Raw genomic sequence first — 57,671 nt, 5'->3', positions numbered from 1 at the left:
ACATTAATCGGCTCGACAGTGCCCGTAGTAGTATAAACTTTGTTGCCAGACGAATCGAGAGTATATGCCTCCCAACCGCAAACGTCATAACCATTTACATTCAAATTTCCATCATCATCAATACTTAAACTGCCGTTTCTAGTGAACTCATAGTCACCTTTCGTGCCAGTCTGTACAATTAAGTAACCTGCACCAGTAAGAGCTACATCGGTAGAATTACTGGTTGTTGAAGGTGTACCTACCGTCATATCAGTTTCAGTGCTACTAATTTGAGTACCATGTCCAATCTGCTGAGCATTAACACCGCCAGTAGTTGAAGTAGCACCGGAAGCTGCACTAATCGTTTGGCTCAACAAATCACTGAAAGTGACCGTCTGTGATTTATAACCTGTCGTATTCACGTTGGCGATATTATTCGCAATTACATCAAGAGCACTTTGTTCGGTTTTAAGCCCTGTTACTGCGGAAGATAACGCATTCATCATAGCCATATAAAAAAACCTCCTAAATTACTATTTCATCGCTCATTCAGAAATAGAAAATAACCTCCCGTATAGGGTCCGGCTATAAGTAATTATTTTCGATTATGTTCATGTTATGTTGAAGACGTATCACTTGAAGCGCTTGCCACCTTTGTAATAGAAGAAAGATCGACTGTTGTGCCACCAACATTGACATAGGTGTTACTACCGGAAATTGTGACTGACTGCACCGTACCTGTGCCCGTAACTGTAGCACCGGATGTATCGGTAGTTGAATATGTTGCCGTTTTTCCAATGATGTCATAGGCTTCAGAATTATTTAGCGAAGTGTTAATGGTAGACAATGCTGACAAGGAGCTAATTTGAGCCATCTGCGATACATATTCAGTCCCGCTAACAGGATCGTCAGGATCCTGATATTTCAATTCTGTAGCTAATAGTTGAATAAATTCGTCAAAATCCAAACTGCTGGTACTTGTCGTACTCGACGTGCTAGAAGTAGATGATGCCGACGCAGAATTAACGGCTGATGTCGTACTCATTTGTTTTCCTCCCTTTTCTTTCAAATAATTCATTTAATCAAACAAAGTATCGCAAACATATATTTAGTTTTAATTAAGAAAACCAATAAAACAAAAAAAATTCCAAAGTACAGACTTAAGTCACAAATTAACATTTGACTCTGTATATACCTTGGAATTTCTTCTTATTCTATTACGATTCACCGTTCAAAAAGCTAATCAGTTCACTGTTTAAAAAACGATGGTTTTTGCCAAATCATCATACGCCAGCATAAATTGCTGTTCTGAAATTGTTTTATTTATCATATAATCGCTAAAATACTTCCATGAATCTTCTTCATTTAAAACACCGTCTTTTGTCTGAATATGCGAAAAGTTACCTGTTTTGATATGCCTTGATCCGAAGGCACGTAATGATAAAACGTTCACAAATTTCGGGTTGGGGCTCATATTAATTTTTATGGTATGGTAATCATGATTACTATAATGTAATGAAGCTAATGTCTTGGCCGCAATTCTTATCATAAAGTTCAATAGCAGCCGATTGGCAATCGGCCGCTCAAAATGACACCACTGGTGATAGCCACGTCCACTCTTAATACAAACCGTCTCTATACCATATTTTCCAAGATGCTGTTGTAAATAGTCTACGGCAAGCTTCATTTCCGATATTAACTGGGTATTATTCGTTTTAAAGTTATTGTCTAAATTAAAGCAAAGCGTGTTATTTGCCGTTTCATCAAAATAAAGACAGACATTATACTCTTGGTTTACATGTCCTTGCAACAACCTTTCTCGGAGCTGCTCTGAAACATTTAACAACCTGTATTTATGGATAAAATTGTTTTCCATCTGCCCATAATCCAACATCGCATCATTTGCTGTCAATTGATTGATAAAATCAAAACCGTAATTTTTATTTTCTATTTTTATTTTATCCTTACGCATTGTTTGATAAAATGCTTCCAGCAGCTCTACTCTTGTATCCATTGTTTAATCTCCTCAAATCTGGTAAACCCTTTTGCTGTATGGGAAAAAGCCGAATCATGCTTATCCATAATAGGATAATATACCTTAATACCATATCGTTCGCCATGTGTAATATTTAAAATATCATCATCAATTAAATACGGTACATTCCATAATTTGCAAAACACAATTTTATTTAAGGCCATAAATAAATAATCATAAGGAATGTGATTGTCCTGCAGCCACTTTTTAGTACTTTCCCCTGTCAAACGCAAGTTTCGCTTGGTACAAATAACGACCTCCCAGCCATTATCTTTTAACCAATGCATAAACTGTACTCCATCCGATTTAGCTTGTGCCAAACGATAACACTGCTCATGTATACGATAACGAAAATCAGAAAACTTAGTCGTCAAAAAATTACTTTCATCAAAAGCATTGCGTTTTACCATATCAAGATAATGATCAAATTCTTCACGAGACAAACCATATAAATCATTATATTTAAACGTAGAACTCGCTAAGGTATCTGAAAAATTATTTAGCACATTGTCAATGTCAACAGCTATTACTTTCATATGGCGCACCTCATTTTATATTACCTGTCATTAGTTTGTTGCAGCATTTATATTTAGCATTAATTAATCTTCTCCAATAATAATAGCTAATAAAAATTAAGTTATGATTAAATAATCAATCAAACGGCATGCTGTGCTACAGACGGTAACTAAAAAAAAAAACACCTTACGCAAAGCGCAAGGTGTCTTTTGATAAAATTACATCGTTTCTTCGATACTTTTGTTAGATTTCATCAGCTTAGACCATACCTTTGCAGCATCAATGATGATAAAGGTAATGAGAATCATCATAACTGCGCTGGCACCAGCCAATAACAGCTGACCTTTTGGTAAGTAGAATTCAAAGATATTGTAGAAACCAGCAGTCAACGCCGTTACAATCATAAAACAGAGTGGAATAAGTGTAACCCACAAATATCTTGCTTTACCCATACGAATCAATACGGTAGTACCAATGGCTAACGTCAGGCTGGCAAGTAGTTGGTTAGAAAGACCGAATAATGGCCAAATGGAAGCAATAGAACCTCCAAACACTAAGTAACCCCATAAGCAGGAGATTAAAGCGCTGGTGAAGATAATACCAGGAGTCCAATGTGGGTCGCTAAGTGGTTTGTATATCATACCGCCAACTTCTTGTAACAAGTACCGACCAACACGAGTACCCGCATCAATAATCGTTAAGATGAACAAGGCTTCAAACATGATAGCGAAATGGTACAGGAAAGACATAAAACTATCCAGTCCAGGGATTTGGGCAAAAATATGCGCCATACCTACAGCGAGTGATACGGCACCGCCTGGTCGACCAGCGACGTCTTCACCAACCATTTGTGATAAAACCGGAAGTTCATCTATATGCATCCCGAGTTTTGCAAATACTGCCGGAGCACTGTTAATGGCAAAGTAATCAGCAGGAATCAAGCTAGTAGCTGCAATTAGAGCCATAATACCAACAAATGATTCAGCAAGCATTGCCCCAAAACCAATTGGCAAAATTTCACGTTCGTTAGTAAGCATCTTTGGTGTCGTACCTGTGGCAATGATGGAATGGAATCCTGAAATTGCACCGCAGGCAATCGTGATGCAAACGAAAGGCCAAACAGGACCAGGCACAACCGGACCGCCACCACTGACAAACTGAGTGATTGCCGGCATATGGATTTGAGGTTGAACAATGACAATTCCTAATGCCAAAGCACCGATAGTACCAATTTTCATGTACGTGCTCAAATAATCACGTGGCGCTAACAGCAACCATACAGGAAGTGCTGCAGCGATAAAACCATATAAAGGAAGAATAATATCTAATTGTGTACGACTGAGGGTAAAAAATGGTGCCCAAGAAGAACCCTGAACCCAAGCTCCGCCAAATACAGCAGCGATAATCAGAACAACACCTACGAAAGATGCTTCACCAATATGACCAGGACGTAAATAGCGCATGTAGACGCCAATAAAGAGTGCAATTGGAATGGTTGCACCCACAGTGAATGCACCCCAAGGACTGTTAAACAATGCATTTGCCACGGCAATTGCCATCCCGGCCATAGTAATAACCAAAATGAAAATAACAGCAATAGCAGCAGCTAGACCGGCAGATTTGCCGATTTCATCTTTCGCAATTTCTGCGATGGATAAACCATCATGTCGAATCGAGGCAAAAAGGATAACCATATCGTGGACTGCCCCGCCGATACAGGCACCGACAAGCAACCAGATCGTTCCAGGCAAATAACCAAACTGTGCTGCAAGTACCGGACCAACAAGTGGACCTGCTCCAGCAATGGCGGCAAAATGATGTCCGAAAGTTACCCATTTATTCGTGGGTACATAATCATGGCCGTCTTCATGTACAACGGCTGGAGTCGGACGATTGGGATCAAGAGCTAAAACTTTTGCTGCCATAAAGGCGCCATAATAACGATAACAAATCGTTAGCACCAAAGCCGCAATAATCACAAGATAAAGACCATTCATAAAGCTTCCCTCCATATTTACTGAATTTTATTAATTAAGTATATTTTAACTATAAAACAAAAAATTCAATTAATAAATACAATCTATATGAATGGTCTAAAATGAGGTTTGAACAGAAATTATCCGGAATGAATAGAAATGAGTTTACTTTAATCCTAAAATGAGTTTAATATCTTTGATTTGACTTTTGCTAACGGGTATTTCTACATCTGAACATTGTTCCATTTTTAGCCAATAGGTTCCCTTGAACCACGGCACCACTTCTTGTACTTTGTCCATATTAGCAATATAACTTTTGTGAACGCGCAACATATTCGTACTGCTAACACGCTCCTCCAGCTCGCACAGAGTTCCACTATAGTTTAGTTCTTCCTCAGCAGTCACAATAATGACATTACCGGCATTCGCATAAGCATAAATAATATCACTATAATTTAGCAAAATAATTTTACCGCCCTTTTCTACAGGCAATTTTTGAACTTTAATTTTTGTAACATCAAGAACCGTGTCGATACGCCCCGCAGCAACCCGCCATTCTTCGGCTTGATAATTTTCCAGACGCATGACAGTTTGGGTAATACGCTCTTGGTCAAATGGCTTTAAGATATAATCAACTGCACCAATTTCAAAAGCCTTTATCGCATATTCATCATAGGCAGTGGCAAAGACAATCATAAAATGGGGTTCAATTTTTCTTAAAATTGCTGCAGCTTCCAATCCATCAATATCCCGCATGTTAATATCTAAAAAAATAACATCCGGTTTTAATTTAGTTGCCAGTTTAATGGCCTCAGCGGCATTATCTGCCTCACCGACAATTTTGATTTCCGATCTAAAAGACAATAGATAGCGCAATTCATCCCGAGACGGTACTTCATCATCAACAATCAAGCTTCTGAGCATAAACATCACCTTCATTTGCAGTTATTTTAGGCAAGGTAATGGTAATCGCAGTACCATGGCCAACCGTACTATCAATGGTCAGCCCATAGGAACCGCCATATTGACCATGCAATCGTTCATGAACATTCATAAGTCCGATATGTTCTGTAGAAAGAGCATGGTGAAGAGGATTAAGCTTCCGCAGATCCATTCCTACGCCATCATCAGTAATGGTGATGATAATATCATTTATTTTATTTTGAATAGCAATAGTAATGGTTCCGCCGTCTACCTTCGGTTTAAGTCCATGTGTAATCGCATTTTCAATAATTGGCTGTATCGTCAGTGACGGCACTAAATAAACCTCAGTTACAGGATCAATTTTTTCTTCAATGTGTAACTTGTTCCCGTAACGAGCTGCTGCAATAGATAAATAGGCACGAACCTGCGTTAGTTCCTCGGCAATAGTAATATTACGACCCGCTTTTTGTAAGGTAAAACGAAAAATCGCACTGAGTTTCAACAATAAATTACGTGCCAAATCCGGTTTAGTTCGCACTAAAGATGTAATCGTATTTAACGTATTGAACAAAAAGTGTGGATTGATCTGGGCCTGCAAAGCCTTTAACTCAGCATGCGCTGCTAATTTTGCCTGGTAGTCGATTTGTGCTAACTCTAGTTGAATAGAAAATAATTGCGCAAGCCCGTTGGCAAATACCACATCAGATTGATTCAGCAAATTTTTATTTGTATAATAGAGTTTAAAAGTTCCAATAACCTGCTCACCACATTTAAGTGGCACAACAATAGCACTTGTCAGCCGACAATGTGGAAAAGGGCAGCCAATTTCGGCTTGACTTTTGGCAATATAAATATCACCGCTTTGCAAAGCATGGTTTGTAGCAAGGGTAAGTCCGTGGCGATACGATAAATGATGCTCCGCTTCGGCACCGATAAATGCCAAAACCTGTTCCGTATCTGTGACAGCTATAGCATGATAGCTCCCATTGGCATAGATAATTTCTGCCGCAGCCTTCGCGGAAGCCTTATCGAGACCCTTCCTAAAATACGGCAGAGTTTGAGCCGCAACAGCCAAGGCTTTCTGCGATTGCGCGGCACCCGCTTGCTGTTGTACATCCATGGTCATTTTGATAATGAGCATAAAAATCGTAAGCCCAATTGAATTAGCCACGATCATCGGCAAAGCAATATGCTGAACTAATGTGAATGCCATATCGAAAGGGCGGGCTGTAAGTAAGATAATTGCCATCTGCATCATCTCACCCACAACACCACTAATCAAGGCAATCCACCAGGGCATCGGATTATGCGGACAACGCTGCTTTACCCAGCCCGCAAATAGCCCTTCAACAACATTCGACAAAGCACAAGAGAACGCCGAAAATCCGCCAAATAACAGATAACGATGCCCCCCCGCAATCAAACCAGCCGCTGTACCCATGACTGGACCGCCAAGCAGTCCGGCCGCCATCACCCCCACGACACGAGAATTGGCAAGCGCATCATCCACAGGAATACCAGCATAGGTACCGACGATACCAATACAACCAAAAATGATAGAAAGCTTTACTTTATCAAGCAATGTTATATAACGATAATTAATACGGCGAAAGATAGTTGTCTGCGATAAAATAAAAGCTAACGTTGCCGCAATACTCATGCGTTCAACCATTTCAAGCAACAAAGTTTCTCCCATAACTACACCTCTAATACCAAACTGATTAAACAGTTGGCCGCCACGTTTCCATTTCAACAGGAGGATATTTTGCTATCCATTGCATAAATTACTCCTTGTCACGCACTCCGCCACTAAGAACAGCCTTATAGACATCTATCCTCCTGTCCTGATACCATTCGCTAAATCATGACTTTCCTTCTTCAACTCTAACTTTTTTTACCTGTCATAATGAACAAAGAATAGTCTACATTTACTTCTTCAATCATTTTTTTGTCATAATAAAAAGTTTGTGACGCTATTGCCTCAAATCCAATCTTTTCAAGAAGTACTTGTAGTTTTATTTGATCAAATCCATTATATCCATTAAAATCTTCCTCTGCCTTATGGAAACTCCCATCATCCTCATTTAGCTCAACAATACACAAAGACCCCTCTTGTTTTAATAACCGATATAAGCTTGTCAAAGTTATTCCAATATCTACAATATGATGCAATGCCATAGATGTATAAATCAAGTCATATCGAGGTATAATCCGATTCTCATTAATATTGTGTTGATAAGCTACCATATTATTTACTTTATTCTGCTGAATTTTTGAATTTAATGTGTCAATCATGCCTTGCGATGTATCCATACAGGTTATAGCCTTGAGCTTGTCATAAAGATTAAAACTAACCAGGCCCGTCCCACAGCCAAACTCTAAAGCATTATCATACTTTTTAAGATTAACAGTATGTGCTATCTGCTCTGCAATGACTTTGGCCCTTTTTGTTCTTCTTTCATCATCCCAGCTTATGGACTGAATATCAAAATCCATTATTCCACCTCCTCTTTAATCATTTCCCATAGAAATACAAAGCTCCTGCCAAATAATAAAATTGGCAGAAATTTCTTTATCTTAGACATTAACAGTGATATTGAATCTTCCCGCTTGCCAATTACCCACTAATTAACACAAAAGTTTTGTTCTTCCATAAAATCGATTAATTCTTTATTAAACTTTTCACGTTCATCATAAAACAATCCATGCCCACTGTATCTAAACGGGATAAGTTTAGAACTTTTTATCCCTTGGTTTTGAATTTCACCTAACTGGAAATGAACAACCTGATCGTGAATTCCGTGAAGTATTAGGGTAGGAACGTGTATTTCTGCCAAATCATCAAATAAGCGTGTTTCATCTAGCCACTGTTTGGCGATTGCCGCTGTTGACCAACCTGCTGCTTCCAATCCTAGTTGGAAAAACCAATCGGAGAATGGTTGAGATACATGTTGAAAGAAAAACATATTGCCAAATCCCTGTAACATGCTAGGACGATCTTGGTATGTTTCCTTAACAATCTTAAGCACAGCTTCTCTCTGTAAACCATAAGGAAAATTAGGACGTTGGATAAGACTCGGCGCTGCTGCAGCAAAAAGAGCGAGTTTGGCTACACCATATTCATGATGGCGAGCCATATATCGAATGGCAATTGCTCCACCCGTCGAGTGCCCCGCAAGTGTTATATCCTGCAATTTAAGTGCCTCAATAATACAACGAATGTCATCTGCTAGTCTGTCATAGGAATAACCTTTTACAGGTTTATCCGACTTACCAAACCCCCTAGTATCGACTCCTATACAGCGATAGCCGTTATAAGACAGCTCAGAAAATTGATATTCAAACATTTTATGGTTTGCAGGCCAACCATGAATAAAAAAAATAGTCTCGCGCCCCTCCGGATTAAGGTCTTCAACATATATTTTTACATCTTTCTCCACTCTAATATAATAGCCCACGCACTGATCCCTCCACTTATGAGATGCTCTTATTAGTATTTTATTCATTTTGACATAGGAGTGTACATAAAATATAACTGACTTCGGCTTAACTATTAATCGCCACAAGAAAAGGTCCACAAGAAATTCTCGTTTGAATTTCTTGTGGACCTTTTTTACGTTTCCCGTTTTAGCAATTGCCGCTATAAGTGGCTTTGGCTTTTAAGCATCACTTACTATCTCCTATTTCTAGATGCAATTTGTTGTATAACAGCCGATATCGTTTTGCCGACTGCTGCCAACTATAATCCGACTTCATAGCATTTTTCATTATCTTTGTCCAAACCACCCTATTTTCACGATATATAGCCAACGCCATCCTAAGCGTATACATCATGTCATGGGCATTATAGTTAGTAAAACTAAAGCCATTACCTTCACCAGTATACTGATTATAAGGTTGAACAGTATCCTTTAACCCTCCGGTTTCTCGTACAAGAGGAATTGTTCCATAACGCATGGCAATCAGTTGACCAATCCCACATGGCTCATACAGCGATGGCATTAAAAACAAATCAGCGCCAGCATAAATCCAGTGAGCCAACTTTTCATCAAAAAAAATATTAACCGATATTTTATCAGAATGCAGCCACGCCGCAAGTTGAAACCAATGCTGATATCGTTCTTCACCTGTTCCCAATATCACAATCTGCACATCGTCCATAGACAAAAGCTCGCCCAAAACACTTCCAACCAAATCCATCCCTTTCGCGTCTACCAGACGAGATACGATGGCTACCAGCGGCACATCTTTAACAGGAAAGCCCAGCCGTTTTTGCAATTCAGTCTTATTTTTCGGCTTGTTCTCAAGCGTTTTTACATTATAAGTCATAATAATATTCTTGTCTTCTTCAGGATTATAAACATCATAATCAATCCCATTCATAATCCCCTCCAAATCAGCCTGACGTTTACGCAGCAAACCATCCAGCTTCTCTCCAAAGAATGGCTGCTGAATTTCCCTGGCATAAGTTTCACTAACAGTAGAAATAATATTGGAAAACGCCAATCCCCCTTTCATAAAATTCACATTATCATAAAATTCGACGCCATCCATAGTGAAATAACGCCAATCAAGAGCAAGCAAATCAGATAGTATTTCTTTGGGAAATACCCCCTGATAACACAAATTATGAATAGTAAAGATGGTGCGCAGTTTCTGATATTCCGGTATATGACTGTAATGTGCATTTAAAAGAACACTAACCATGCCGGTATGCCAGTCATGACAGTGAAGGATATCCGGAAAAAAGTTAAGCTTCGGCAAAACTTCTAGTATGGCCCGACAAAAAAAAGCAAACCGCTCACCGTCATCATCATAGCCATAAAGACCGGGTCTTTCAAAATACTGTTTATTGTCAATAAAGTAAAAGGGCAACCCTTGATAATCGAGATAGTTGACACCGCAGTACTGTTGTCGCCAACCTACAGGTACTATTAATTCAGCCTGTACAATCATTTTCTCGGTAAATCGCACAGGAATATCCTGATATTTAGGCAACATTACCCGGGCATCTACTCTCTGCTTTCTTAATTCTTTAGGGAGTGTTCCCACTACCTCACCTAAACCTCCGGATTTGATAAAAGGCGCTGCCTCTGAGGCGACAAATAGCACTTTTAACATAATTTCTAAATCACCCTTCCCTTTCTGATTACCAGCGGATAATTACATTCGCCTTTGCTATTCCCCACCCGGCAGGCGGAAAAGTCGGATTTACTGAATAGATTCTCCATTGGGGACCATAAATATCCACTCCTTAAGCTCCGAATGCCAAAACGGCTATTTGTCATTACTAGACAAATAGCCGTTTCCTATAATGTTCATTTCTGGACATATTCCTAACTCCTATTATCTTTGCAAAATATCCAATACTTCCGCATCTGTTGTTTGAGAAAATTCCTCATAATACATGCCTACCGCCACAAATTTCACGGGTTGCAACAGACAGACGACCGCATCTACCTGTGCTATCAGCCATTCAATCACATCAGGTGACGCTACCGGCACAGCAATAATAATTTTTTCCGGCTCTAAGGTCTTCAGCCATTGTACCGCTGCACGAATAGTATAACCGGTAGCAATGCCGTCGTCGACAATAACCACTGTTTGACCCGTTACTGGCGGTGGCCGATCATTTCCAGTGTATACCCGCAGCCGCCGTTTGATTTCAGTATACTCTGCCAAAACTAGTTCATTCAGCCTGGCTTGGTCTATGGAAAATTTGGTCGCGACAGCTTGATCCCAGACTGCACTCCCGTCCGGCATAACAGCGCCGAAAGCCACTTCCGGATTCAGTGGATGACCAATCTTCCGAGTAATCAGCACCCCTATACTACATTGTAATTTCAAGGCTATAGGCGCGGCAACTACCACACCGCCGCGTGGCACTGCTAGTAAACGTAAATTATCGACTTTAACAGCAGCCAACTTTTCTGCCAGCATCTGACCGGCATGAATACGATTTTTAAACATAGCCTCATTCCCTATAATTATATTATCATCGTTCTAAAACACTATAATTAGCTTTTCACAAAAAGCCTAAGTTTATGACCCGAAAAAGAATACAGCCAAAAATCGCCTTGCAAATTCTAAAAGGTTGGTGTATCATTTCAACAAAAAAACATCAAGATAACGATGAAAGGAGTGTTGCTCATGAATCATATACTTTGTGCGGCGCTAATGCCACACCCACCAATTATTATTCCTGAAGTGGGACAATCCGAAACAGACAAGGTCCATGCTACAGCTCTTGCTCTTGATGCCGTATCACAGGCATTTAAGGAATATTCTCTTCAGACAGTCATTATTATTTCGCCGCATGGTTTGGGCTTTGATGATGCAATTACCATGAGCGTACATCCGAGGCTAAGGGGAACTATGGCTGCTTTCGGCGTACCTGATCTGTCATTAGGATTTGAAACAGATGGATTACTGCTACGAACAATTCAAAAAAAGGCAAAATCCTTGGATATTAATCTTGTAGAAATGACGGATGACAAAGCTAAAAGTCTTCGATCGCAACTAGAATTAGATCATGGTGCTTTTATACCCCTATACTACCTGCATAAAGCAGGATTTCGCGGTCAGATTATTCATTTGTCCTGTGGGCTAGTGTCTTATGAAGAAATGTATACCTTTGGCAAGGCTGTTCAAAGTGCCACAGCCATAGTCAACAAGAAAATCGGTATTATTGCTTCTGGTGATTTATCACATCGTGTGACAAAAGATGCTCCTAATGGATTTCATCCCCGAGGAGCGGAGTTTGACCAGTATGTTGTTGATATTTTGCAGCGGGGCAATTTGAAAGAACTGATGAATATGGACCGCCAGTTAGCTCGTGAAATCGGTGAGTGCGGTCTGCGGCCCATTTTCTTCTTAATGGGGATCTTGGGGGGACTCCAGGTAAAAAGCCAAGTACTCTCATATGAAGCACCTTTCGGTGTCGGTTATGCCGTAGCAAAGTTTGACATTATACAGTGAGGTGAGTGAGAATAATGCGTGAATCAATTACTCCTACCAATTTAGCCCGAGCCAGTTTAGCACACTTTTTAGAAACAGGAAAGCACTTGCCTGTACCAGAGCATCTTCCACCAGAACTCACCGGTCAAGCAGGATCTTTTGTTTCTTTAAAAAAAGATAAAGAATTAAGGGGCTGCATTGGTACGATTTTTCCAACTGAAGAAAGTACCGCCAAAGAAATTATCGAAAATGCAGTTAGAGCAGGAACCGAAGATCCCCGGTTTATGCCTGTTGACTTAAGTGAAATGGACGAACTGACCCTAACTGTCGATATCTTGGGGGAACCAGAGTCCGTAACTAGCGAAACTGAACTGGACCCCGCACTGTATGGTGTTATTGTGAAAAAAGGTGCTCGAACAGGATTGTTGCTACCCCGGTTGGAGGGAATTAATAGTGTCCGTGAACAGATTACTATTGCCAGACAAAAAGCGGGCATTCCAAATTCAGAGGACATCGAACTGTACCGTTTCACAGTGACTCGTTATGAGTAATGTAAGGAAGCAGGCCAAATTCTATCAACCCACAGCCAGTGGCGTAATTGAGTGTCTCCTATGTCCTAAACACTGTCATATCGCTGAAGATAAGACCGGGGCCTGCCTCGTCAGGAAAAATATCGAGGGAGTACTTGTTAGTTTAAATTATGGCGTCTGTAGCTGCGGAGCTCTTGATCCGATTGAAAAAAAGCCTTTACTTCATTTCATGCCAGGAAGTCACATACTTTCAGTGGGCAGTATGGGCTGTAATTTCTCCTGCTCGTTTTGCCAAAACCATGATTTTGTTCATGGTAGGCAGGAACTCGAAATAATTACGCCTGCTGATGTAGTGGCTCAGGCGCTGAAGTTGAAACCTGATAATATTGGAATTGCTTATACTTACTCTGAACCGACAGTGTGGTATGAATTTATTTATGATACGGCAGTTTTGGCCAGAAAGGCCGGACTGAAAAATGTGCTTGTAACAAATGGTTATATCGAACGGACCCCACTCGAAAAATTACTTCCTTATATTGATGCTATGAATATCGACATCAAAGCTTTTCGTGAAACCTTCTACACGGAGGTCTGTCGCGGCGAATTAGAGCAGGTGAAACAGACGGTGATCATAGCAGCGAATCAGACGCATGTAGAAATAACCACCTTGGTGATACCAGGATTAAATGATTCTGTTGATGAAATCAGGGAGCTTGCTGAGTGGTTAAGCAAGATTTCTCCACAGATCCCACTTCATCTAACCCGCTATTTTCCTTGCCATGAGATGACAATTCCCGCGACACCCATACTGACATTAGAACGGCTTCAAAAAACTGCGAGTCACTATTTACAGCATGTTTATTTGGGAAATGTGTAATGGGCATTATGATCCTCGCATAAGCATAAAAATGACACTAACCATCCTCTGTAGGTTAGTGTCATTTTTATGTAACCTATGGCATATCCAAACTAGATGTTGAACGGGACGATGGACCTGTCCCGTATCCCGCCCATATCTTGCATGCTTTTAGATAAAAATTTGCTTTAGAGCATGGCATTCTAAGGCTGTAATGTAGTATACTAGGCATAGATTTAACGACAATTTCATGTATACTGTTAATTTTTAAAGAATGATGAGGGATAAAAATGAGTATTAAATCACTTACACCGCTTGAAGGGCGGTATGGAGCAATTACCCAGCCTTTAGGCGACTATTTTTCGGAATGGGCTTTAATAAAATACCGTATTCATGTAGAAGTGGAGTGGCTTATTGCCATGGCAGGCAATCCTGCTTTTGCTGAAATCCGCCAATTTGCTCCAGAAGAAACTGCATTTTTGCGCAACATTGTCAAAAATTTTGATGAAACGGCCGCTTTACGGATTAAAGAAATTGAGCGCACTACCAATCATGATGTAAAGGCTATCGAATATTTTCTCCGTGAGACCTTAGGCACCATGTCACTGGCTGATGTATTGGAATTTATCCATTTTTCCTGTACTTCAGAAGATATTAACAATCTTTCTTATGCGCTGATGCTTAAGCACGGCATCGAAAATGTCTGGCTGCCAGCAGCGGAAAATCTGGTGCAGACCGTTACGGCTATGGCGAAAGAAGAAAAAGCTATACCCATGCTGGCCCATACCCACGGACAAGCAGCATCGCCTACAACGGTAGGCAAGGAACTGGCCGTGTTTGTCTACCGCTGGAACCGTCAGTTAAAACAAATTCGTCTCCAGGAATATCTGGGAAAATTCAACGGCGCTGTCGGCAACTTCAATGCGCACAGCATTGCCTATCCAGAAGTAGACTGGGAAGCTATTTCACGTTCTTTTGTCGAAGGCCTGGGATTAACCTACAACCCGCTGACAACCCAGATTGAATCCCATGACTATGTGGCCGAAACATTCCATACTCTTACGCGGTTTAACAATATTCTTCTGGATTTTGACCGCGATATTTGGCTTTATATTTCGCTTGGCTACTTCAAGCAAAAAGCGATTGCTGGTGAAGTGGGCTCTTCTACCATGCCGCATAAAGTAAATCCCATTGACTTTGAAAACTCTGAGGCAAACCTGGGTCTAAGCAATGCAATGCTTGACCATCTGGCCAACAAGCTGCCAATCTCCCGTCTACAACGTGACCTCAGCGACTCCTCGGCGCAGCGCAATATTGGTACAGGCATCGCCCATTCCCAGATTGCGATTACTTACACCTTAAAAGGTCTTAGAAAAACAGTAGTTAATAAAGAAGCCCTTGCTGCTGATCTGAACCATGCTTGGGAAGTTCTGTCCGAAGCAGTGCAAACAGTGATGCGCAAACACGGTCATGCCAATTCCTATGATAAACTGAAAGCCATTACTCGTGGCAAGGGCATCAGCGAAGAAGACATCAAAGCCTTTATCGAAAGTGTAGAATTACCGGAAACAGACAAAAAACGCCTGCTGGCCTTGACACCGTCACAATATGTCGGTGTGGCCGCTTCCTTGGTAAAACATATAAAGTAAAAAGAAAAATCGACCTCGCTTGGTCGATTTTCTTTTTACTTAGGACAGATGCATGCATGGTTCTCTTGTATCACTACAATTTCGAGGTCCTCCTTTTCCATTCTGTCCATATGGTGGTTTTACCCGTGAACGTCCTTTTTTTCCCCTCGATGGAAGATAGCAGCGCCGTTTCTTCCCCACACAAATAGCTTCCTGCTCCGCAAAAAATTTCTAGTTGAAAAGAAAAATCGCTGCCGAGAATATTGTTACCTAACAAGCTGGCTTCCTGTGCAGCAATTATGCTGGCTCTCATCGTTTGCTGAGCTTCTGGATATTCATGGCGAATATAGATATAACCCTTTGATGCACCAGCAAAATAGGCTGCAATTGTTAGTCCTTCTAACAGTTGAAAAGGAATATTCTTAATTATGCTTTAACCCCCGTCTTATATTTGTGACCGATCGCCAAATCACTCGCAGCGTTCTTCTTGATTTTAATTAAGCAACTAAAATATGTCAACAAAGTTATTTTTTAACTAAAATTAGTGAAATTTGCAACTATAAATATCTTTACGGAGAATATTTGTATCTTGGATACAGATATTCAGATACTGACATAGTATTTATTTAAGATTACAATATGTATATAATGGCAAGGGAAGCGCCTCAAAACTGATATTTTGAGGCACTTCTTAAAAACACTCCATTCTTATGGTTGACCATCAGAATGGAGCGTTTTTCTTATCTGCAGAAAAAAAACCGCGAAATTCGCGGAATCCTTTCATTTGCCTGAACCCTCTATCTATGTACAAGGTTTGAGGCCATTTTTCGCCGTTAGAGGTGATAGGGTTCTCCCCGATTAATTTTATATGCCCGGTAGAGCTGTTCTACTAGCAGCAAGCGAATCATTTGATGAGTAAAGGTCATTTTAGAAAAGCTAATACGTTCATCCGCTGCCTGCCTAACGGCATCAGAGAGACCGAAGGCACCGCCGATAATAAAGGTGACTTCGCTTTTACCAACAAGAGCTAAATCACTTAGTTTTTCCGCCAAGTTTTCGCTGGAAATGGCTTTCCCGACAACATCAAGAAGGATGACATAAGAAGTAGGGCGAAGCGCCTTAATAATGCGCTCGCCCTCTTTTTCAATGACTTTGATCTTTTCAGCCTGAGATGGATGTTCAGGCATCTTTTCTTCGCCAAGCTCAGTAATGATGAGCCGACAATACGGTGTTAATCTTTTAGTAAATTCAGCAATGCCTTGACTCAGATACTTCTCTTTAATTTTTCCTATTCCAATAATTTGAATATGCATGTTACTGAGCTTGAGTCGGCATTTCTTCCAGCAATACGCTGACTGTACTTGTCTGATCATCACGAGTAATTTCTACATCAACCTTTGATCCAACGCTTTGACCGTCAAGAATCGACCGTAAATCAGGTACGGAATTAATTTCATTGCCTGCAACTTTCGTAATAATATCGCCGGGTTTAATTCCGGCCTTGGCTGCCGGACCGCCGATGGTTACATTGACAACATAAATCCCCTTATCAACATTCAAGGTATAGCCATACTTCGGTGCCGAATTCTTATCAAGCACACCAACACCTAAATAAGCCCGTACAACATGACCTTTCTCAATAATGGATTGTAAAATTGGCCGTGCCGCATTAATAGGAATGGAAAACCCGATACCTTCTACACCTGTATCAGAGATTTTAGCACTATTAATACCAATCACAACACCATCCGCATTGACAAGAGCCCCCCCGGAATTGCCCGGATTAATGGCGGCATCGGTTTGAATCAGTTTGAACTTCCGTTCACCAATTTCAATGGAACGATTGAGGGCACTAATGACACCCACTGTTACACTGCCTTGAAATTCCAATCCCAGTGGATTACCAATCGCAATCGCTGGTTCACCCACTAATAATCCGTCCGAATCGCCTAGCGATGCAACAGGTAATCCCGTTGCATCAATTTTTACAACAGCTAAATCTGTCGCAGGGTCAGCACCAAGTACCTTCCCCGTAAAAGTCCGCCCATCAGGCAAAGAAACAACTAACTCCTGGGCACCATCGACGACATGATTATTTGTCGCAATATAGCCATTGGAATCAATGATGACGCCAGAACCCTCCCCTTGTTCGACAAGGACCTTACGATTAAAGTAGTCACGTGCATAGGCTTTATTCGTAATACCTACAACAGCAGGAGCCACGGCTTGCGCAGCACGAACAATCGGCGTATTACGGGCATCTGATACACCCGCCATATTGACGGGCTGATTTAAATTAGCAATTTGCGAGGTTCCTTGTGGATTGGGCTTGGCAAAAAAACGCCCGCTGCAGCCTACCATAACACTCGCTCCAAGCATAATACCAACAAGGGCAACAACGACATACGATATAACACGTTTTTTCATCATAAGAAACCTCCTCATTTCATCTGACCCTAGCCAGCGCTTAAACTGGATATGCAATCAGGATAAGTTAAATGTATACTAAATTCGTCGGTCAATTTTTGGCTTTGAAGGACCTCACACACGGTGCTCTTTGCCACTTCCGGCGTATTATTTTCCTTACTCATATGGGCTAAGAAAACATGAGTGTGATTTTTTCTTTCCAAACGCGTTAATAACCACCCTGCATCAAGATTCGATAAATGACCGCGATTACTTAAAATCCGTTTTTTCAAATACCACGGATAAGAACCATTTTCAAGCATTTTTACATCATGATTTGATTCCAACACAAGCACATCAGACAATGCTAATGCCTGCTTGACTCCCTCCGTCACAAAACCTAAGTCTGTTGCCATAGAGCATTTCATATTCTCACCATAGATCGAATAACCCACCGGATCTGCCGCATCATGGGAAATGCGAAAAGGTTCAATACACACGTCTTGCACCGTGAAACTAGGCTTTAACTCAACACAATAGTTGTCAGGCAAACGAGCTTTTAAGTACATGGCATCCCACGTCTTGGCAGTGGCATAAACAGGAACGTGAAATTTTTTCATCAGTGTTTCTAACCCATAAATATGATCGCGATGTTCATGAGTAATTAAAATACCATCAAGTTCAGCAATAGATGTCCCAAGCTTGATTAAAGATTGCTGAATTCGTCGGGTACTGATACCCGCATCAACTAAAATACGAGCCTGACCGAGTTGCAAATAAGTGGCGTTGCCTGAACTACCACTAGCTAGTACATGAACTTCCATGAAAGGCTCCTTTACTCTACATATTGTTTTATATATAATGAATAATTATTTCGATTCCGCTTGCAAAAATCCTTCGCAAGATAAAATTTTCCGCCGAACATCTTGTTGCAAAGAAATTGGCATAGCCGCCAAAAGGAGCTGTTCAATTTCCCGTAGCCGCTGCTTGCTCTTCGCTTCAAATCGCAGCGTAAACATGGGTTCTGTCACAGATGATCGCATCATGCCCCAGCCATCAGTAAATTCGATGCGTATACCATCAATGCGATTAGTCGAATAGGCGGCTAGTTTTTCAGCCATAACAGCTAAAATTTCTTCTTTATCACTGCCATAATAAGGCACACGAATATCCGGTGTCAACAGATAATTTGGAATCGTCGCGACCTGTGCAGATAACGAACCAAACCTGGCAATAAGCTCACAAACCTTAATTCCAGCAAACAAACCATCATCATAACCGAGTTCCTTGAAGAAAAAGTGTCCGCTAATTTCCCCGGCAAATAACGCCTTTTCCCGTAAAAAAGCCATTTTACTAAAGGTATGACCAGCACGAGCCATAACAGGCCTGCCGCCAGCTTTCACAATTTCCTCTGGTACCACCATGGAACATTTGGCATCATAAATAATCGGCCCAGCTTGCTTATCTAGATAATAACGTGCAAGTAATACCATAATCTGATCATTGGGAACAATGTTACCCTGTTCATCAACAATGCCAACTCTGTCACCATCACCATCAAAGGCAATGCCTGCGCCAGATCCGCTTTCCTTGACTTTGGCTGATAAGGCCGCGAGATTTTCACTTAAGGCCGGATTGGGCGGACGATTAGGAAAAGACCCATCAGGCTCACAAAAAAGTTCAATGACATCATAACCGATTTTCTTTAAAACAGCCGCGGCTGTCAGAGCTGTTGCACCATTCCCCGCATCAATAACGACCCTAAAGAGCTTTTGGGGCGCCTTGGCCTTAGCTGCTGTTTTTTCTATGTAATCACCAAGAATGGAATGGTCAGTCTGACTTCCCTTGCTGAATAAAAATGCTTTTTTATCGACAAGAGCCTCAATTTCTGCAAGTGCTTCTTCCGTAATAGGCTGCGGTCCAAGAACCAACTTAAAACCATTATAAGGGGCAGGATTATGAGAAGCCGTAACCATAACACCACCTTCTGCTTTAAGCTGCTGCAAAGCAAAATAAAAAGCTGGCGTTGAAACGGTGCCAATATTGAATACTTCACAACCTGCTTCAGCTAAAGCTGAAACCATGACAGGTTGGAATTCAGGCGTTGACAAACGCACATCACCACCAACGACTACTCGTTTTCCTGTCAATTTCGTACCAACAGCCCAGCCGATTTCGCGGGTGTTTTCTGCCGTAAGATCTTTTCCTGCAACTCCTCGTATATCACAGGCATGAAAGATATTTGCCATAATAAAGTCTCCTTTTCAGGCCGTTTCTGTCGTTATTGTAGCACGGAAAAGTGGCAAAGGCAAAAGAAAAACAGGCTCTGCAACGATGATTTTCGTCCAAGCCTGCTCTCCCCTATTAACGATCTTCCATGTGATCTATGCCCCATTTTTTAAAGTCATGCTCATACTGCTCATAATTTAATCCCAAAACAACTGAAATAGCTGTTTCAAGCTTGTTCCCCTTGGCAAGGGAACTATCAATTTGGCGCAACTTATCAACGCCGAAATTTTCGGCAATAAACCGAACAGCTGCCAGCGATTCCCGATAAGCCAAAGCCTGATTCGGCAATTCGTCAAAATGCTCATCTAATTCGGCTAACGTATACAGAGGACCTGTTAAATGATTCGTCGGGGTAATCCATTCATAGCCATTGATGTTATACTCAGCATACTGGGCAACGCCTTCCGTAAACCAACGCGAATAGTTGCCGTTTGTTTGATAATCTAAGACAAGGTGAGTAAATTCATGCGCTACAGGACCATTATGAATAAAGGTCTCAGCCGTATCCTGTTTTTGCAGCCAAACTTTGGGTGACAGAATCTGAATGACACCGTTATAATAAACGCCCATAGCGCTTTCGTCACCAGACCAGCCAATAGCTTTGCGCATTTCCACGCGATCGGGATAAATATAAAGAACCGCTTTCTTAGCCGGCACATAACCTAATAAGCTTGTTACAGGCTGATAAGCCTGTTCAGCCGCTTCAGCAACAAGTGCTACCTGATCGGCATCATCTGCCGTGTATTTAATCAAAAAATGTTCTGTTTCAACTTCTTGCATATTACGTGTTTCATAATCTAGCTTTGCCATAACAGCCTGCCGAGCGAGCGGGTATAGCCATAGACGTGGCTTCATTGAAAACTGCGCAAAAAATAACACAGCAAGCATGATGGCTAAAAGGCCCATCACAATGGGTGTATCTGATCCCGTTATTTGACGCATCATACCCCTCTCCTCTCTGTGATCTGTCAGAACATTAGTATAACACACCCCTTTTATCGTGCCTACAGGTATATTTATGTAAACAGACGAAATGTTCCTTCTGTCATTTTACTTTCGTGATGCCAATGAGCATTCCCTCGTTCATTTTCCACTCAATTGAAAAATTTTCAACACTTTTTATTAGACACGCATGAAACAAAAAAAGCTACGCTTCTTTGATTTTATGAATCAAAGAAACGTAGCTATGCTATGAAATAATCTTTAATTAGCTTTTGAATCACGACAGGACGGGCAAATTCCATAAAAATAAAATTGCTGACCTGTAATTTCATAGGAAGTATGGTCACTTACATTCCGAATAAAAGCACTGGCATCGATATTTTCCAGGTCATCAACACGTCCGCATTTCATACAACGAACATGACTGTGAGGCTCAACATTTGCATCATAACGGAAGCTGTCTTCTCCGGCATTTAGCACCTGAACAAGACCAATTTCTTTTAAAATTTCAATGGTCTTATAGACAGTCGCCAAACTCATTGTCGGATAAACTGGCTGAAGTTCATTAAAAATCGTTTCCGCACTTGGATGAGCTGTAGTATGAGATAACACACCATAAATAGCCAAGCGCTGAGGCGTAACTTTAAATCCTTTATCTCTAAGCATGGAAGTAACACTTGATTCCAAAAGAAGCACCTACTTTACACTAAATTACTTTTGCGGATAATGTTTATTATATAATCTTTTTTATGATAATGCAACAGTCATTTTTACTCTTTAATAAAAATTTTAACCATCTCTCGATACCTTTGGCCCCTCAAGTAAGCAAAATATTATTTTCAGCATCAATGTGCTATAATAATTTTGTTATAATAATATAGGAGGTGCCTGGTTTTGGATCATGTTCGCGTAAGATTTGCCCCGAGTCCAACGGGCTATTTACATATTGGTGGAGCAAGAACAGCTTTATTCAACTGGTTTTTTGCCCGCCAGCATCATGGAAAATTTATTTTACGGATTGAAGATACAGATACTAAACGACTTAAAGAAGATTCTGTATCGCAAATTTTGGCTAGCATGAAATGGTTGGGCATAGATTGGGATGAAGGTCCGGAAATTGGCGGTTCCTGTGGACCCTATTATCAATCAGAACGGCTTGATTTATATAAAAAAGAAGCCCAGCGACTTGTAAAGGAAGGCAAAGCTTATTACTGCTTTTGTACACCTGAAGACCTGGCAAAAAACCGCGAGATTCAGAGAGAACAAGGCCAATCGTTCCGCTATAATGGCAAATGCCGGGATATTCCCCCGGAAGTTGCCAAAGACCGTATTGCAGCAGGCGAAAAAGCTGTCATTCGTCTACGTATTCCGGACAGCGGGCAAATGAAAGTAACAGACTGCATCCATGGTGAAGTAACTTTTGCCTTAGACCAATTAGATGACCTGATTATTATGAAATCTAATGCTATGCCAGCCTATAATTTTGCTTGTGTCGTTGATGACCATCACATGGCCATTAGCCATATTATCCGAGCTGAAGAACATCTGTCAAACACACCCAAGCAAGTGTTGTTATATGAGGCCTTGGGCTACGAAGTGGTGCAATTCGCTCACTTGCCTATGATCCTTGCTCCTGATCGCAGCAAACTGAGTAAACGTCATGGTGCCACATCTGTCGAAGAGTTCCGTGAACAAGGTTTTCTGGCACCTGCTATCGTAAACTATCTAACTTTCTTAGGCTGGTCGCCAGGTGATGACCAAGAAATCATTACACCCACTGAAACGATCAAAAAATTTATGCTCAATAAAGTATCAAAAACGGCTGCCATTTATGATACGAAAAAACTGACTTGGATCAATAGTCACTATCTCACTAACATGGATCTTGATGACCTGACGCGTGAAGCCATTCCCTTCTTGATCAGCCAAAAGGTAATTACAAAAGACCAAGCTCATGAACAGGCTAAAACCATTCAAAAAGTGATTACCGTTGTCCGTGATCGCGTCAAGACACTTGCCGAGCTGCCTGCTGCCATGGATTATTACTTTAAAGAAGTAACAACATATGACGAAAAAGGCGTGAAAAAGCATTTTTCCAAACCAGGATCAGCCGACTTGTTGCGCCAAGGGCGAGAGCAACTGGCACAGCTTGAGACATTTGATGTAGAACATACAGAAGAAACTTATCGGAATCTCACTGCCAACTTGGGCATTAAAGTAGGCGAACTGATTCATCCAACGCGTCTGGCCTTGACAGGACGCCTCGTAAGTCCGGGTTTGTTTGATGTCATGGCACTATTAGGTAAAGAACTCTGTCTAAAAAGAATGGACGAGGCCATAAATTATATCTCTACGCTAGAAATAGCCAATAAATAAAATAATTTTTGTTTAGCTCTTGCAATTTGTACGTAAAAGAGGTAAGATGAATAATTGTTAGGGCTTTTATAAATCAAATAACTTATTGCTAGCTCACTGAAGTTCCTATCAAAGTATGGCCCTATGGTCAAGAGGTTAAGACGCTGCCCTCTCAAGGCGGAGACAGGGGTTCAAGTCCCCTTAGGGCTACCATTTACAACTCCAAAATAATACTATTTAAAGATGCTTTTTATCTCGCCAAAAAACCCCTTATCCCAGCATTAGTTAGGATAGGGGTTTTTTTCGCGAATCTTATTTTCAAATTTATCTGCTAATTGCTGATTTTACTGAATGATCTTTTTTGCATCTATTTTTCTATCTCTGGCACATTTTCTTTTTCCAGATCACGAATGATATTTTGTAATTCCGTCCATATTTTTTCCAATTCTTCCTCACTTAATGTGTCACTATCGAATATACAATCCATGCCTACTACCTCCTAACCAAATTTTACTCATATTATCAATAGCAATTATAGCAATTTAACATTAGAAATTTATTAAATAAAAAAAGCTTCAGTCTAAGCTATTGGAAATTGGGAACCTCATGTAAACAATACCATGGAAATATGACAAAATTATGACTGTGTAGTAATTCATACCAATCCTCCGCAACAAATAATAAGGCCGTCCTGGATTCAGGACAGCCTTATTATTTGTTTTTCTTTCGCGAATAAATTCATTAAGTCATTAAACAATTCTTCGGATATAAAATGATATTCGTTTGGATACCACGTAATCGTTTTCTCTTGAATGCCTTGTACCAATTCGGCTGTAGATTGTTCTTTGAGCATCTTAATCACTCCCTTCACAGTAGTATTGTATTCAAGGTAGTATAGTTTATACCAGCCGCGATAATAACTACACTGAAAATCTTCTTTCTGGCACCTTATTTTGAGTATAAAAAAGAGCCTTACGGCTCAGATATAATTTGCGGCATATTTTACATGAACTTTGACAGGAATGATAAAAGCGCCCCACAGGACGCTAAGTTTAAAACATCAGATCTACCCAAGCGCAAAACGAACTTCTGCCTCTGCAACTATTTTATCGTCCACAAAAGCCTGTGCCCATATTTTCCCCATATTTCTTCGCATACGAATTACTTCAGCGACCATTCGTAGTTGATCTCCAGGCACTACATCTTTTATAAATTTCCCCTTTTCAATTCCTACAGTATATGCCAAAGCACCTCGATATTCGTCAGGGTAAAGTATTGCAATTCCTCCAACTTGAGACATAGCTTCTATAATAAGTACTTGAGGCATTGCCGGTCGTCCTGGAAAATGGCCCGAAAAAAACGATTCATTAATAGTAACATTTTTTATACCTACTGCACGCTTCATGGGTTCAATTTCAATAATACGATCAACCAATAAAAAGGGATATCTATGAATAATTATATTTTGTATTTCAGTAATTGATAGCAAAAAAAACAACTCCTATTAATAATCTTAAAACACACTATCCATTATATATTATTCGATAAAAAGGAGCTATTTCCTGTAATATAGCTATGAAAAAAAGAGTCTTACGGCTCGATTACCTGATTTTTATTGATTTTCTCTTTCTCTTATTCTCTCACTAATTTGCTTTACAATACTTTTTGCTTCCAATAACCCTTTATTAGTAATTTTTGCTTTGGTAACAATTTCGCGTTTTTCGTCTGGGATTTTTACTATATCGACTTCTACCAATCCTTCATTTTGAAGTTCTAAAAGTGATTCTCGAAATTCATTATAACCTTCAATCAATTGACTTGTCATATCCCTTTCGGACTCTTGATAGTTATAAACCATTGCAATAACTGTCAATAAAATTTGGCTCTTATAACTCACAAAAACATCTTCCTTCATCTTTTTTACATTATTCGACAAAATAAAACAATTCCCTGCAAAACAGCCCCACAAAAGTCGGTGCCTTACAGTCACTGACTGACTAACTATTATTTTAAAATATCTTTTTTTACCTAATACTATTTTACCACAGTTAAATGCAAAAAAGTGTACATAACTTTGGTTTTCCATGCACAAAATTTTTAGTCAACGAATATCATGTAAAAGCTGGACATTTAATTTTCCTCCTTCACCCAAAAATGCTCTTGGATAAACACGCCTATACTTCCATGAATAGAACCTATGTTTTAAGAACATCCTATGAATGAATGTATTGTCCTATATAGCGAAAGTCAGAGTTCAAAATCTACTGGTACTGGACTCTGGCTTTTCTATATATAAAAACCGATTACCGCCTATGGTCCTGGCTGTAGTTTATGCTACCATAGGCACAGCTACGCCCATTATATGAACCTGGCCAAATGAAGGTGCTGTTTGAGGAGCTGAAGTTTCAACCTGTGTTGCTGGCACAATCGGCGCAGGAGGTATAGGTGTTATAGGTGTTGTTGGCACTATTGGCGTTAATGGTGTTATGGGTGTTATAGGCGTAAGGGGCGTTATAGGTGTTATTGCTGGTATGGGAGTTATTGCAACAGGTTCAAAGGAACTCTTTACGCCCGTTGCATTGATTTCATAATCGACACCGCGACGCTTTACTACATCTTCCATTTATTTACTCTGCCTTCTACATAAATTTTTGTTTACCTAGCATATGCAGATGCAATCAATGATGTAAATACTAAAATAAATCGATTTGACAGTATCTCAGGACAAAACTCGCTTAATAATTTTCTTATCACAGATGAGTTTTCTTAGCCTTTGCCCAACGATTAGAGTCACTATGTCAAAGATACAAGATATACACCCAAGGATTCGACTATTTTCTATAGCAAAAAAACTCCGTGGATAATTCCACGGAGTTTTTTTGCTGGTAAGCCTATTAATTTGACTGACTAAATTTAGACTGAGCCTGCGAAATATCCTGTTGATCAGCATTTTGCACCTTGTAATAGCCCTTTTGCTGCATCATGTCAAAAAGTTGTTTTTGTTCACTGTACACATCACCGAGAACCGTCATATAGTCCTGCCGAAGCTGATTGCTATTGGCTTCAGTAATATAAATGTTCAAGGCATGAGCTGTGTTTTTTGTCTCATTGAGAGCTAAGTTCATTAAATCTGAATCACTGAACTGCATGCCCTGTCCATTATACCCCTGCTGCTGGCTTTGCTGACCTTGTTGATTTTGTTGTTGTGCCAAATTTTCCACCTCCTTTATTGTAATGTTTGAGCGCCTGTTAAATGTTTACTAATGCTTTGAACATGTTGCTGCTGTTTCTGAGAAATCTGCTGAAACAGTTGTTTGGCTTGTTGATCCTGAACTTCACTTGACAAATGCTGAAACGTTTTAACATTCAGTTGGCCCATATTTAAAAAGTCTTCCAAATGCATCAATTCTTTGCTTGTAATCATCGTTTTCCCCCCTTTCTTGTCATACAGACATAGCTTGTGCAAATTAAAAAAGAACTATTCCCTAAAATTACAAACAAAAAAAACGCATCACAAGAGGATGCGTTTTTTTGCCGTCCAAACTAACTAATTTGCGCCTAATTTTCCTGGAAACTTTCTGTAAGTTCCCCTGTCTCCTGCCTATTATGCTGCGAACAAATTTTAAACCACACACGAACGGCATCAGCAACAACAAACACAACAAGCGCAATCATAACAGCACTGGCCGCTGCAAGTAAATAATTGTTGTGAGGTAAATAATTCGTTGTAATGCTCATCCAACCAGCAGCAACCGTCGTAATACCGAGAAAAGCCATGGGAATAATCGTTGTCCAGACATATTTTTCTCTGCCCAACCGAAAGAGAACGGTTGTACCAATAGCAAGAGCCATTGTGCCGAGTAGTTGATTTGCCACGCCGAAAAGCGGCCAAATCGTAGAAATACTCCCGCCATAGACAAGATAACCCCAAGCGAAACTCATCATAGAACTTGCAATAATAATGCCAGGAAACCAGTTGACATTGCCAAAGGGCTTGTAGACTTTGCCGCCAATATCCTGAATAAGATACCGACCAGCCCGTGTCCCAGCATCAATTGTTGTTAAAATAAAGAGAGCTTCAAACATAATAGCAAAATGATACCAAAAAGACATGAGTCCTGAAAGTCCTGGAATGTTAGAGAAAATATGGGCCATTCCGACGGCCAAAGAAACAGCGCCACCCGGGCGTCCCGCTACTTCTTCACCAACCATGTCGCCAAGTTTGGTAAGTTCTACAGGCGTCATGCCAAGTTGAGCAAAAACATCGACAGGAACATTGATGGCAAAATAATCAGCAGGAATAAGACTTGTTGCAGCAATCAAAGCCATCAGCGCGACAAAAGACTCTGTCAACATCGCACCAAAACCAATGGCTTTCATATCCATTTCATTTTGCAGCATTTTGGGCGTTGTACCTGCACTAACCATGGCATGAAAACCCGAAACAGCACCACAAGCAATGGTAATAAACATAAAGGGCCAGACTGGTCCCGGTATAATCGGACCACCGCCTGCGGCAAACTGACTAATCGCCGGCATATGCAAAACAGGTTGAACCACAATAATACCGATAGCAAGGGCTAAAATCGTACCCACTTTCATATAAGTCACAAGATAGTCACGCGGTGCCAACAAAAGCCAGACTGGGATGGTACATGCAATAGCCCCGTACACAGCTAAAATAATACTCAGCTCACCGCGGTCAAAACTAAAATAAGGGGCAAGCCAGGATTCCTGTACAAGAGACCCGGAAAACACAGCAAATAACATAAGTGCTACGCCGATAACAGTGGCTTCTTGAATTTTGCCTGGACGCAAATAGCGAAGATACAAGCCAATAAACAAGGCAATGGGGAGTGTCAAAAACACTGTAAAAGTTCCCCACGGACTGTGATAAAGAGCATTGACTACGGCAATAGCCAACCCCGCCATAGTAATAATCAAGATAAAGAGTACGGCAATAGTTGTAGCAATGCCAGAAGCCCGACTAATTTCGAGCTTAGCAATCTCAGCAATCGATTTGCCATCATGACGAATAGAACAGAATAATACTACAATATCATGGACAGAACCTGCCACAACAGCACCAATGAGCAACCAGAGCGTCCCTGGTAAATAACCAAATTGGGCTGCGAGAACAGGACCGACAAGAGGCCCCGCCCCTGCAATTGCTGCAAAGTGATGACCAAATAAAACATATTTATTTGTCGGAACATAATCACGGCCATCATTAAATTTCATCGCCGGAGTTATGCGTTTGGCATCGAGCATTAAAACTTTTGTAGCCATAAAAGCGCCATAATAGCGATAAGCTAATGTTAGGATAAGAGCCGCAGCTACTACTAAATAAAGACCATTCATAACCATTTCTTTTTTCTCCTCTTCTGTTGTAAAATTTTCTGTTTTGTAAAATTGCCTCTAATTAAAATAATCACAATTGCGCAGGCTTTATCATAAAGGATTTTAACCGAAGAACCCACAATAATCGGCTAAACGGAATAAAATAGCGGGCGAATAGAAATGGAATCTGTATAAAAAAATGCTAGAACCTTATTTCAGTCCTAGCAAACTTTTAATTTCTTTGATTTGATTTTTACTTACAGGAATTTCTGTGTGCAAAGGGTGATCCACCTTCAACCAATAGGTTCCTTTAAACCATGGAATCACTTCACTTACTTTATCCAAATTTACAAGATAGCTTTTATGAACCCGTGTAAGCGAGGTCTGACGCGTTCGTTCTTCAAGTTCAGCCAGAGTACCATGATATTGATATTCGTCTTGATGAGTAATGACAAGTACAGTTCCCCGTTTGATTGTGACATAGACAATATCGTCATAACTCACAAGAACAATCTTACCGTTTTTATCTACAGGCAATTTCGTTACAACTGTTTTGGTTTGACGAAAAACCTCATCCATCCGTTGAGCTGCGGCCTGCCAATGGACAGCTGGATAATTTTTCAACCGTTCAACAGCTGTATGAACACGCTGGCCCTCAAAAGGTTTAAGAATATAATCGACGGCACCAATCTCAAAGGCCTTAATCGCATAATGATCATAGGCTGTAGAGAAAATGATAATCACATCAGGCAAGAGAGAACGAAGGACTGAAGCTGCCTCAAGTCCCGTTACCCCTCGCATCTCAATGTCCATAAAAATAACATTCGGTTTCAATTTAGCCGCTAACGTAATGGCGGCTGCACCACTATCTGCCTGCCCCACAACTTCCAATGCTGATTCCAGCGATAAGAGATAACTAAGCTCGTCTCTAGCTGGTTTTTCATCATCCACGACAAGAGCCTTAAGCACCCTCTTCCCCTCCTTTATTCATGCACTGAGGAAATCGCATGGTCACAACTGTGCCCACTGCTAATTCACTTTGAATGGTCAGCCCATAGTCCTTGCCATACAACCCCCGGAGTCGCTCATGAACATTCAAAAGTCCAATACAATTCCGCCCTGCACCTTGCAGGGGATTAAAATGAATGACATCCATGCCCACACCATCATCTCGAATCTCTATCTCAATATCTTTATTCACAGCCTGCACTTTAATCCTAACCTCTCCACCTGTTTCTTTCGGCTGAAGACCATGTTTAATCGCATTTTCGACAAGCGGTTGAATCGTAAGAGACGGGATAAAAAATCGCTCAAGATCCTGATCAACAGCCATACTCACAGCCAATTTATCACCATGCCGAGCTTGTTCAATCGCTAAATAGGCGGCAACTTGCGCCAATTCCTCAGCAATCGGAATAGTCTGGCCTGTTTTATGCAGCGTAAACCGAAACATGCTAGCGAGTTTATTAAGCAATTCCCTCGCTTGATCAGGCTGAGTACGCACAAGGGATGTAATGGTATTTAAAGTATTAAACAAAAAGTGGGGATTAATCTGAGCATAAAGCGCCTTCAGCTCCGAATGCGAAGCAAGCTTAGCCTGCCGATCAATTTCTGTTAGTTCAAGCTGCGTGGAAAATAACTGAGCAATTCCCTTGGCAAACACCATATCCGCCTGACCAATGGCTTCAACCGTCGTATAATAAAGTTTTAGCGTACCGATAACTTCGTTTACTTGGACTAAAGGAACGACAACGGCACTTGCTAGTTTACACTGGGGATGGGAACAGCCAATCTGTTCTTTTTCTTGGGCAATAACCATATGACCCTCTGTCAGCACATTACGCGTAATATGCGTAAGCTCTGACAAATGCGGAGCATGATGACCTGCCTCTGCCCCAACATAAGCAAGCACTTCCTGACTATTCGTCACAGCTACGGCCTCATAATCGGTTGTGTCATAAATAATCTGCGCTGTTGCCTGCGCAGATTCAGCGTTTAACCCACGACGTAAATAGGGCAACGTCTTGGCGGCAATATTCAAAGCCTTTTGTGATTGCTCAGCACCGATTTTATCTTGAGCGTCCATGGCAGTTTTAATAATAAGCATAAAAATAGCCACACCGAAAGCATTAACAACCGTCATGGGAATAGCAATCTGATTCACGAGGGATCTTGCCACATCATAAGGTTTGGCAACAACTAAAATAATTCCCATCTGAATCACTTCACCCATAAATCCGCTCAGAAAAGCAATCCACCAAGGAACAGGCTTCCGTGGCAAAAAATGATGGACAAGTCCGGCTAACAGGCCCTCACAAACACTTGAAATGGCACAAGACAAAGCTGTAAATCCACCCAAAAGATAGCGATGGCCCCCCGCAATAAGTCCTGTAGCCATACCAACAACAGGCCCACCAATAAAACCAGCTGCCATAACACCTATCACACGAATATTGGCTAAAGCATCATAAATGGGAATTCCGGCATACGTACCAAAGATACCTATGGCACCAAATACAACGATAATAAAAATTCTATCCCGCCAGATTAATTGCCTGTAGACAATACGTCTAAAGATGGTTGTCTGCGACAGAACGAACGCCATAACAGCGGCCAGGCTCATGCGCTCCATTAATTCAAACAGCAAGGAAATATCCACATGTTTCACCTCTTCAATAGAAATAAGAGTATCACGAAATAGTCCTTGTCGCAATGTGCGGCGACCATGAAAAAATGCAGGAAAGAGGATATTTTCAATCATATAGGGAAAAAAGAAAAAGAACATATCTTAAAAAGTTGGTGAATAGTTTGGATACAGCTTCGCTATCAAAATTGATTGCTACTGAATTAAAGCTTAAAGTGGGCCAAGTCAGTGCCACAATCTCCTTATTAGACGATGGAAATACCGTCCCCTTTATCTCGCGCTACCGTAAAGAAGCCACAGGGGAACTTGATGAAGAGCAAATCAGAGTGATTGAAGAACGCATGGCTTATCTGCGCAACCTGTCTAAACGGCGGGAAGACATTTTAGCCAATATTGAAGAACAGGGCAAACTAACGGAGGATTTAGCTGCCGCCATTCGATCTTGCACGAAGTTACAAGACTTGGAAGATTTATATCTTCCTTATAAAATAAAAAAACGCACGCGCGCCCAAATTGCCCGCGAACGCGGCTTGGACCCGCTGGCTGCACTCATTTTAGCACAAGAACAAGTAACAGGCACATTGCTTGACACAGCACAAGCTTTTGTAAGCGAGGAAAAAGATGTAGCTACGGCTCAAGACGCCTTGGCAGGAGCACAAGATATTATTGCCGAGACGGTAAGTGAACGCGCCGATTTTCGCGCCAAACTCAGGGCTCGTTTATGGAATCATGCCCAAATTGTATCGAAGCTTGCCGCCAGTGAAACGGAAGATAAAGAATTTGTCATGTACCATGACTATCAGGAACCTGTGAACCGCATTGTTTCGCATCGTATCCTGGCCATGAACCGCGGCGAGACCAAGTCTATCCTCAAGGTCCATATTGATGCGCCTCATGACCAATACATTCAGTTTCTCACAGATCAATTAGTAACACAGCCTTCTATTTTTACAGAAGTCCTGACAGACGCCATTGCCGATGGCTACAAACGGCTGTTATTTCCGGCACTTGAACGCGAACTACGGACACAACTAACAGAGACGGCTGAAAAACAGGCTATTAAAATCTTCGGACTGAACTTGCGTCAATTGTTGCTTCAACAACCCTTGGCAGGCTATACCGTCATGGGTCTTGACCCCGGCTATCGTACAGGCTGCAAACTCGCTGTTGTCGGACCGACTGGCCAGGTTCTGGAAACATCAACCATTTATATTACGCACAGCGAAAAACAAAAGCAACAAGCTTTAGACACGGTCCTTGCTACTATTAAACGAAATGGTGTGAATCTCATTTCCATTGGCAATGGAACAGCTTCTTACGAAACAGAAGAATTTGTCGCCCAATTGATTGCTGAGCATGAACTAACGGATGTAAGTTATTTAATTACAAATGAAGCAGGCGCTTCTGTCTACTCAGCTTCCAAACTAGCTCGTGAAGAAATGCCTGACCTTGACGTTACCTTACGAGGCGCCGTATCCATTGCCCGTCGTATCCAGGACCCCTTGGCTGAACTGGTAAAAATCGATCCCAAATCCATTGGCGTTGGCCAATATCAGCATGATGTCAACCAAAAAGAGCTCAATCAAACCCTTGGCACAGTCGTCGAATCCAGTGTGAATCACGTAGGTGTTGAGCTCAATACAGCCTCACCGGAATTACTCAAATATGTGGCAGGAATCAGCAGTGTTGTCGCTAAAAACATTGTCGCCTTTCGCGATGAACAAGGTGCTTTCCATCATCGTAAGGAACTGCTCAAAGTCGCCCGCCTCGGCCCTGCTGCCTTTACTCAATGTGCTGGTTTTCTTCGGATTCAGCAAAGTGAAAATCCCCTAGACAACACACCCGTCCACCCTGAGTCCTATCCTTTGGCTGAAGCCATTTTACATGAATTAGACTTATCACCAGTTGAGCTGACAAAGCGCGAATTACTACCTCTTGTGCAGCATCGCTGCCAAACAGCTGATGCCACCGTTATTGCTACGAAACTCAATGCAGGCGAACCGACTGTGCGTGACATCTTGTCGGCCCTTGCCAAGCCTGGTCGCGATCCCCGTGAGGATCTGCCAAAACCGCTAACAAGAAAAAATCTCGTGAAGCTATCTGATATTCTGCCTGGCTCCCTTGTAACCGGTGTTGTTCATAATGTCACCGACTTTGGTGCCTTTGTTGACATTGGTATCAAAATCAAGGGACTTGTTCACCGCTCAGAATTAAGTCATAAACGCTTTCACCATCCCATTGACGTCGTTTCTGTCGGCGATATTGTCAAATGCCTGGTACTCAGCGTGGATGAAAACCGTAATCGCATTGCCTTAAGCATGAAGCAAGTAAAAGAATAACTTCGTGTCAGCCTCATAAAAAAAGTAAGTGGCACAGCTTGTACACAAGCTGTGCCACTTACTTTTTTACTCGTGACCCTTCCGCTGTTGCTGAACAATACTCTGGTCTATATGCTTCAGTAATTTTTTTCCTTGCTCACGATACTGCGCAATCAATTGTTCATAGTGTTCTATTGCTACAGAGTCTTGTAAAAAAACAAGATTAACACGCATATTCATGGCAGAGCTCGCCACTCCAGCCTGTAATGCCTCAGCAGCCACAAGTAATTCGCTCAGCATTTCACTAGGAACTTTACAAATCGCTTGTTCTACCATGTTGAGTCCCGTCACACAAGCCTTGCTGACGGAATGAGGAACTTCAATGGCATGAAGAACAGCCTGCTCAAGTTCTATATTGGGCAATTTATCTTCTTTGCCATGCGAAAGCAAATGAGCCATCGCAGCATAGGCTCGCTGATCTTCATCAATAAGCTGCATAAGCTCCTTGATAAAAGCAGCTAACTTTTGCTGACAAACAGAATCCTCTAATCGGCCTAAAGCCATCTGAAGCAAAGCCATGCCTGATAGTCCCAGCAAAGCAGCTGCACTGCCGCCGCCGGGTCCACCATTGGGATTGGCTAATTGAGTCACAAACTCCTGCACAGATAAATCAACTAATTTCATCATCGTCACCGCTATTCCACACTAACAAAGAAATGATAATTTGCCTGTCCGCCTGCATAAAGTTCGATTTCCACATCAGGCAGTGTCTCAGCAAGATCATGAGCAATTTGCTGCGCCTCAGGCAGCAAAACCTCTTCACCATAGTAGACGCTGACAACAGATGCCTCGGCATCAACAAGTTTTTTCGTCAAATCAATTAATGCTGTGCCTAAGGTTAACGCATGATTGACTACCTTTCCAGCAAGCACGCCAATATAAGACCCGGCTTTGACCATTTCAGCATCAATCAGACTATCGCGTACAGCTTGGGTAATACTGCCTGACCGAACTAAATTCACGGCTTCCTGCATACGCGCCAGGTTATCTTCCAGTGAAGCTTCCTCCTGGAAGGCTGTCAATGCCGCTAATCCTTGAGGGATATTGGTCGTTGCAATCATTTCCAACCGATCGCCAAGCAGTTTTTTCGCCTGCGCCACAGCCAGAATGATATTTTTATTGTTTGGCAGCAAAATATACCTTTCAGCATGACCACGATGTACAGCAGCTACAAATTGTTCAACAGGCGGATTCATAGTTTGACCGCCATCAATAATAGCTGCCGCCCCGAGCTCTTCCATAATCTTCTTAATGCCATCACCCGAAGCCACTGAAATGACTTCCAATTTCTTAGCCTGATGTGTAATAACTTGATGACGATGCTGATCAGCCATATTGTCAATTTTAATATTATGAATCGTGCCCCAAGTCAAAGCCTGTTCAAGCACAAGTCCCGGATGAGCACTATGAATATGGACCTTGAGGAAATCACCGCCAGGTGCCATCACAAGCGATTCTCCGCAGGGAATTAATAATTTTTTAGCGTCCTCCAAGGTAATAGAACAAGGCTGAATAATAAACTCCGTACAATAAGGATGCGTAATACTCGGCTGCTCCCCCTCTGGAAGATAGCCACTCGGTACAACAGTCGATTCAAAATTAGATTCAGGACTAAAACATTCACCACTCAGTCCTTCGGCACAGCCGGACAAAAAGGCAATCAATCCCTGCCCCCCTGCATCAACAACACCTGCCGATTTTAATGCAGGCAAAAGCTCCGGCGTCCTCTTAAGTTCTTCCCGGCCTGCAGCAATCGCTTCTGATAAAATGTCCACTAAAGGTTTATTATCCCTTACGGCATGATGCGCTCCTTTAGCAATTCCTTTGGCGACAGTTAAAATAGTTCCTTCCACAGGACGAGCCACAGCCCGATAGGCATATAGAATACCATACTGAAAAGCTTTCCCAATCTCTGAAGATGTAGCTTCTTGTTTACCTGCCAAACCACGGGCGATGCCCCGAAAAATTTGCGACAAAATGACACCGGAATTGCCACGTGCTCCCATAATAGCACTATCAGCTACACGTTTGCTTAGTGGCCCGATGCCTGTATCGGGTGCGCTCACCAGCGTACGTGCAGCCGTTTGCATCGTAAGCATCATATTCGTTCCTGTATCACCGTCAGGCACAGGAAAAACATTTAAACTGTTAATATATTCATATTCACGAATAAAAGCCCGATAAGCTCCATCAATCATACGACGGAAGTCCTGTCCGTCAATCATTTCGTTGCAACTCTCCATCATGATTCCCCCTTGTGTTTTTTCATAAGACCTTTTCTTGAAAAATCACACCCAACAATCCGGGTCCCAAGTGAGCAGCCAATACAGAACCTGCTGTTGAAATAATCACAGGTACAGTAGGAAAAAGCGCTGATAAACGTTTGGCAAGTTGTTCTGCTTCTTCCTCATTCGCAATATGAACAATGCCTAAATAAGCGAACGAAGGCATTTTCGTTATTTGATCTACTAATTTATCGATGGCTCGGCGACGGGTACGAACCTTTTCAAGCACCGTTACCTTGCCTTGTGCCAAATACAAGACAGGACGAATCTGTAGAATCGACCCAACCAAGGCTGCCGCACCACCAATGCGGCCTCCTTTATATAAAAAATCTAGTGTTCCTGGCAAAAAGTACGTATGCGTGGCTGACACAGCAGAAGAAAGGCCTTGTAAAATATTTGTCACACTTTGCCCACGCTCAGCCGCAGCCATAACATATTCAGCTAGTTTTATCATACCAATAGCGGTTGTAACTGAATCGACAACATGTACGCGCAAAGGCTTAGAACAAAGTTCTCTAGCTAGAATGGCACTCTGTACGGTACCACTCAAAGCCTCTGCTAAAGTAATGACAATAATATCGCACTCATCTTTGAGCAGTGATTCATATATGGATAGAAAAGTCCCCGGTGGGGGCTGCGATGTCTTCGGATGGCTAGCGCTACTATTCATCAAGGCGAATAATTCTTCCGTTGACAACTGGTCTTCCTCATATTCTTTGCCGCCTACTTCCACAGTAAGTGACGCTATATGTACACAAGGATGGCCTAACAGCCACTTTGGCAAAGCATGTGCTGTACTATCAAGAACGATTTGAATATTAGCCACAATAGCACTCCTTTTATACAAAATACTGTTTCTTATATTGTAGCAAATTATGCTACTGAAATATACTACAAAGTCCCTTTCCTTGGGTTAGCCAGGATTATTTCCAGGTATTTCCTGTGAATTTTCACTAAAAGCTACTACAAACACCAATGATTTGCCAAGATTTAAAGGGGAAAAGGTGATAGAAGACGAACATGTAAAAAAAAGCCCGAAGGGAGTTTAAGATGGACACACCACAGCATTTATTTGCTTTAGATATTGGCACACGTAGCGTTGTCGGCCTAGTTGGGGAACAAGATGGCCAAATAATTCGCATTGTCGGCTATGAACGACAAGAACATCATACGAGGGCCATGCTTGATGGACAAATTCATGATGTTGTTGAAGTAGCGAAAGTCATTCAAGACGTAAAACGCCGCCTCGAGGAACAGGTCGGACCACTTGGCCAAGTATCCGTAGCTGCTGCGGGACGCGCTTTGTGTACCATAAAAAGCTCAGCTGAAATTGACACCTTCAATAATAATATTCTCACGGTTCAAGATGAAACATCATTAGAACTGGCAGCCATTCAAAATGCCCAACGCCAATTAGCTACATCAGATTCCATCCCCAACCCAACCGACTACTACTGCGTCGGCTACAGCGTTATTTCCTTTTCCCTCGATGGTCTCAACCTCAAAAGACTCGTTGGTCAACGAGGAAAAGTAGCCAATGCTGAAATTATCGCAACCTTTCTACCCCGCCAAGTTATTGATTCCCTCGAATCGGCTGTTCACTCTGTTGACCTTGAAATCGCGACGCTTACGCTCGAACCAATTGCAGCCATTCATGTACTCATTCCGCCCACCATGCGCCATTTAAATTTGGCACTCGTTGATATCGGAGCAGGCACATCCGATGTGGCCTTAACAAAATCCGGCTCTGTTGTGGCCTATGGCATGGTTCCTTGTGCCGGAGATGAAATAACCGAAGCCATATCCCAAAAATATCTGCTTGATTTTAACGTAGCTGAACAAATCAAACGTAAACTAACGGACGACCCTGAAAACAAAATACCTTTTGTTGATGTGCTTGGACTATCGCATGAACTAACTTCATCAGAAATAATTTCCAGCATTGAAACGACAGTAAATGATTTAGCCCAGGCCATTGCCAAAGAAATTCTAACGCTAAACACGGCACCCCCTCAAGCCGTTCTGCTTGTAGGCGGAGGATCCCTCACACCACTGCTTCCAAAAGCTGTTGCTCATGCCTTGGAACTGGACGAAATGCGCGTAGCTATTCGTCGTCCTGAATCAATTGAAGACATTCCGATCATTCCGGATGAACTTAAAGCGCCGGATTTCGTTACACCACTCGGTATTCTAAAATTATCAACAAGTCGCCATCTAAATTTTATTTCTATTACATTAAATAACACGCCGCTCAAGGTATTTAATCTAGGACATCTCTCTGTAGCAGATGCCTTGCTTGCTGGCGGCATTAATGTACGGGAGCTCAAGGGTCATCCGGGACTAGGCCTTACTCTCACTCTTAATGGCACAACGACTTTTGTTCCGGGCAAGCATGGTGAAATGGGCTCTATCACCATCAATGGCAAACAAGCGTCTTATGAAGCTGAAATTCATGATCAAGATGAACTCATCGTTAAAAAGGGTATCGATGGCCAAAGCCCGACCCCGAAAGTTCAAGACCTTATTACGCTGCCAAAACCTTGGACAGTAACGATTAACAATAAGCCCTATTCTATTCATCCACTCATTAGGGTAAACGGAAAACACGCCCTGCCGGAAACACCGCTTGTTGACCGCGATGAAATTGTCTGCCATAAAGCACAAACATTAGACGAAATTTTACAGTTAACAAACTATGACGATGGTCAAAAAGAATATTCTTATACAATTAACGGCTCACTTCGCTCCTACCTTGTGGAAGCAAAATATCAAATTAATCATCGAAGAGTAGAACGCACTGCAACTGTTGCTCCCCTGGATGAAATTGAGATTGAATATCCAGTTGTACCCAAACTCTATCAAGTTTTAGGTCTTACAACAGACTGCAGCGAATATATGACAGTCACTTTTAACAACAAACCTTGCCAAGTTCCTGTCCAGAGCTGGCATATTGCAGTCAATGGCGAAACAAAACGTCCCGAAGATGAAGCACCTGACGGTAGCCTCATTCATTGTACAACAACGCAAATCCAACCCATGCTCAGCCATGTCATGCTTGCGGCTAACTTTACGCCGCTTGCAACAAGCGGCGCAAGTAAAATTGAAGTTTTGCTCAATGGCGTAGCTGCCGAATATACGAGCTTAGTAAAAAGCGGCGATCAAATCGCTGTAACGATTAAAACTCACACAGAAACCCGGGAATAAAGCAACAACATACTAATAAAAAAATCCGCCTGAGGCGGATTTTTTTATTAGTATTACACTTAGCGCATTTTATTAAATTCATAGACCTCACGGAAGGCATTTTTACTGGCAGCAATGGTTTGCTCAATATCGGCATCATTATGAGCCAGCGACATAAAAGCACATTCAAACTGCGACGGCGCCAAATAAATGCCCTGACTCAGCATGGCATGAAAATATACCCTAAAAGCCTCCACATCAGACTGCTTAGCTGTCTCATAATCCACAACATCAGCACCATTAAAGAACATACTAAACATGGAACCTACATGATGGTACTGATAATGAAGATCAAAAGCTTCCGCAGCAGCCTTCATGCCCCTTGTGAGCTTCTCTGTCTGCTTAGTCAGGAAAGCATAATAGGCCTCAGCTTGTTCCTTGAGTAACGTTAACGTCACATAACCTGCCGTCATTGCCAGGGGATTGCCGCTTAAGGTACCCGCCTGATAGACAGGGCCAGCAGGTGAAATCAACTCCATAATCTCAGCCTTACCGCCATAAGCACCAACAGGCAAGCCACCGCCAATGACTTTCCCTAGACAAGTCAAATCAGGTTGAATATTATATAAGTCTTGCGCACCATGAAAAGCGCAACGAAAACCACTCATGACTTCATCAAAAATCAGCAAGGCTCCATACTGAGCCGTAATTTTGCGCACCTGTGCAAGATACCCTTTTTTGGGTAAAACTAAGCCCATATTACCTGCTACAGGTTCAATAATGACAGCAGCAATCTCTTCGCCCTGCTTGGCAAACAATCTTTCTAACGCCGCTGCATCATTATAAGGTACTGTCAAGGTCGTTGTCGCAATGCTGTCAGGGACACCCGGACTGTCAGGCACGCCAAACGTAGCCGCACCGGAACCTGCTGTAACAAGTAAACTGTCATGATGACCATGGTAGCAGCCAGCAAACTTAACAATTTTCGTACGTTTCGTATAAGCGCGTGCCAAGCGAAGGGCACTCATGGTGGCCTCTGTACCGGAATTCACCATACGTACTCGCTCAATGGCAGGCATAATTTCTCGTATCAGCTTAGATACTTTTGTTTCAAGTATGGTAGGTGCGCCATAGCTTGTTCCTTGCATCACAGCCTGCTGCAACGCCGCTGTGACTTTTTCATGACTATGACCTAAAATGCACGGGCCCCATGACAAAACATAATCAATATATTCATTGTTATCAATATCTTTCAGCTTAGAGCCATGTGCACTGGCAATAAAAGGCGGCGTACCGCCGACACTGCGAAAAGAACGCACGGGGCTATTCACACCGCCCGGAATATATTCTTTGGCTTCTGCAAAAGCCTTAGTTGATTTCTCCAGTAAAAAGGTCACAATCAATCCTCCTGTTCTGCCAGCCACTTGGCGGCGTCAAGCGCATGATAGGTAATGATCATATCCGCACCGGCCCGTTTGATGCCAAGCAGTGTTTCAAGGACAATCCGCTTTTCATCAATCCAGCCATTCTGCGCCGCAGCCTTCACCATGGCATATTCGCCACTGACATTATAAGCTGCAACAGGCGCATCAAAGCGGTCACGTACCTGCCGAATGATGTCGAGATAAGCTAGTGCCGGTTTCACCATAACAATATCGGCACCTTCAGTTATATCAAGCTGTACTTCACGCAGAGCTTCGCGGGCATTGGCAGGGTCCATCTGGTATGTACGGCGATCACCGAACTGAGGCGCCGAATCGGCTGCCTCACGAAAAGGTCCATAGTAACCTGAAGCATATTTCGCTGAATACCCCATAATCGCCACCTGGCTATAATCATGATGATCCAGACAGTCACGCATGACAGCCACGTGTCCGTCCATCATATCAGACGGTGCCACCATATCAGCGCCAGCCTTAGCATGACTTAATGCCACTTTGGCTAATAAATCGAGTGTCGAATCATTATCAACTGTTTCACCTTTAATCAAACCACAATGACCTGTTGTCGTATATTGACACAGACAGACATCCGTAATGACTACGAGCCCTGGCAAATTCTGTTTAATAGCTGCCACAGCCTTTTGTACCGGACTATTCATATCCCAAGCACTGCTGCCTTCTTCATCCTTATATTCCGGCAAACCAAATACAAGTACGCCTTGAATGCCAAGTTCATAAGCCGTACGTGCTTCTTTCACCGCTTCATCAACAGACAAATGGCAGATACCAGGCAAACTGGAAATTTCGTCTCGAATCTTTTCCCCAGGTACAATAAATAGAGGATAAATAAGATCATGAGATGTCAGTCGTGTTTCTCTTACAAGATTACGTACTCCGCCTGAAATGCGAAGTCTTCTCGGACGGTGTAACAGATCCTTCATTGTTGTTCCCCCTCATAATAAGTTGTAATGGCTGAAACAAGCCCTTTAATTGTATACTGCTTAGCAATCATATCCGGCTCAATGCCTTGTTTTAAACAGGTTTCAGCCGTAATGGGTCCAATACAAGCTACTTTAACCTGATTGATAAGATTCTTTCCCTCTGGCCCCAGCAGCTGCAGTAAATTCAACACTGTAGATGAGCTTGTAAATGTAATAAGATCAATTTCTCCCTGCTCTAACTGCGCCGCAATTACGGCACCATCCGTTTCAGCCGCAATCGTTTGGTAAGCCGGAACAACATGAGCATCTACACCCATTTCAATCAATTTTTGCGGTAAAAGATCCCGCGCCACAAGCGCCCGGGGAATAAGTACCTTCATGCCTGACGTAAGCTCGGACCCAAGGGCTTCCACAATACCTTCAGCCCGAAATTCCATGGGAACTAAATCAGCCACAATGCCCTGGCTGCGCATTTTTTCCGCTGTTTGCGATCCAATGGCCGCAACTTTATTAGCTGCTAAGGCCCGTGCATCAAGTCCGGCCTCACTAAGTCGATCAAAAAAGGCTGTCACACCATTAGCGCTGGTAAAAATAATCCAGTCATAATGAGGGAGGTTTTGAATGGCTTCATCAAGCAAAACATAACTATCAGGCGGTGCAATTTTAATAACTGGCGCTTCCAGACACTGCGCACCAAGCACTTCCAGTTGACTTGTCAAAGCACTGGCCTGCTCCCGAGCTCTTGTAACAAGAATTTTTTTACCGAACAGCAGTTTTTGATCAAACCAAGCCAGATCATTGCGTAAGGCGCAAACGTCACCCACAAGAAAAATCGCCGGGGACTGAATCTTTTGCTGCACAGCATCCTCTGCCGCCTTACCAACCGTCGTTAACACCACACGCTGCTCAGGCTTCGTTCCCCAACGGATAATGGCTGCCGGCGTATCAGCCAAGCGACCATTTTCCTGCAATTTTTTCGTAATATAAGGCAAGTTCTCTACACCCATCAAAAAGACTAGTGTATCTACCCCCGTAGCCAGTTTGTCCCAACGAATCGTTGAGGTAGCCTTCGTTGGATCCTCATGACCCGTAATAACAGCAAAAGATGTAGCTACGCCACGCTGTGTCACAGGAATGCCGGCATAAGCCGGTACGGCAATGGCTGAAGTAATGCCAGGAACAATCTCAAAAGACAGGCCGTTTTTTACAAGTTCCAACGCTTCTTCCCCACCCCGGCCAAATACAAAAGGATCGCCGCCTTTGAGACGTACAACGGCCTTGCCTTGCTTAGCCAAATCAACAAGCAATTGATTAATATCACCTTGCTTCATCGTGTGCTGACTTGAAGCCTTACCCACATAGATCATTTCAGCATCTGGCCTTACATGCTGAAGCAGGCGTGGATCAGCTAGTCTGTCATAGACAATGACATCAGCCTGTTCTAAGTATTCAAGACCTCTTACACTAATTAATTTATAATCGCCCGGCCCTGCGCCGACTAAATAAACGATGCCCTTCTTATCCAACAGAGATCCCCCTATCTAATTTCATCCAAAATTTGTCGTCCACCTAAATCAAGCATTTTTTTTGCCAATACACAGCCACTTTCTGTCGCTTGTTCTTTGGGCGCCCGCACTACTTGACGCAGCAACCTTTTGCCGTCAACAGAGGCAATAATAGCCTCAAGACAAATTTCATGTTCCAGCCATTGACCAAAAACACCGACAGGAACCTGACAGCCGCCTTCGACTGTTCGTAAAAAAGCCCGTTCAGCTGTGGTAACAAGATAAGTCGGCTCATGATTTAAAAATTCCAGTTTGGAAAAAACTTCCGAGTCCCCTTGGCGCGCTTCAATCGCCAGTGCCCCTTGTCCCACGGCAGGCAAACAAATCTCTGGGGGTAAAATCTGACTAATTCTTTCACCCCAGCCCAACCGCTTAAGTCCTGCTGCTGCTAAAATAATGGCATCAAACTGTCCCTCGTCCAATTTCCGCAGTCGGCTATCTAAATTGCCCCGCAGGTCACGAATGACTAGATCGGGTCGATAATGAAGAAGTTGCGCCTTGCGCCGCAAACTGGATGTGCCAAGCGTTGCCCCTTGAGGCAGGTCATCAAGCGCTGCATAACGCGTACTCACAAAGGCATCATAAGGATCCGCGCGCTGTGTAATCGCGGCAAGCGACAGACCTTGTGGAAGCTCTGTCGGCATATCTTTCAGACTATGTACAGCTAAATCAATTTCACCATGCAACATGGAAAGTTCCAATTCTTTTGTAAACAGCCCCTTGCCGCCAATCTTGGCTAGCGGTACATCTAAAATTTTATCGCCTGTCGTCACAATATGCTTTAAAGTGACAGTTAGCTCTTTATGCTGTTTACGCAGGCACTCGGCAATATATTCAGCCTGCCAGAGCGCCAGCTTACTGCCGCGCGTACCGATGACAAGTTGTTGTTTCATCATGAGCACCCTCTCCAATAATATCTAGGTTATGTAATTTCTTTAAAGCATTCAAATAATAGTCCTCTTTATCCGTCCCGGCACTTTCATTGATTTTGACAAAGGGATCACGAAGTAACTTGCGTACAATCATTTTTGACATATTTTCAATGACTTTTTTCTCTTCCGGCATCAAATCAGGCAGCTTGGCAAGAGCCTTTTTCAGTTGTCTTTGGCGAATTTCTTCCGCCTTCGCTGTCAAACGGGCGAAGACAGGTTGGAACGACAGATAACGAAACTTCTGGACCAAGTCCTGAAGCTCTTCAGCAATAATTTTATTAGCCACAACCACTTCTTGCTGTCTTTGGCGCATATTTGACTGAACAACAGCCTCGAGATCATCAATATTATATAATTTGACACCTGCCATCGCTTCCACTTCTGGTTCTACATCACGCGGAACAGCGATATCAATAAAAACAATGGGGCGTCCTTTACGCTTGGGCATTAAATGAGCCACATCCCACGTACGAATAATATAATGGGGAGCTCCTGTCGATGTAATCACAATGTCCGCGTCAACAGCACAATTCATAAAATCATTGAAAGGTACGGCAACACCATGAAATTTTTCAGCTAAAGCACTGGCCCGCTCATAGCGGCGATTGGACACAAAAACAGTTTTTACACCGTTTGACACTAAATGACGCGCTGTGAGTTCACTCATTTCGCCAGCACCTAACACAAGAACATTGGATTCGTCGAGCTTCCCCAAAATATTCTTGGCAAGCTCCACTGCTGCATAACTAACAGATACGGCACTAAAGGCAATCCGCGTCTCTGTGCGAACGCGCTTGCCCACAGCAATAGCCCTGTTGAACAGCGTATTGAGTACCGTACTTGTCGTCGCTAAATCACGAGCAATAGAATAAGCTTTCTTCACCTGACTCAATATCTGACCTTCCCCTAAAACAAGCGAATCCAAGCTGGCCGATACACGAAATAAATGTTCAATACAGTCGACTTCGCGATAATAAAAGATATATTCTTTCATATCAATGGGGCGAGCTGAAATACGCTCAAAAAAACATTGCATCGTCGGTAATGCATCGTCGGCATCATCCACAACAGCATACATTTCGGTCCGATTGCAAGTAGAGAGCAATACACATTCCCGAATATCATCATATTCATATAAATATTTTAGGGCCTTATGGATTTCTTCATCACTAAAAGAAAAACATTCCCGCACATCAACAGGGGCTGTTTTATGATTTAATCCCAATACTACAAGCTGCATAACGAATTTTTTCCTCCGCCTCTTTGAGCTTTCCAGCGGCTAGCAAAGCAAGAATATCTTCATCTAAAGACTCTTGCCAAAATTTCTGCCGCTGCTCTAATGATAAATTTCCTTGCTGTAAATTGTTGCGAACTTTACCTAATAAGTCAAGATAAAGTCCATATTCTTCACCGTACTGTGTCTCTAATTGCTGACGAATAAGTCTGGCAAACTTTGGACTCCCCCCTGTCGTTGATACAGTAAGTAAGAGATCACCGCGTCTTACTTGCGCTGGTACCATAAAATCACAGAGAGTGGGATCATCGACAATATTAACAAGTCCATGAGCTGCTTTAGCTTCCAAAGCAGCCTGACGATTCATGTCAGCATCATTTGTCGCACAAATTACAAGAAAGTAGCTCGCAAGATCCCCAGCCTGATAAGTACGCAAATAAGCTGAAAGACAGTGTCTTTCAGCAAGTTGTGACAATCGTACAGTCAGTTTGGGACTAAACACAGTCACTACGGCATTTGCTTTTAAGAGTGTCTCAATCTTTCGTTCCGCAACAAGACCGCCACCAATCACCGCACACTGTCTTCCTGTCAAATTCAAATTAATTGGATAAAAAGGCACAGCCATCACCACATTATTCTTCTTAATTCATAAGATTCGCGCTAAACGGAGCGATTCCTTTTTCCTGACTATAGTATGAGCAAAAAAGCAAAAAAAAAGAAGCCCTAAGGACTTCCATGAATAGACAATCAATTATTATCTTTACCAACAATGACAGTAATAGAATTACTATTTTCATCCCGTTTTACCTGGACGGCGCAACGAAAACCCAAGCTATTTAATTTATCGACGACAGCACTATTGTTCGTATGAGAAATAACTACAGTATTTGCTGTCGGGGTTCCCTGTGTAATAGACGAGACCTCAAATCCCTGTTCACGCATTATGGCAGCAATCTTCGCTCCTGTAGAACTCACCCCACTGGAATTTACAATCTCCACACGCACCTTACTGACGGGAGCCATAACAGGCTTGCTCACAGCATCTTTTGGCTTTGGTGCAGACTGAGCAGGTTGCGTCTTGGGCAGATCGACTATTTTCATTTCTTTCGGTACGGCTTCTGTATATTCCGTTGCAGTTTTTTCAGCGGTCGCCAAATATTTGCTATCGAAAATACCCATCACCCGTGCCATGTATTGACGTACAGATACTACATCAGGCAGCCAATAACTGATATCCTGAATATAGGCGGGCTTACCTGACACCATTTCGGTGTGCAACCCTTGTTTGTGAACTTCATTTAAAATTTTAGCTAAGTTCATCATATCGCCGATGGTCAAATCCGTTTTCACCGCTGAAGCGACCTCCGCAATAATACCAGGGATTCTTGGAATGACCATGGGACTTGTCACTTGATCCAATATAGCTTTCATAAATTTTTGTTGACGGCCCACACGACCAATGTCGCCTTCTTCATCACGATACCGCACATATTGAATAGCTGTCTTTCCATCCAGATGCTGCATACCTGGTTTCAAATCAATGACCAGTTTATCATAGGGATCTTCATAATGCATTCGTTTTTCCACGTTAATATCCACGCCGCCAATAGCATCAACGATTTTATCAAACGCGGCAAAATTGATTAGTAAATAATAATCAACAGGTACACCAACAAAGTCAGCCACAGTCTGTTCAGAAAGACGGTGTCCGCCATAAGCATAAGCAGCATTAATCTTATCATAGCCGTGACCAGGAATTTTCACCCGCGAATCACGTGGAATAGACAACAGCGAAGCCTGTTTTTCTTTCGAATCTACCGTCAATAATAATGTCGTATCCGAGCGTCCCACATCATCGTCGCGTTCATCAACACCTAAAACTAAAATATTTACTTTTTGTCCTGAACCTTCGCTTGTAGCTGGTTTCGCTTTACTAAAATCATTATCAAAAAAGTAAAAAGAAGCCGCAGCCACAAGGGCTATGAATAGCAAGAAAATAGCTCCAATTGCTATGCGCTTTCTTCGAACTTTACGTTTACGTTCCAATCTTTGACCCATAGAGCCTGCTGACATCTAAGTTTGCCTCCTCTTGCTGATATAATAAACAAAGGCCCAACTAGTTGGGCCTTTGTTTATTATATCAGCATCCGACAAAGTCAGTCAAGATTTTTATACCACATCAAAACCAACCGATTCAACTTCAGCTTTCAACTGGGTTAGGGTGGTTTTTTTGTGATCAAAGTCAACTGTCAATGTTCCTTCTTGTAAGTCAACAAGAGCACTCATGACACCGGGCAAACCGAGAACAGCTGTTTCTACGGACTGTTTGCAATGATTGCAAGTCATTCCGTTCACCTTGATGACTGCCTTATTTAAAGAAGCGCGAGGATCCCCACTTGTTTCACTCATAATACCAACCTCCTCAAATTAAACAATAATACACTCATTCTCTTTTTCTCAGGAAAAACCTGCTCATCACCATGAATAAGCAGGTTTTTCACAATTATTGTTGCCTTGGGAACTTTTTATCGATTAAATTCCAGATTTCCGGCTGTTCCTGTCCTAGCCGCCAAATAGCAATGCCTGCAGGATTGTACTTAGCGATAACATCCAATTTTGCAGCAGCACTTTTTTCATTTTCAAACCATACTTCACGATCATTGTATTTAAACCAGGGCGATTGTGATTGTTCATCATATTGAATCTTAGCACCACTCTTTTCAGCTTGCACAATCGCATCAACATAGTTAATCGTATCAGCTGATCCTCCTTTAGGCCAATCATAGCCATAAGCGCCAACCCCAATGATCACCTTCTGCGGACCGCCGCATTCATTAATAGCATATTGAATATTTTTTTCATACCAATGAATGTCAGCAATTGGGCCGGGTGGGGAAGTTGACCAATGATGATCGTATGTCATTATCTGTAAAAAATCACAATTTTTTGCTAATTCTCCATAATTATAGGCTCCTGAAACATCTGGTGCAACATCCACTTGTGGAAATACAGAGATAATCACCAACTTATTCATGGGATGTATTTTATCATACAATTCGGCCATGAAAGCCGTTAAATTATCGCGATGTTTCGGTGGCAACAGTTCAAAATCAATATTTACCCCATCATATTGTTTTTCAGAAAGTATTTTCGCAATATTGCCAATAACCTTGGTACGTATGGCCGGATCGCCTAGTACTCCATCCGTTGCCCCCGTCTTGTTCGTAATCAAGGGAAATACTTTTAATCCCAGTTGTCGCGCCGTATCATAGACCATTTGGCTTTCTTTCGTCTCTAACGTGCCATCTTTCGTAGCCCTGTACCAGAAGGGACCGACACCTGTCATGCTTTTAGCAAAAGTTTTCATGCTGGGAAATGAACCTGTTTTATCTGGTGTTCCGGGATAAGGATTTTCATAATAACCAATGACCATCCGCGCAGGCATGATAATGGGTGGTACGGCCTGGTTATCCATGCCTTTCGGCATATCTTGGAGCGGCTTTGGCGCTGGTTTACTCATACAGCCACCAACAAATAATACTGTCATCATAACAAAAAAGGTAACAACTAAAGTGGCGAGTCCAATCGACCTTCGCATAATTTCACCCTTTCGCTATTTTTTCATTAAACCTTGTTGATGATAGTATGAGCGGTGGAAAAATATCTTATGCTCAAAAAAACCAGCCTGCCAAAGCAAGCGGATTTTAAAAATAATAAAATCCTTAAATTAAGGAATAAATGAACCACCAATCGTCATAACTTCTCGTATAAGCTAATTGAACAGCTTCATCAGAGAATTTCTTTTCCCGCGATTCCTTTTTGGTACTGGAAATTTTTTCATTATCCTATAGGTTGGACTTATTTTATGATGAAATTCTAAAAATTACAACAAGTATATAATAAATAATGATATAATAAGAACAAGTTCCTGAGCGACGATAAAATATGTCTGCCAGAACCCACATATACAAGGACAATGGAGGGTGTATATTATGACTCAAAAAAGTTTATTATCCCCTATGCCGCCATTAGATGGCTGCGCTGTAAAGTTACTTGAAGATGCGCTCAATCGTTCTTCTTCCAAGACATTGTTACTTGAAATGGACAAGGCCCTTTACTTATTGTCACGGGAGGGACATTGGTTTAAATTTTCCTTATTGACGAAAAAACGAACAATCAAAAAAGCGACTATTTTTCAAACTTTGACGGATTTGTACAATCAAGCTGTCCACGGACAAAAATGGCGTATTACAACCAATAGTCTTTCATAATTTATTTTGAAAGATCAATGATTGAATCGTAATTTATAAAAAGAGAAGTCAGTATCACAACAAAAGTGATACTGACTTCTCTTTTTATAAATACGCAAAAAACACAGCTGAGAAACTAAGGCAGTTCCTTATAAATCTCCAAAAAACTATAAATAACACGTGCTGTCAATCCCCAAATTACATACTCTTGATATTGATAGAACAAGACAGAATAGGCACTACGTTTTCGCCAGTCTCGATTAAAATTAGCTGGCACAAGATCGAAAGGAAAACCTTCGGATGGTCGTGTAGCAACTTCCATCTGTGCAACAAGAGGCGGATGCTCCAAAAGAAAAGTAACGGGTACAGTAAATACCTTGCTTACTTCACTCTGACTCGGCCGAATATGGGCATAATCACTCAAGATACCAACATGTGAACAAATAATCACACCAAGAGGACTTACAAGGCATTTTAATGACCCTAACAATTGAATGTCTGTAGAGAGGATTCCCAGTTCTTCCGTTGTTTCACGAATAGCTGTCATGGCTGAATTCATATCTGTTTTTTCTACCTTGCCGCCAGGTAAACAAATTTCTCCTGGCTGCCAAGTGAGGTCCTGCGAACGCACCTCAAAAACGATGGACCACTCTCCAGCAATTTGCACAAGTGGAATTAACACAGCCGATGAAAAATAATCTTCTTCATTAGAAATCAATTGAAAACATTGTTCTTCATATTGCTTTAATTTTACAGAAAGCTTTGCTATATTCACGCTTCTGTCCACTCCTCAGCCTTACCTTTTTCTATAACCAGTGTATTCCTTTTAAATCAAAAAAAAACCTTCCCTAAGCTAAAAAAGTAAAGACCATTTTTAGCTGTCTTTCAAATATAAGAATCACTGTTATCGTAAGAGCCGAAGAAATATTTATAAATAAAATCTAGCATCGTTTAAAATGTAATATAATCGCCAGGTACTCCGCCCGGTGTCATCATCGGTACTACAAGCTGTTCAGGCCGTATTCTTGCAATAATTACCGCTAATTGATGACTGGCTGCAACTCTGCGGAAAGCTTGATCAAACTCGACCTGTGTGGTAACTCTCATGCCCTGAGCGCCACACGATGCAGCAAATTGTTCAAAATCAAACTCCTTTAACAGCGTTTGAGAATACCGCTCTTTATAAAATAGTTGCTGCCACTGTCGAACCATTCCCAGACTTTGATTGTCAAGCACAATGGATAATATCGGTTTTTGTTCACACGCCGCAGTATAAAGCTCCGTGCCAGTCATTTTAAAGCCCCCGTCACCTGCAATATGAATAACATCACTATCTGGCTGGGCAAATTTAGCACCGATGGCAGCTGGAAGACCGAAGCCCATTGTTCCAAATCCGCCTGACGTAATGAAGCTGCGTGGGCGTTCAATTGTAAGGAATTGCGCTGCCCACATCTGATTCTGCCCGACATCTGTTACATAAACCGTTGGTTTTCCAGCCTGAGCTTGATTCAAATATTCCATAATCCACTGTGCCGTGAGATCATCACCTGCTTCACACTGGCGTTCTTCCTGCCATGATGTAATTTCCTGCCACCACGAATTATAGCTAAGATTAGGCAAGATTGCCGTTAACTGTGTCAATGTGCACCGAATATCACCAACAAGGCCGACATAAGCATGAACATTCTTATCCATTTCTGAAGGATCAATGTCAATATGAACAATCATCTTATCATTACCATAATTGCCGCGGCTTCCTGTCGCCCGGTCACTAAAACGACTGCTTACAGCAAGAATAACATCAGCATGCTTAATAGCATTATTCGCTTTTATATGTCCATGCATTCCCGTCAGACCTAAAAACTGATCCTCTGAGCCAGGGAAAGCACCTAATCCCATTAATGTACTAACAACAGGAGCCCTGCATCTTTGTGCAAAGGAATAAAGGGCTGGGCCTGCACTGCCTCGGATGACACCACCGCCTACAAGAATAACCGGGCGCTGGGCTGATTGAAGAAGATTTTGAACCTTCATAAGTATTTCTTGACTAAGCGCTTCACCTGCCAGCTCTCCTTGTTCCGCTTTTGCAGCCTCCATAGTTTCCGCAGGCAGCTGGTAGTCAATCTGCATTATCTGGATATCGCAAGGAATATCAATGAGTACTGGCCCTGGCCGTCCTTCACCAGCAATTTTAAACGCCCTGCGAATAGTAACAGCCAATTGCTGAGGATCAGTCACTAAAAAATTATGCTTTGTAATGGCCATACTTAAACTAATCATGTCAGCTTCCTGAAAAGAATCCCGGCCAATCTGACTGGTAGCCACCTGTCCCGTAATAGCAACAAGAGGCACCGAATCCATATAAGCTGTAGCAAGACCTGTAACAATATTCGTCGCCCCTGGCCCAGATGTAGCAATGCAAACTCCTATCCGGCCGCTGCTGCGGGCATAGCCGTCAGCAGCATGAATCGCGCCTTGCTCATGCACAGTCCGTACATGATGGATTGGCGCATCATAAAGAGCATCGTAAAGTGGAAGTACCGCTCCGCCTGGAAAACCAAATACGATATCAACGCCTTGTTCAAGCAGACACTGAATAATGACTTCAGCCCCTGACAACTTCATCAACAATCACCTCTCCATTCACCTACTTTTTTAGCCATGGCATCATTTCGCGCAGTGTCCTGCCCACTTGCTCGATTGGATGAGCTGCCTCTTTGTTGCGTGCCGCTGTAAAAGCTGGACGGTTCAGCATATTTTCTAACAGCCAGTTTCTAGCAAACGTCCCATCTTGAATTTCATGAAGGACCTGCCTCATCTCTGTTCGAGTCTCATCCGTTATAATGCGACTCCCTGTCACATAATCGCCCTGTTCCGCTGTGTCACTGACAGAATAACGCATTTTGGCCATGCCGCCTTCATAAATCAAATCAATAATTAATTTCATTTCATGAAGACATTCAAAATAAGCCACTTCCGGCTGATAGCCCGCCTCAACAAGTGTCTCAAAACCTGCTTTGATAAGAGCAGTTAGCCCACCGCACAGAACAGCCTGTTCACCAAAGAGATCTGTTTCTGTTTCTTCCTTAAATGTTGTCATAAGAACACCCGCACGCGTGCCGCCAATGCCACAAGCATAAGCAAGTGCCAAATCCTGCGCACCGCCTGTTGCATCCTGATGAACAGCAATCAAACAGGGCACGCCCTTTCCTTCTTCATACATACGACGTACAAGATGACCAGGGCCTTTGGGCGCAACCATAAACACATCGACACCTGCTGGTGCAACAATCTGATTAAAATGGATATTGAAGCCATGAGCGAAGGCCAAAGCGCTGTTCGATTTTAAGTTAGGTTGAATTTCTTCAGTATAAACCTTTGCTTGTTTTTCATCAGGAATCAGCACCATTACAACATCCGCTGCAGCAGTTGCCTTGGCAACTGTCGCTACTGTCAACCCCGCTGATTTTGCCTTGTCAACAGACTTACTTCCTTCATAAAGTCCGACAATTACATTTACACCGCTTTCCTTCAAATTTAAAGCATGAGCATGGCCCTGACTACCATAGCCAATAACAGCCACAGTTAAATCCTTCATTTTTCCAAATTTTGCATCCTTGTCATAATACATCTTAGCCATAATATCTCTCCTCGTTTTTGTTTATATTTTTTGAAAAACTTGATTTCCTGTCAATTTGACTTCCACTACTTCAATTAACTTGTGTAACATTTTTACAAGCTGTTGATTTACACTCCCCTCTTCCGCTATTAAAGTAATTTCAAGAAGACGATGATCAGGAGTAGATATAACTGAAAGAGAATCGACATTCAGTCCATAACGTGCTAGGAGACGAAATACCCGTAATAATACATTCGGCTGATTTTCCACTACCATACACAACTGTTCTTGCATGTAGACTCCTCCCTTTTTAAATAAATAAAAACCTCTTACCTCCTTGAACTAATCAAGGGGCAAGAGGTTAATCTCGCGGTACCACCCTTATTCGCATGAGCTAATCGTACAAAACTCATACATCTCTCATCAGGTCTAACAACCCTAGCAATATAACGGTTGCGCTCATAACGAGCTGTTTCCGGCGCGGCCTACTACAAACTTCAGCCTTGCAGTTCAGGAGTGATCAATTATATATTTCTGCTACCGATTCACACCAACCACCGGCTCTCTGAAACAGACAGATACATAAATATCTCCATCACAACTTTTAATTACATCTATTATATTATGTTACATTGGTTATTAATTCATTGTGTAACTTTAATTAAGTATACAATAGCAAAAATAGACTGTCAATACAAATATTTGAATTTGGAAATATTCACGGAACAGCAACATAATCGCCAAGCGTCCCCCCCGGTGTCATCATCGGCATTACCAGTTGATTATCCGGTATTTTTGCAACAATAACTGCAGAGTGACCACTATTTGCAGCTTTTTGAAAAGCCTCAACAAATTCGGCCTGCGTTGCGGCCTTCATGCCCTGAATACCACAAACTTCTGCAAATTGTGCAAAATCAAACTCTGTTAGCAGTGTTTGCGAATACCGTTCATTGTAAAAAAGCGTCTGCCACTGACGGACCATTCCTAAGCTTTGATTATCAAGAACAATGGACAAAATCCTTTTTTGCTCGCGTGCCACAGTGTATAGCTCCATGCCAGTCATCTTAAAACCTCCATCGCCGGCAATATGAATAACCTGACTGTCCGGCTGAGCAAAAGTGCTTCCAATCGCAGCCGGAAGGCCAAAACCCATTGTTCCAAAACCACCGGACATAATCAAGCTACGTGGTCGTTCAATAGAAAGGTATTGCGCCGCCCAAATTTGATTCTGTCCGACATCCGTTACATAAACTGTCGGCTTCCCGGCCTGTGTCTGATTCAAATACTCCATAATCCATGGTGCCGTAAGCTGTCGTTCTTTTGGGTATTGAACTTTCTCCTGCCATCCTCGAATCTCCTGCCACCAAGAATCATAGTAAAGAATTGGGAAGTTCTTAGCAAGCATTGTCAGTGTCTGACGAATATCACCCACAAGCCCGACGTAAACGCCAATATTCTTATCCAGCTCAGATGGATCAATATCAATATGAACAATCATTTTATCATTGCCATAACCGCTGCGACTTCCTGTAACCCGTTCATTCAAACGGCTACTTACAGCGATAATCACATCTGCCTGTATGATGGCCTGATTCGCAAGTATATGTCCATGCATTCCTGTCAGACCTAAAAATCGCTCATCAGACCCTGGAAAACCACCTAACCCCATCAAAGTACTGACAACAGGAGCCCGGCAACGCTCAGCAAAAGCATACAGTTCTCGGCTACCATTTCCCCGAATAACACCACCGCCAACTAAGATAACGGGGCGCTGCGCTGCTTGTAAAGCTGACTGGGCCTGCAAAATCTGATCATAATATTCTTCCCTTATTTCCGTTTGATCTGCTTTTTCACCCATAGACTCATCTAGTGGCTCATAATCAATCAGCATCGTTTGAATATTGCTTGGAATATCAATAAGCACCGGTCCCGGCCGTCCTTCGACAGCAATTTTAAACGCCCTGCGAATAGTAACAGCCAATTGCTGAGGATCAGTCACTAAAAAATTATGCTTTGTAATAGCCATACTCATACTGATCATGTCCGTTTCCTGAAAGGAATCCCGGCCAATCTGACTGGTAGCCACCTGTCCCGTAATAGCAACAAGAGGCACCGAATCCATATACGCTGTAGCAAGACCTGTAACAATATTCGTCGCTCCCGGTCCAGATGTAACGATACAAACACCCGGGCGCCCACTGCTACGAGCATAGCCGTCAGCAGCATGAATCGCGCCTTGCTCATGCACAGTCAGTACATGATGAATTGGCGCATCGTAAAGAGCATCGTAAAGAGAAATGACAGCTCCTCCAGGGAAACCAAATACGGTATCGACGCCTTGTTCAAGCAGACACTGAATAATAACTTCAGCCCCTGGTAACTTCATTAGCTATCACCTCGCCTTCATAAATTAGAACACTATTTTTTCAGCCACGGCATCATCTCACGCAGTGTCCTGCCCACTTGCTCGATTGGATGAGCTGCCTCTTTGTTGCGTGCCGCTGTAAAAGCTGGACGGTTCAGCATATTTTCTAACAGCCAGTTTCTAGCAAACGTCCCATCTTGAATTTCATGAAGGACCTTCCTCATTTCTGTTCGAGTCTCATCCGTTATAATGCGACTCCCTGTCACATAATCGCCCTGTTCCGCTGTGTCACTGACAGAATAACGCATTTTGGCCATGCCGCCTTCATAAATCAAATCAATAATTAATTTCATTTCATGAAGACATTCAAAATAAGCCACTTCCGGCTGATAGCCCGCCTCAACAAGTGTCTCAAAACCTGCTTTGATAAGAGCAGTTAGCCCCCCGCACAAAACAGCCTGTTCACCAAAGAGATCTGTTTCTGTTTCTTCCTTAAATGTCGTCATAAGAACACCCGCACGCGTGCCGCCAATGCCACAGGCATAAGCAAGTGCCAAGTCCTGCGCACCGCCTGTTGCATCCTGATGAACAGCAATCAAACAGGGCACGCCCTTTCCTTCTTCATACATACGACGTACAAGATGACCAGGGCCTTTGGGCGCAACCATAAACACATCGACACCTGCTGGTGCAACAATCTGATTAAAATGGATATTGAAGCCATGAGCGAAGGCCAAAGCGCTGTTCGATTTTAAGTTAGGTTGAATTTCTTCAGCATAAACCTTTGCTTGTTTTTCATCAGGAATCAGCACCATTACAACATCCGCTGCAGCAGTTGCCTTGGCAACTGTCGCTACTGTCAACCCTGCTGATTTTGCCTTGTCAACAGACTTACTTCCTTCATAAAGTCCGACAATTACATTTACACCGCTTTCCTTCAAATTTAAAGCATGAGCATGGCCCTGACTACCATAGCCAATAACAGCCACAGTTAAATCCTTCATTTTTCCAAATTTTGCATCCTTGTCATAATACATCTTAGCCATAATATCTCTCCTCGTTTTTGTTTATATTTTTTGAAAAACTTGATTTCCTGTCAATTTGACTTCCACTACTTCAATTAACTTGTGTAACATTTTTACAAGTTGTTGATTTACACTCTCCTCTTCCGCTATTAAAGTAATTTCAAGAAGTCGGCGATCAGGAGTAGATATAACTGAAAGAGAATCGACATTCAGTCCATAACGTGCTAGGAGACGAAAAACTCGCAGTAAGACGTTCGGCTGATTTTCAACTATCATACACAACTGTTCTTTCACGTGGACTCCTCCTTTTAATCAATAAAAAACACCCCTGCTAAGTTTACTTAGCAGGGGTGCAATTCGCACGGTACCACCCTTTATTCACTCCATACGGCTTATTAAATCCGCTTCTGCTATAACGTGCAGGTGACGCTTTCATTTAGTAAGCACAAGAAACTGTGCAGTTCAAGAAAGAGTTCCTAGGTGAGTTATTCGCAATTAGTCCCGCACCGATTCTCAGCCCCACCGGTTCTCTGTAAGCAGATTACTAATGCCTTTTTCCTAGTCATTACTTTTAACTATCATTGTGTAACTTTGTAAAGTTTGATTAGGTTCTATTATTACATTACTTTAAGGTTCTGTCAAGCTTGTTTTTACACTTTTATCGCAAAAATACTGTAACATTTAGTAAACATGTAAACAATTAAGAAAAACTGCTACAAAGAAGAAATCAGCACAGCAAAAAGACCACGCAACTCCCTATCCTCCCAGGCCTGACCGAGCGCTTTGCCATCCATGGCGCGCTCGGCACTAGGCCATCCGTGGCCGTCGCAAGTACTTTCGGCGTATGCGGGCTTAACTTCTGTGTTCGGTATGGGAACAGGTGGATCCCCTTAGAGCAGCCTCGACGTCCATTGCAATCCATCTACTTCTTCCCGTCTGCGTGCGCTCTCTTCGGTACCTATCAGTACGACTCCGTTCACGTACTCGACAGTCATCGTAGCTGAATCACACTGAACGGTCTTCTCCATAAATTGCACTTATATGCGCACATAAAACAAAAACAGCACTCACAAGT

54 protein-coding genes, 1 tRNA gene and 1 other annotated feature (1 of these 56 running past the window's edge) are annotated in these 57,671 nt (G+C 42.2%); of the genes, 9 read left to right on the top strand and 46 right to left on the bottom strand.

The genetic code is table 11. The features are described 5' to 3' along the window. The 11 genes from Ga0466249_RS17860 to Ga0466249_RS17810 all read right to left on the bottom strand — a co-directional run. On the bottom strand, positions 1–491 hold the 5' end (the start) of the coding sequence (locus tag Ga0466249_RS17860) for a flagellar hook-basal body complex protein (protein WP_215830834.1). Its footprint begins 1,141 nt before the window's first position; 491 of the gene's 1,632 nt are visible here — the first part of the coding sequence; its start codon is at positions 489–491; the stop codon falls past the left edge of the window. A gap of 104 nt (positions 492–595) precedes the next feature. After that, a complete protein-coding gene (locus tag Ga0466249_RS17855; RefSeq protein WP_215830833.1) occupies positions 596–1,024 on the bottom strand; it encodes a flagellar hook capping FlgD N-terminal domain-containing protein in 429 nt (142 codons plus the stop codon). A 210-nt stretch (positions 1,025–1,234) separates the two neighbouring features. Continuing rightward, positions 1,235–1,993, bottom strand: coding sequence for a hypothetical protein (locus Ga0466249_RS17850; RefSeq protein WP_215830832.1), 759 nt, complete (start codon positions 1,991–1,993; stop codon positions 1,235–1,237). Then, positions 1,978–2,550, bottom strand: coding sequence for an HAD family hydrolase (locus Ga0466249_RS17845; protein ID WP_215830831.1), 573 nt, complete (start codon positions 2,548–2,550; stop codon positions 1,978–1,980). The genes Ga0466249_RS17850 and Ga0466249_RS17845 overlap by 16 nt, the downstream gene beginning before the upstream one ends. A gap of 198 nt (positions 2,551–2,748) precedes the next feature. Then, the gene (locus Ga0466249_RS17840; protein ID WP_215830830.1) at positions 2,749–4,527 is read right to left on the bottom strand and encodes a carbon starvation CstA family protein; all 1,779 of its coding nucleotides are present in this window, start codon (positions 4,525–4,527) and stop codon (positions 2,749–2,751) included. A gap of 144 nt (positions 4,528–4,671) precedes the next feature. Continuing rightward, on the bottom strand, positions 4,672–5,430 hold the full coding sequence (locus tag Ga0466249_RS17835; protein WP_215830829.1) for a LytR/AlgR family response regulator transcription factor: 759 nt from the start codon (positions 5,428–5,430) through the stop codon (positions 4,672–4,674). Further along, positions 5,408–7,126, bottom strand: a complete 1,719-nt coding sequence (locus Ga0466249_RS17830) for a LytS/YhcK type 5TM receptor domain-containing protein (RefSeq protein WP_215830828.1) — start codon at positions 7,124–7,126, stop codon at positions 5,408–5,410. Before Ga0466249_RS17830 ends, Ga0466249_RS17835 begins: the two co-directional genes overlap by 23 nt. A 188-nt stretch (positions 7,127–7,314) precedes the next feature. Continuing rightward, on the bottom strand, positions 7,315–7,926 hold the full coding sequence (locus Ga0466249_RS17825; protein ID WP_215830827.1) for a class I SAM-dependent methyltransferase: 612 nt from the start codon (positions 7,924–7,926) through the stop codon (positions 7,315–7,317). A gap of 128 nt (positions 7,927–8,054) precedes the next feature. Continuing rightward, on the bottom strand, positions 8,055–8,888 hold the full coding sequence (locus Ga0466249_RS17820; protein ID WP_215830826.1) for an alpha/beta fold hydrolase: 834 nt from the start codon (positions 8,886–8,888) through the stop codon (positions 8,055–8,057). 208 nt (positions 8,889–9,096) lie between these two features. Further along, positions 9,097–10,551: a glycogen synthase GlgA gene (gene glgA / locus Ga0466249_RS17815; RefSeq protein ID WP_215830825.1), complete on the bottom strand. Its 1,455-nt coding sequence runs from the start codon at positions 10,549–10,551 to the stop codon at positions 9,097–9,099. Positions 10,552–10,776: 225 nt separating this feature from the next. Further along, positions 10,777–11,400 carry a phosphoribosyltransferase gene (locus tag Ga0466249_RS17810; RefSeq protein WP_215830824.1) on the bottom strand — a complete coding sequence of 208 codons (624 nt, stop codon included), beginning with the start codon at positions 11,398–11,400 and terminating at the stop codon, positions 10,777–10,779. A gap of 180 nt (positions 11,401–11,580) precedes the next feature. Between Ga0466249_RS17810 and amrB the strand changes: the two genes are divergently transcribed. From amrB to purB, 4 genes are all read left to right on the top strand, one after another. Next, on the top strand, positions 11,581–12,408 hold the full coding sequence (amrB, locus tag Ga0466249_RS17805) for an AmmeMemoRadiSam system protein B (protein WP_215830823.1): 828 nt from the start codon (positions 11,581–11,583) through the stop codon (positions 12,406–12,408). A 14-nt stretch (positions 12,409–12,422) separates the two neighbouring features. Continuing rightward, positions 12,423–12,938, top strand: coding sequence for an AmmeMemoRadiSam system protein A (amrA, locus tag Ga0466249_RS17800; protein ID WP_215830822.1), 516 nt, complete (start codon positions 12,423–12,425; stop codon positions 12,936–12,938). Next, a complete protein-coding gene (gene amrS / locus Ga0466249_RS17795) occupies positions 12,931–13,794 on the top strand; it encodes an AmmeMemoRadiSam system radical SAM enzyme (RefSeq protein ID WP_215830821.1) in 864 nt (287 codons plus the stop codon). Before amrA ends, amrS begins: the two co-directional genes overlap by 8 nt. A 269-nt stretch (positions 13,795–14,063) precedes the next feature. Further along, a complete protein-coding gene (gene purB, locus Ga0466249_RS17790) occupies positions 14,064–15,422 on the top strand; it encodes an adenylosuccinate lyase (RefSeq protein WP_215830820.1) in 1,359 nt (452 codons plus the stop codon). Positions 15,423–15,495: 73 nt separating this feature from the next. Here the strand turns inward: purB and Ga0466249_RS27825 are convergent, their stop codons facing one another. The 7 genes from Ga0466249_RS27825 to perR all read right to left on the bottom strand — a co-directional run bounded on the left by Ga0466249_RS27825 (position 15,496) and on the right by perR (position 21,725). Next, on the bottom strand, positions 15,496–15,819 hold the full coding sequence (locus Ga0466249_RS27825; protein WP_376769306.1) for a hypothetical protein: 324 nt from the start codon (positions 15,817–15,819) through the stop codon (positions 15,496–15,498). A 415-nt stretch (positions 15,820–16,234) separates the two neighbouring features. Next, the gene (rlmH, locus tag Ga0466249_RS17780) at positions 16,235–16,714 is read right to left on the bottom strand and encodes a 23S rRNA (pseudouridine(1915)-N(3))-methyltransferase RlmH (RefSeq protein WP_215830819.1); all 480 of its coding nucleotides are present in this window, start codon (positions 16,712–16,714) and stop codon (positions 16,235–16,237) included. Between the two features lies 1 nt (position 16,715). After that, on the bottom strand, positions 16,716–17,828 hold the full coding sequence (locus tag Ga0466249_RS17775; protein ID WP_215830884.1) for a S1C family serine protease: 1,113 nt from the start codon (positions 17,826–17,828) through the stop codon (positions 16,716–16,718). 29 nt (positions 17,829–17,857) lie between these two features. Then, complete coding sequence (locus Ga0466249_RS17770) at positions 17,858–18,631, bottom strand: MBL fold metallo-hydrolase (protein ID WP_215830818.1); 774 nt, start codon at positions 18,629–18,631, stop codon at positions 17,858–17,860. Between the two features lie 45 nt (positions 18,632–18,676). Continuing rightward, entirely contained in the window at positions 18,677–20,056 is a 1,380-nt protein-coding gene (locus Ga0466249_RS17765; protein ID WP_215830817.1) for a phosphomannomutase/phosphoglucomutase, read from the bottom strand. Positions 20,057–20,171: 115 nt separating this feature from the next. Further along, complete coding sequence (locus tag Ga0466249_RS17760) at positions 20,172–21,041, bottom strand: peptidase MA family metallohydrolase (protein ID WP_246588841.1); 870 nt, start codon at positions 21,039–21,041, stop codon at positions 20,172–20,174. Positions 21,042–21,299: 258 nt separating this feature from the next. After that, on the bottom strand, positions 21,300–21,725 hold the full coding sequence (gene perR / locus Ga0466249_RS17755) for a transcriptional regulator PerR (protein ID WP_215830816.1): 426 nt from the start codon (positions 21,723–21,725) through the stop codon (positions 21,300–21,302). 207 nt (positions 21,726–21,932) lie between these two features. Between perR and gltX the strand changes: the two genes are divergently transcribed. Together gltX and Ga0466249_RS17745 are read left to right on the top strand one after the other, a co-directional pair. Further along, complete coding sequence (gltX, locus tag Ga0466249_RS17750; protein WP_215830815.1) at positions 21,933–23,414, top strand: glutamate--tRNA ligase; 1,482 nt, start codon at positions 21,933–21,935, stop codon at positions 23,412–23,414. Between the two features lie 117 nt (positions 23,415–23,531). Beyond that, positions 23,532–23,606: transfer RNA gene (locus Ga0466249_RS17745), tRNA-Glu, on the top strand. Between the two features lie 484 nt (positions 23,607–24,090). On the opposite strand, the gene Ga0466249_RS17740 is transcribed toward Ga0466249_RS17745, so the two are convergent. From Ga0466249_RS17740 to Ga0466249_RS17700, 9 genes are all read right to left on the bottom strand, one after another. Next, positions 24,091–24,246, bottom strand: coding sequence for a hypothetical protein (locus Ga0466249_RS17740; protein WP_215830814.1), 156 nt, complete (start codon positions 24,244–24,246; stop codon positions 24,091–24,093). Positions 24,247–24,459: 213 nt separating this feature from the next. Then, positions 24,460–24,882 carry a 3-hydroxyacyl-ACP dehydratase FabZ gene (gene fabZ, locus Ga0466249_RS17735; RefSeq protein WP_215830813.1) on the bottom strand — a complete coding sequence of 141 codons (423 nt, stop codon included), beginning with the start codon at positions 24,880–24,882 and terminating at the stop codon, positions 24,460–24,462. A 123-nt stretch (positions 24,883–25,005) separates the two neighbouring features. Next, entirely contained in the window at positions 25,006–25,290 is a 285-nt protein-coding gene (locus Ga0466249_RS17730) for a hypothetical protein (protein WP_215830812.1), read from the bottom strand. A gap of 432 nt (positions 25,291–25,722) precedes the next feature. Then, on the bottom strand, positions 25,723–26,016 hold the full coding sequence (locus Ga0466249_RS17725; protein WP_215830811.1) for a hypothetical protein: 294 nt from the start codon (positions 26,014–26,016) through the stop codon (positions 25,723–25,725). Between the two features lie 271 nt (positions 26,017–26,287). Continuing rightward, on the bottom strand, positions 26,288–26,605 hold the full coding sequence (locus Ga0466249_RS17720) for a spore coat protein (RefSeq protein ID WP_246588840.1): 318 nt from the start codon (positions 26,603–26,605) through the stop codon (positions 26,288–26,290). 14 nt (positions 26,606–26,619) lie between these two features. Beyond that, positions 26,620–26,817 carry a ferritin-like domain-containing protein gene (locus Ga0466249_RS17715; RefSeq protein ID WP_215830810.1) on the bottom strand — a complete coding sequence of 66 codons (198 nt, stop codon included), beginning with the start codon at positions 26,815–26,817 and terminating at the stop codon, positions 26,620–26,622. Between the two features lie 134 nt (positions 26,818–26,951). Continuing rightward, the gene (locus tag Ga0466249_RS17710; protein ID WP_215830881.1) at positions 26,952–28,754 is read right to left on the bottom strand and encodes a carbon starvation CstA family protein; all 1,803 of its coding nucleotides are present in this window, start codon (positions 28,752–28,754) and stop codon (positions 26,952–26,954) included. 189 nt (positions 28,755–28,943) lie between these two features. Then, positions 28,944–29,702: a LytR/AlgR family response regulator transcription factor gene (locus Ga0466249_RS27580; RefSeq protein ID WP_215830809.1), complete on the bottom strand. Its 759-nt coding sequence runs from the start codon at positions 29,700–29,702 to the stop codon at positions 28,944–28,946. Continuing rightward, on the bottom strand, positions 29,695–31,446 hold the full coding sequence (locus Ga0466249_RS17700; RefSeq protein WP_246588839.1) for a sensor histidine kinase: 1,752 nt from the start codon (positions 31,444–31,446) through the stop codon (positions 29,695–29,697). The genes Ga0466249_RS27580 and Ga0466249_RS17700 overlap by 8 nt, the downstream gene beginning before the upstream one ends. Positions 31,447–31,541: 95 nt before the next feature. On the opposite strand from Ga0466249_RS17700, the gene Ga0466249_RS17695 reads away from it, so the two are divergent. Beyond that, positions 31,542–33,716: a Tex family protein gene (locus Ga0466249_RS17695; protein ID WP_246588838.1), complete on the top strand. Its 2,175-nt coding sequence runs from the start codon at positions 31,542–31,544 to the stop codon at positions 33,714–33,716. A 66-nt stretch (positions 33,717–33,782) separates the two neighbouring features. Here the strand turns inward: Ga0466249_RS17695 and Ga0466249_RS17690 are convergent, their stop codons facing one another. Genes Ga0466249_RS17690 through Ga0466249_RS17680 form a run of 3 tightly spaced genes read right to left on the bottom strand, consistent with a single transcriptional unit; the run spans position 33,783 to position 36,866 of the window. Then, positions 33,783–34,382 (bottom strand): cyclodeaminase/cyclohydrolase family protein, encoded by a 600-nt coding sequence (locus Ga0466249_RS17690; protein ID WP_246588850.1) that lies wholly within the window; start codon positions 34,380–34,382, stop codon positions 33,783–33,785. An 8-nt stretch (positions 34,383–34,390) separates the two neighbouring features. After that, entirely contained in the window at positions 34,391–36,001 is a 1,611-nt protein-coding gene (locus Ga0466249_RS17685; RefSeq protein WP_246588837.1) for a fatty acid kinase ATP-binding subunit FakA, read from the bottom strand. Positions 36,002–36,020: 19 nt separating this feature from the next. Then, positions 36,021–36,866 carry a DegV family protein gene (locus Ga0466249_RS17680; RefSeq protein ID WP_215830806.1) on the bottom strand — a complete coding sequence of 282 codons (846 nt, stop codon included), beginning with the start codon at positions 36,864–36,866 and terminating at the stop codon, positions 36,021–36,023. Between the two features lie 224 nt (positions 36,867–37,090). Between Ga0466249_RS17680 and Ga0466249_RS17675 the strand changes: the two genes are divergently transcribed. Continuing rightward, positions 37,091–39,244, top strand: a complete 2,154-nt coding sequence (locus tag Ga0466249_RS17675; protein WP_215830805.1) for a cell division FtsA domain-containing protein — start codon at positions 37,091–37,093, stop codon at positions 39,242–39,244. A gap of 59 nt (positions 39,245–39,303) precedes the next feature. Here the strand turns inward: Ga0466249_RS17675 and hemL are convergent, their stop codons facing one another. The 9 genes from hemL to Ga0466249_RS17630 form a co-directional block, all read right to left on the bottom strand. Continuing rightward, positions 39,304–40,620, bottom strand: coding sequence for a glutamate-1-semialdehyde 2,1-aminomutase (gene hemL, locus Ga0466249_RS17670; protein WP_215830804.1), 1,317 nt, complete (start codon positions 40,618–40,620; stop codon positions 39,304–39,306). 2 nt (positions 40,621–40,622) lie between these two features. Beyond that, positions 40,623–41,606: a porphobilinogen synthase gene (hemB, locus tag Ga0466249_RS17665; protein WP_215830803.1), complete on the bottom strand. Its 984-nt coding sequence runs from the start codon at positions 41,604–41,606 to the stop codon at positions 40,623–40,625. Then, entirely contained in the window at positions 41,603–43,132 is a 1,530-nt protein-coding gene (cobA, locus tag Ga0466249_RS17660) for a uroporphyrinogen-III C-methyltransferase (protein ID WP_215830802.1), read from the bottom strand. The genes hemB and cobA overlap by 4 nt, the downstream gene beginning before the upstream one ends. A gap of 11 nt (positions 43,133–43,143) precedes the next feature. After that, a complete protein-coding gene (gene hemC / locus Ga0466249_RS17655) occupies positions 43,144–44,067 on the bottom strand; it encodes a hydroxymethylbilane synthase (protein ID WP_215830801.1) in 924 nt (307 codons plus the stop codon). After that, positions 44,027–45,343, bottom strand: coding sequence for a glutamyl-tRNA reductase (gene hemA, locus Ga0466249_RS17650; RefSeq protein ID WP_215830800.1), 1,317 nt, complete (start codon positions 45,341–45,343; stop codon positions 44,027–44,029). Before hemA ends, hemC begins: the two co-directional genes overlap by 41 nt. Next, positions 45,312–45,962 carry a precorrin-2 dehydrogenase/sirohydrochlorin ferrochelatase family protein gene (locus Ga0466249_RS17645; protein WP_246588847.1) on the bottom strand — a complete coding sequence of 217 codons (651 nt, stop codon included), beginning with the start codon at positions 45,960–45,962 and terminating at the stop codon, positions 45,312–45,314. Before Ga0466249_RS17645 ends, hemA begins: the two co-directional genes overlap by 32 nt. A 122-nt stretch (positions 45,963–46,084) precedes the next feature. Further along, positions 46,085–47,410, bottom strand: a complete 1,326-nt coding sequence (locus Ga0466249_RS17640) for an LCP family protein (protein ID WP_246588836.1) — start codon at positions 47,408–47,410, stop codon at positions 46,085–46,087. A 96-nt stretch (positions 47,411–47,506) separates the two neighbouring features. Then, entirely contained in the window at positions 47,507–47,746 is a 240-nt protein-coding gene (locus Ga0466249_RS17635) for a cation transporter (protein ID WP_215830798.1), read from the bottom strand. Between the two features lie 94 nt (positions 47,747–47,840). After that, a complete protein-coding gene (locus Ga0466249_RS17630; protein ID WP_215830797.1) occupies positions 47,841–48,935 on the bottom strand; it encodes a glycosyl hydrolase family 18 protein in 1,095 nt (364 codons plus the stop codon). A gap of 394 nt (positions 48,936–49,329) precedes the next feature. Here Ga0466249_RS17630 and Ga0466249_RS17625 point away from each other — a divergent pair, with 394 nt between their 5' ends. Beyond that, entirely contained in the window at positions 49,330–49,608 is a 279-nt protein-coding gene (locus Ga0466249_RS17625; protein WP_215830796.1) for a hypothetical protein, read from the top strand. Positions 49,609–49,723: 115 nt separating this feature from the next. Here the strand turns inward: Ga0466249_RS17625 and Ga0466249_RS17620 are convergent, their stop codons facing one another. From Ga0466249_RS17620 to Ga0466249_RS17590, 7 genes are all read right to left on the bottom strand, one after another. Continuing rightward, positions 49,724–50,362, bottom strand: a complete 639-nt coding sequence (locus tag Ga0466249_RS17620) for an NUDIX hydrolase (RefSeq protein ID WP_215830795.1) — start codon at positions 50,360–50,362, stop codon at positions 49,724–49,726. A 176-nt stretch (positions 50,363–50,538) separates the two neighbouring features. Further along, a complete protein-coding gene (gene ilvB, locus Ga0466249_RS17615) occupies positions 50,539–52,212 on the bottom strand; it encodes a biosynthetic-type acetolactate synthase large subunit (protein ID WP_215830877.1) in 1,674 nt (557 codons plus the stop codon). A gap of 22 nt (positions 52,213–52,234) precedes the next feature. Further along, positions 52,235–53,227 carry a ketol-acid reductoisomerase gene (gene ilvC / locus Ga0466249_RS17610; protein ID WP_215830794.1) on the bottom strand — a complete coding sequence of 331 codons (993 nt, stop codon included), beginning with the start codon at positions 53,225–53,227 and terminating at the stop codon, positions 52,235–52,237. Positions 53,228–53,248: 21 nt separating this feature from the next. Beyond that, positions 53,249–53,500 carry an ACT domain-containing protein gene (locus Ga0466249_RS17605; RefSeq protein ID WP_215830793.1) on the bottom strand — a complete coding sequence of 84 codons (252 nt, stop codon included), beginning with the start codon at positions 53,498–53,500 and terminating at the stop codon, positions 53,249–53,251. Positions 53,501–53,552: 52 nt separating this feature from the next. Further along, positions 53,553–53,814 (bottom strand) — a binding site (T-box leader). A gap of 110 nt (positions 53,815–53,924) precedes the next feature. Further along, positions 53,925–55,592 (bottom strand): biosynthetic-type acetolactate synthase large subunit, encoded by a 1,668-nt coding sequence (gene ilvB, locus Ga0466249_RS17600; RefSeq protein WP_215830792.1) that lies wholly within the window; start codon positions 55,590–55,592, stop codon positions 53,925–53,927. A gap of 32 nt (positions 55,593–55,624) precedes the next feature. After that, positions 55,625–56,617 (bottom strand): ketol-acid reductoisomerase, encoded by a 993-nt coding sequence (ilvC, locus tag Ga0466249_RS17595; RefSeq protein WP_215830791.1) that lies wholly within the window; start codon positions 56,615–56,617, stop codon positions 55,625–55,627. A gap of 21 nt (positions 56,618–56,638) precedes the next feature. After that, positions 56,639–56,890 (bottom strand): ACT domain-containing protein, encoded by a 252-nt coding sequence (locus tag Ga0466249_RS17590; RefSeq protein WP_215830790.1) that lies wholly within the window; start codon positions 56,888–56,890, stop codon positions 56,639–56,641. Positions 56,891–57,671 lie beyond the last annotated feature (781 nt).

The organism is Pelorhabdus rhamnosifermentans (assembly GCF_018835585.1).
Taxonomy (GTDB): Bacteria; Bacillota; Negativicutes; order UMGS1260; family UMGS1260; genus Pelorhabdus; species Pelorhabdus rhamnosifermentans.
Note: the sequence above shows the minus strand (reverse complement) of the source record. Positions and strands in the feature narration are given on the sequence as shown.

Coding starts and splice junctions, on each gene's coding strand:
- Ga0466249_RS17690 (WP_246588850.1), bottom strand. CDS start 34,382: ATGATGAAATTAGTTGATTTATCTGTGCAGGAGTTTGTGACTCAATTA.
- amrS (WP_215830821.1), top strand. CDS start 12,931: ATGAGTAATGTAAGGAAGCAGGCCAAATTCTATCAACCCACAGCCAGT.
- Ga0466249_RS17845 (WP_215830831.1), bottom strand. CDS start 2,550: ATGAAAGTAATAGCTGTTGACATTGACAATGTGCTAAATAATTTTTCA.
- Ga0466249_RS17635 (WP_215830798.1), bottom strand. CDS start 47,746: ATGAGTGAAACAAGTGGGGATCCTCGCGCTTCTTTAAATAAGGCAGTC.
- rlmH (WP_215830819.1), bottom strand. CDS start 16,714: ATGCATATTCAAATTATTGGAATAGGAAAAATTAAAGAGAAGTATCTG.
- Ga0466249_RS17645 (WP_246588847.1), bottom strand. CDS start 45,962: ATGGCTGTGCCTTTTTATCCAATTAATTTGAATTTGACAGGAAGACAG.
- Ga0466249_RS17715 (WP_215830810.1), bottom strand. CDS start 26,817: ATGATTACAAGCAAAGAATTGATGCATTTGGAAGACTTTTTAAATATG.
- Ga0466249_RS17810 (WP_215830824.1), bottom strand. CDS start 11,400: ATGTTTAAAAATCGTATTCATGCCGGTCAGATGCTGGCAGAAAAGTTG.
- Ga0466249_RS17605 (WP_215830793.1), bottom strand. CDS start 53,500: ATGCAAGAACAGTTGTGTATGGTAGTGGAAAATCAGCCGAATGTATTA.
- Ga0466249_RS17725 (WP_215830811.1), bottom strand. CDS start 26,016: ATGGAAGATGTAGTAAAGCGTCGCGGTGTCGATTATGAAATCAATGCA.
- Ga0466249_RS17760 (WP_246588841.1), bottom strand. CDS start 21,041: ATGATGCGTCAAATAACGGGATCAGATACACCCATTGTGATGGGCCTT.
- ilvC (WP_215830791.1), bottom strand. CDS start 56,617: ATGGCTAAGATGTATTATGACAAGGATGCAAAATTTGGAAAAATGAAG.
- amrB (WP_215830823.1), top strand. CDS start 11,581: ATGAATCATATACTTTGTGCGGCGCTAATGCCACACCCACCAATTATT.
- Ga0466249_RS17740 (WP_215830814.1), bottom strand. CDS start 24,246: ATGCTCAAAGAACAATCTACAGCCGAATTGGTACAAGGCATTCAAGAG.
- purB (WP_215830820.1), top strand. CDS start 14,064: ATGAGTATTAAATCACTTACACCGCTTGAAGGGCGGTATGGAGCAATT.
- Ga0466249_RS17775 (WP_215830884.1), bottom strand. CDS start 17,828: ATGAAAAAACGTGTTATATCGTATGTCGTTGTTGCCCTTGTTGGTATT.
- amrA (WP_215830822.1), top strand. CDS start 12,423: ATGCGTGAATCAATTACTCCTACCAATTTAGCCCGAGCCAGTTTAGCA.
- Ga0466249_RS17625 (WP_215830796.1), top strand. CDS start 49,330: ATGACTCAAAAAAGTTTATTATCCCCTATGCCGCCATTAGATGGCTGC.
- hemC (WP_215830801.1), bottom strand. CDS start 44,067: ATGATGAAACAACAACTTGTCATCGGTACGCGCGGCAGTAAGCTGGCG.
- ilvB (WP_215830792.1), bottom strand. CDS start 55,592: ATGAAGTTACCAGGGGCTGAAGTTATTATTCAGTGTCTGCTTGAACAA.
- Ga0466249_RS17770 (WP_215830818.1), bottom strand. CDS start 18,631: ATGGAAGTTCATGTACTAGCTAGTGGTAGTTCAGGCAACGCCACTTAT.
- Ga0466249_RS17710 (WP_215830881.1), bottom strand. CDS start 28,754: ATGAATGGTCTTTATTTAGTAGTAGCTGCGGCTCTTATCCTAACATTA.
- Ga0466249_RS17765 (WP_215830817.1), bottom strand. CDS start 20,056: ATGGCAAATATCTTTCATGCCTGTGATATACGAGGAGTTGCAGGAAAA.
- hemB (WP_215830803.1), bottom strand. CDS start 41,606: ATGAAGGATCTGTTACACCGTCCGAGAAGACTTCGCATTTCAGGCGGA.
- Ga0466249_RS17675 (WP_215830805.1), top strand. CDS start 37,091: ATGGACACACCACAGCATTTATTTGCTTTAGATATTGGCACACGTAGC.
- ilvB (WP_215830877.1), bottom strand. CDS start 52,212: ATGAAGTTGTCAGGGGCTGAAGTCATTATTCAGTGTCTGCTTGAACAA.
- Ga0466249_RS17840 (WP_215830830.1), bottom strand. CDS start 4,527: ATGAATGGTCTTTATCTTGTGATTATTGCGGCTTTGGTGCTAACGATT.
- Ga0466249_RS17630 (WP_215830797.1), bottom strand. CDS start 48,935: ATGCGAAGGTCGATTGGACTCGCCACTTTAGTTGTTACCTTTTTTGTT.
- Ga0466249_RS17855 (WP_215830833.1), bottom strand. CDS start 1,024: ATGAGTACGACATCAGCCGTTAATTCTGCGTCGGCATCATCTACTTCT.
- Ga0466249_RS17850 (WP_215830832.1), bottom strand. CDS start 1,993: ATGGATACAAGAGTAGAGCTGCTGGAAGCATTTTATCAAACAATGCGT.
- Ga0466249_RS17685 (WP_246588837.1), bottom strand. CDS start 36,001: ATGATGGAGAGTTGCAACGAAATGATTGACGGACAGGACTTCCGTCGT.
- Ga0466249_RS17640 (WP_246588836.1), bottom strand. CDS start 47,410: ATGTCAGCAGGCTCTATGGGTCAAAGATTGGAACGTAAACGTAAAGTT.
- hemA (WP_215830800.1), bottom strand. CDS start 45,343: ATGCAGCTTGTAGTATTGGGATTAAATCATAAAACAGCCCCTGTTGAT.
- glgA (WP_215830825.1), bottom strand. CDS start 10,551: ATGTTAAAAGTGCTATTTGTCGCCTCAGAGGCAGCGCCTTTTATCAAA.
- Ga0466249_RS17825 (WP_215830827.1), bottom strand. CDS start 7,926: ATGGATTTTGATATTCAGTCCATAAGCTGGGATGATGAAAGAAGAACA.
- Ga0466249_RS17830 (WP_215830828.1), bottom strand. CDS start 7,126: ATGGGAGAAACTTTGTTGCTTGAAATGGTTGAACGCATGAGTATTGCG.
- Ga0466249_RS17835 (WP_215830829.1), bottom strand. CDS start 5,430: ATGCTCAGAAGCTTGATTGTTGATGATGAAGTACCGTCTCGGGATGAA.
- ilvC (WP_215830794.1), bottom strand. CDS start 53,227: ATGGCTAAGATGTATTATGACAAGGATGCAAAATTTGGAAAAATGAAG.